The sequence below is a fragment of the Deltaproteobacteria bacterium genome, assembly GCA_030690165.1.
Lineage (GTDB): Bacteria > Desulfobacterota > GWC2-55-46 > UBA9637 > UBA9637 > JACRNJ01.
Window position 1 is genome coordinate 57,672 of record JAUYHF010000055.1, and the last position, 57,671, is coordinate 115,342.

60 protein-coding genes, 4 tRNA genes, 2 pseudogenes and 1 riboswitch (2 of these 67 cut by a window edge) are annotated in these 57,671 nt (G+C 45.1%); of the genes and pseudogenes, 14 read left to right on the forward strand and 52 right to left on the reverse strand.

Annotation, left to right across the window (positions count from 1 at the left end):
- From otsB to trxB, 7 genes are all read left to right on the forward strand, one after another.
- Positions 1–696, forward strand: the 3' portion of a protein-coding gene (gene otsB / locus Q8P28_09265) for a trehalose-phosphatase (GenBank protein ID MDP2682975.1). It extends 90 nt beyond the left edge of the window; 696 of the gene's 786 nt are visible here — the last part of the coding sequence; the start codon falls outside the window, past its left edge; its stop codon occupies positions 694–696.
- Between the two features lie 69 nt (positions 697–765).
- Entirely contained in the window at positions 766–1,314 is a 549-nt protein-coding gene (locus Q8P28_09270) for a hypothetical protein (protein MDP2682976.1), read from the forward strand.
- Positions 1,308–2,123 (forward strand): thermonuclease family protein, encoded by an 816-nt coding sequence (locus Q8P28_09275; GenBank protein MDP2682977.1) that lies wholly within the window; start codon positions 1,308–1,310, stop codon positions 2,121–2,123. The genes Q8P28_09270 and Q8P28_09275 overlap by 7 nt, the downstream gene beginning before the upstream one ends.
- Positions 2,124–2,134: 11 nt before the next feature.
- Positions 2,135–2,899 (forward strand): type III pantothenate kinase, encoded by a 765-nt coding sequence (locus tag Q8P28_09280; protein MDP2682978.1) that lies wholly within the window; start codon positions 2,135–2,137, stop codon positions 2,897–2,899.
- 38 nt (positions 2,900–2,937) lie between these two features.
- On the forward strand, positions 2,938–3,414 hold the full coding sequence (locus Q8P28_09285; GenBank protein MDP2682979.1) for a hypothetical protein: 477 nt from the start codon (positions 2,938–2,940) through the stop codon (positions 3,412–3,414).
- Positions 3,411–4,463 carry a hypothetical protein gene (locus Q8P28_09290; GenBank protein ID MDP2682980.1) on the forward strand — a complete coding sequence of 351 codons (1,053 nt, stop codon included), beginning with the start codon at positions 3,411–3,413 and terminating at the stop codon, positions 4,461–4,463. The genes Q8P28_09285 and Q8P28_09290 overlap by 4 nt, the downstream gene beginning before the upstream one ends.
- Before the next feature lie 7 nt (positions 4,464–4,470).
- Complete coding sequence (gene trxB / locus Q8P28_09295; GenBank protein MDP2682981.1) at positions 4,471–5,373, forward strand: thioredoxin-disulfide reductase; 903 nt, start codon at positions 4,471–4,473, stop codon at positions 5,371–5,373.
- Between the two features lie 35 nt (positions 5,374–5,408).
- Here the strand turns inward: trxB and Q8P28_09300 are convergent.
- Positions 5,409–5,485: transfer RNA gene (locus tag Q8P28_09300), tRNA-Met, on the reverse strand.
- A 115-nt stretch (positions 5,486–5,600) separates the two neighbouring features.
- On the opposite strand from Q8P28_09300, the gene Q8P28_09305 reads away from it, so the two are divergent.
- Positions 5,601–6,200, forward strand: coding sequence for a transglycosylase SLT domain-containing protein (locus Q8P28_09305; protein ID MDP2682982.1), 600 nt, complete (start codon positions 5,601–5,603; stop codon positions 6,198–6,200).
- Complete coding sequence (gene pgsA / locus Q8P28_09310) at positions 6,187–6,759, forward strand: CDP-diacylglycerol--glycerol-3-phosphate 3-phosphatidyltransferase (protein ID MDP2682983.1); 573 nt, start codon at positions 6,187–6,189, stop codon at positions 6,757–6,759. Before Q8P28_09305 ends, pgsA begins: the two co-directional genes overlap by 14 nt.
- A 57-nt stretch (positions 6,760–6,816) precedes the next feature.
- Here the strand turns inward: pgsA and Q8P28_09315 are convergent.
- A tRNA-Thr gene (locus Q8P28_09315) sits at positions 6,817–6,891 on the reverse strand.
- A gap of 110 nt (positions 6,892–7,001) precedes the next feature.
- Between Q8P28_09315 and Q8P28_09320 the strand changes: the two genes are divergently transcribed.
- On the forward strand, positions 7,002–8,477 hold the full coding sequence (locus Q8P28_09320; protein MDP2682984.1) for a diguanylate cyclase: 1,476 nt from the start codon (positions 7,002–7,004) through the stop codon (positions 8,475–8,477).
- 7 nt (positions 8,478–8,484) lie between these two features.
- Here Q8P28_09320 and thiC read toward each other — a convergent pair whose 3' ends face one another.
- The 50 genes and pseudogenes from thiC to mutL all read right to left on the reverse strand — a co-directional run bounded on the left by thiC (position 8,485) and on the right by mutL (position 54,875).
- Positions 8,485–9,762, reverse strand: a complete 1,278-nt coding sequence (thiC, locus tag Q8P28_09325; GenBank protein ID MDP2682985.1) for a phosphomethylpyrimidine synthase ThiC — start codon at positions 9,760–9,762, stop codon at positions 8,485–8,487.
- On the reverse strand, positions 9,759–10,373 hold the full coding sequence (gene thiE / locus Q8P28_09330; protein ID MDP2682986.1) for a thiamine phosphate synthase: 615 nt from the start codon (positions 10,371–10,373) through the stop codon (positions 9,759–9,761). The genes thiC and thiE overlap by 4 nt, the downstream gene beginning before the upstream one ends.
- Positions 10,374–10,377: 4 nt before the next feature.
- The gene (gene lgt, locus Q8P28_09335) at positions 10,378–11,145 is read right to left on the reverse strand and encodes a prolipoprotein diacylglyceryl transferase (GenBank protein MDP2682987.1); all 768 of its coding nucleotides are present in this window, start codon (positions 11,143–11,145) and stop codon (positions 10,378–10,380) included.
- Between the two features lie 112 nt (positions 11,146–11,257).
- Positions 11,258–12,025 carry a thiazole synthase gene (locus Q8P28_09340; protein MDP2682988.1) on the reverse strand — a complete coding sequence of 256 codons (768 nt, stop codon included), beginning with the start codon at positions 12,023–12,025 and terminating at the stop codon, positions 11,258–11,260.
- 50 nt (positions 12,026–12,075) lie between these two features.
- Positions 12,076–12,366, reverse strand: coding sequence for a sulfur carrier protein ThiS (thiS, locus tag Q8P28_09345; protein ID MDP2682989.1), 291 nt, complete (start codon positions 12,364–12,366; stop codon positions 12,076–12,078).
- Positions 12,353–13,834 carry a [FeFe] hydrogenase H-cluster radical SAM maturase HydG gene (gene hydG / locus Q8P28_09350; GenBank protein ID MDP2682990.1) on the reverse strand — a complete coding sequence of 494 codons (1,482 nt, stop codon included), beginning with the start codon at positions 13,832–13,834 and terminating at the stop codon, positions 12,353–12,355. The genes thiS and hydG overlap by 14 nt, the downstream gene beginning before the upstream one ends.
- Positions 13,835–13,867: 33 nt before the next feature.
- A riboswitch (TPP riboswitch) is annotated at positions 13,868–13,988 on the reverse strand.
- A gap of 157 nt (positions 13,989–14,145) precedes the next feature.
- Positions 14,146–14,222: transfer RNA gene (locus Q8P28_09355), tRNA-Pro, on the reverse strand.
- 12 nt (positions 14,223–14,234) lie between these two features.
- Positions 14,235–14,591: a MerR family transcriptional regulator gene (locus Q8P28_09360; GenBank protein ID MDP2682991.1), complete on the reverse strand. Its 357-nt coding sequence runs from the start codon at positions 14,589–14,591 to the stop codon at positions 14,235–14,237.
- Between the two features lie 57 nt (positions 14,592–14,648).
- Positions 14,649–14,918 (reverse strand): annotated as a pseudogene (locus Q8P28_09365) (integration host factor subunit alpha).
- Between the two features lie 67 nt (positions 14,919–14,985).
- Positions 14,986–17,406, reverse strand: a complete 2,421-nt coding sequence (gene pheT, locus Q8P28_09370) for a phenylalanine--tRNA ligase subunit beta (GenBank protein MDP2682992.1) — start codon at positions 17,404–17,406, stop codon at positions 14,986–14,988.
- 76 nt (positions 17,407–17,482) lie between these two features.
- Positions 17,483–19,390 carry an ATPase, T2SS/T4P/T4SS family gene (locus Q8P28_09375; GenBank protein ID MDP2682993.1) on the reverse strand — a complete coding sequence of 636 codons (1,908 nt, stop codon included), beginning with the start codon at positions 19,388–19,390 and terminating at the stop codon, positions 17,483–17,485.
- An 82-nt stretch (positions 19,391–19,472) separates the two neighbouring features.
- Positions 19,473–20,489, reverse strand: coding sequence for a phenylalanine--tRNA ligase subunit alpha (gene pheS, locus Q8P28_09380; protein ID MDP2682994.1), 1,017 nt, complete (start codon positions 20,487–20,489; stop codon positions 19,473–19,475).
- The gene (rplT, locus tag Q8P28_09385) at positions 20,486–20,845 is read right to left on the reverse strand and encodes a 50S ribosomal protein L20 (protein MDP2682995.1); all 360 of its coding nucleotides are present in this window, start codon (positions 20,843–20,845) and stop codon (positions 20,486–20,488) included. Before rplT ends, pheS begins: the two co-directional genes overlap by 4 nt.
- A 118-nt stretch (positions 20,846–20,963) precedes the next feature.
- A complete protein-coding gene (gene rpmI, locus Q8P28_09390; GenBank protein ID MDP2682996.1) occupies positions 20,964–21,161 on the reverse strand; it encodes a 50S ribosomal protein L35 in 198 nt (65 codons plus the stop codon).
- A 99-nt stretch (positions 21,162–21,260) separates the two neighbouring features.
- On the reverse strand, positions 21,261–21,773 hold the full coding sequence (gene infC, locus Q8P28_09395; protein MDP2682997.1) for a translation initiation factor IF-3: 513 nt from the start codon (positions 21,771–21,773) through the stop codon (positions 21,261–21,263).
- 23 nt (positions 21,774–21,796) lie between these two features.
- Positions 21,797–23,722 carry a threonine--tRNA ligase gene (gene thrS / locus Q8P28_09400; GenBank protein MDP2682998.1) on the reverse strand — a complete coding sequence of 642 codons (1,926 nt, stop codon included), beginning with the start codon at positions 23,720–23,722 and terminating at the stop codon, positions 21,797–21,799.
- Between the two features lie 164 nt (positions 23,723–23,886).
- Positions 23,887–23,962 (reverse strand) — tRNA-Val (locus Q8P28_09405).
- A gap of 84 nt (positions 23,963–24,046) precedes the next feature.
- Positions 24,047–24,868 (reverse strand): radical SAM protein, encoded by an 822-nt coding sequence (locus Q8P28_09410; GenBank protein ID MDP2682999.1) that lies wholly within the window; start codon positions 24,866–24,868, stop codon positions 24,047–24,049.
- A 34-nt stretch (positions 24,869–24,902) separates the two neighbouring features.
- On the reverse strand, positions 24,903–25,631 hold the full coding sequence (gene rnc / locus Q8P28_09415) for a ribonuclease III (protein ID MDP2683000.1): 729 nt from the start codon (positions 25,629–25,631) through the stop codon (positions 24,903–24,905).
- A gap of 56 nt (positions 25,632–25,687) precedes the next feature.
- Positions 25,688–26,770 (reverse strand): tRNA 2-thiouridine(34) synthase MnmA, encoded by a 1,083-nt coding sequence (gene mnmA / locus Q8P28_09420; GenBank protein ID MDP2683001.1) that lies wholly within the window; start codon positions 26,768–26,770, stop codon positions 25,688–25,690.
- 90 nt (positions 26,771–26,860) lie between these two features.
- Positions 26,861–27,235, reverse strand: coding sequence for a Fe-S cluster assembly scaffold protein NifU (nifU, locus tag Q8P28_09425; GenBank protein ID MDP2683002.1), 375 nt, complete (start codon positions 27,233–27,235; stop codon positions 26,861–26,863).
- 79 nt (positions 27,236–27,314) lie between these two features.
- Positions 27,315–28,529, reverse strand: coding sequence for a cysteine desulfurase NifS (gene nifS, locus Q8P28_09430; protein MDP2683003.1), 1,215 nt, complete (start codon positions 28,527–28,529; stop codon positions 27,315–27,317).
- Positions 28,530–28,601: 72 nt separating this feature from the next.
- A complete protein-coding gene (locus tag Q8P28_09435; GenBank protein ID MDP2683004.1) occupies positions 28,602–29,054 on the reverse strand; it encodes an Rrf2 family transcriptional regulator in 453 nt (150 codons plus the stop codon).
- Positions 29,055–29,102: 48 nt separating this feature from the next.
- Positions 29,103–29,600, reverse strand: coding sequence for a hypothetical protein (locus Q8P28_09440; GenBank protein ID MDP2683005.1), 498 nt, complete (start codon positions 29,598–29,600; stop codon positions 29,103–29,105).
- Positions 29,601–29,671: 71 nt separating this feature from the next.
- The gene (locus Q8P28_09445) at positions 29,672–30,025 is read right to left on the reverse strand and encodes a Com family DNA-binding transcriptional regulator (protein ID MDP2683006.1); all 354 of its coding nucleotides are present in this window, start codon (positions 30,023–30,025) and stop codon (positions 29,672–29,674) included.
- Between the two features lie 121 nt (positions 30,026–30,146).
- The gene (locus tag Q8P28_09450; GenBank protein ID MDP2683007.1) at positions 30,147–31,892 is read right to left on the reverse strand and encodes a type II secretory pathway, component PulD; all 1,746 of its coding nucleotides are present in this window, start codon (positions 31,890–31,892) and stop codon (positions 30,147–30,149) included.
- An 89-nt stretch (positions 31,893–31,981) separates the two neighbouring features.
- Entirely contained in the window at positions 31,982–32,431 is a 450-nt protein-coding gene (locus Q8P28_09455) for a hypothetical protein (GenBank protein ID MDP2683008.1), read from the reverse strand.
- Between the two features lie 35 nt (positions 32,432–32,466).
- Positions 32,467–33,711, reverse strand: coding sequence for a type II secretion system F family protein (locus tag Q8P28_09460; protein MDP2683009.1), 1,245 nt, complete (start codon positions 33,709–33,711; stop codon positions 32,467–32,469).
- Between the two features lie 2 nt (positions 33,712–33,713).
- Positions 33,714–35,348 (reverse strand): ATPase, T2SS/T4P/T4SS family, encoded by a 1,635-nt coding sequence (locus tag Q8P28_09465; protein MDP2683010.1) that lies wholly within the window; start codon positions 35,346–35,348, stop codon positions 33,714–33,716.
- A 2-nt stretch (positions 35,349–35,350) separates the two neighbouring features.
- A complete protein-coding gene (locus tag Q8P28_09470; GenBank protein MDP2683011.1) occupies positions 35,351–36,454 on the reverse strand; it encodes a PilT/PilU family type 4a pilus ATPase in 1,104 nt (367 codons plus the stop codon).
- Between the two features lie 19 nt (positions 36,455–36,473).
- Positions 36,474–37,082, reverse strand: a complete 609-nt coding sequence (locus Q8P28_09475) for a hypothetical protein (GenBank protein ID MDP2683012.1) — start codon at positions 37,080–37,082, stop codon at positions 36,474–36,476.
- Positions 37,083–37,093: 11 nt separating this feature from the next.
- Positions 37,094–38,899 (reverse strand): hypothetical protein, encoded by a 1,806-nt coding sequence (locus Q8P28_09480; GenBank protein MDP2683013.1) that lies wholly within the window; start codon positions 38,897–38,899, stop codon positions 37,094–37,096.
- Between the two features lie 44 nt (positions 38,900–38,943).
- Complete coding sequence (locus tag Q8P28_09485; protein ID MDP2683014.1) at positions 38,944–39,936, reverse strand: type II secretion system protein; 993 nt, start codon at positions 39,934–39,936, stop codon at positions 38,944–38,946.
- A 4-nt stretch (positions 39,937–39,940) separates the two neighbouring features.
- Positions 39,941–40,672, reverse strand: coding sequence for a prepilin-type N-terminal cleavage/methylation domain-containing protein (locus Q8P28_09490; protein ID MDP2683015.1), 732 nt, complete (start codon positions 40,670–40,672; stop codon positions 39,941–39,943).
- A gap of 36 nt (positions 40,673–40,708) precedes the next feature.
- Positions 40,709–41,641 (reverse strand): prepilin-type N-terminal cleavage/methylation domain-containing protein, encoded by a 933-nt coding sequence (locus Q8P28_09495; GenBank protein ID MDP2683016.1) that lies wholly within the window; start codon positions 41,639–41,641, stop codon positions 40,709–40,711.
- Between the two features lie 154 nt (positions 41,642–41,795).
- Positions 41,796–41,993: pseudogene (locus Q8P28_09500) on the reverse strand (hypothetical protein).
- A gap of 356 nt (positions 41,994–42,349) precedes the next feature.
- Entirely contained in the window at positions 42,350–43,426 is a 1,077-nt protein-coding gene (locus Q8P28_09505) for an AI-2E family transporter (GenBank protein MDP2683017.1), read from the reverse strand.
- Positions 43,426–43,947 carry a CDP-alcohol phosphatidyltransferase family protein gene (locus tag Q8P28_09510; protein MDP2683018.1) on the reverse strand — a complete coding sequence of 174 codons (522 nt, stop codon included), beginning with the start codon at positions 43,945–43,947 and terminating at the stop codon, positions 43,426–43,428. The genes Q8P28_09505 and Q8P28_09510 overlap by 1 nt, the downstream gene beginning before the upstream one ends.
- Positions 43,948–44,053: 106 nt before the next feature.
- Positions 44,054–44,641, reverse strand: coding sequence for a DUF799 family lipoprotein (locus Q8P28_09515; GenBank protein ID MDP2683019.1), 588 nt, complete (start codon positions 44,639–44,641; stop codon positions 44,054–44,056).
- A gap of 26 nt (positions 44,642–44,667) precedes the next feature.
- Positions 44,668–45,384, reverse strand: a complete 717-nt coding sequence (locus Q8P28_09520) for a hypothetical protein (protein ID MDP2683020.1) — start codon at positions 45,382–45,384, stop codon at positions 44,668–44,670.
- On the reverse strand, positions 45,381–46,301 hold the full coding sequence (gene miaA / locus Q8P28_09525) for a tRNA (adenosine(37)-N6)-dimethylallyltransferase MiaA (GenBank protein MDP2683021.1): 921 nt from the start codon (positions 46,299–46,301) through the stop codon (positions 45,381–45,383). The genes Q8P28_09520 and miaA overlap by 4 nt, the downstream gene beginning before the upstream one ends.
- Before the next feature lie 6 nt (positions 46,302–46,307).
- Entirely contained in the window at positions 46,308–47,162 is an 855-nt protein-coding gene (locus Q8P28_09530; GenBank protein ID MDP2683022.1) for a metallophosphoesterase, read from the reverse strand.
- On the reverse strand, positions 47,163–47,837 hold the full coding sequence (locus Q8P28_09535; protein MDP2683023.1) for a transposase: 675 nt from the start codon (positions 47,835–47,837) through the stop codon (positions 47,163–47,165).
- Positions 47,838–48,087: 250 nt separating this feature from the next.
- Complete coding sequence (locus Q8P28_09540) at positions 48,088–48,489, reverse strand: hemerythrin domain-containing protein (GenBank protein MDP2683024.1); 402 nt, start codon at positions 48,487–48,489, stop codon at positions 48,088–48,090.
- A 143-nt stretch (positions 48,490–48,632) separates the two neighbouring features.
- The gene (locus tag Q8P28_09545) at positions 48,633–49,010 is read right to left on the reverse strand and encodes a response regulator (GenBank protein ID MDP2683025.1); all 378 of its coding nucleotides are present in this window, start codon (positions 49,008–49,010) and stop codon (positions 48,633–48,635) included.
- 13 nt (positions 49,011–49,023) lie between these two features.
- On the reverse strand, positions 49,024–50,436 hold the full coding sequence (locus tag Q8P28_09550; protein ID MDP2683026.1) for an adenylate/guanylate cyclase domain-containing protein: 1,413 nt from the start codon (positions 50,434–50,436) through the stop codon (positions 49,024–49,026).
- Positions 50,429–51,037: a response regulator gene (locus tag Q8P28_09555; protein ID MDP2683027.1), complete on the reverse strand. Its 609-nt coding sequence runs from the start codon at positions 51,035–51,037 to the stop codon at positions 50,429–50,431. Before Q8P28_09555 ends, Q8P28_09550 begins: the two co-directional genes overlap by 8 nt.
- Entirely contained in the window at positions 51,030–51,971 is a 942-nt protein-coding gene (locus Q8P28_09560) for a HAMP domain-containing sensor histidine kinase (GenBank protein ID MDP2683028.1), read from the reverse strand. Before Q8P28_09560 ends, Q8P28_09555 begins: the two co-directional genes overlap by 8 nt.
- A 104-nt stretch (positions 51,972–52,075) precedes the next feature.
- Entirely contained in the window at positions 52,076–52,696 is a 621-nt protein-coding gene (locus Q8P28_09565) for a hemerythrin domain-containing protein (protein MDP2683029.1), read from the reverse strand.
- 376 nt (positions 52,697–53,072) lie between these two features.
- On the reverse strand, positions 53,073–54,875 hold the full coding sequence (gene mutL / locus Q8P28_09570) for a DNA mismatch repair endonuclease MutL (protein ID MDP2683030.1): 1,803 nt from the start codon (positions 54,873–54,875) through the stop codon (positions 53,073–53,075).
- Between the two features lie 301 nt (positions 54,876–55,176).
- On the opposite strand from mutL, the gene Q8P28_09575 reads away from it, so the two are divergent.
- The 4 genes from Q8P28_09575 to ahcY form a co-directional block, all read left to right on the forward strand.
- A complete protein-coding gene (locus Q8P28_09575; GenBank protein ID MDP2683031.1) occupies positions 55,177–55,380 on the forward strand; it encodes a hypothetical protein in 204 nt (67 codons plus the stop codon).
- Positions 55,377–55,877, forward strand: a complete 501-nt coding sequence (locus tag Q8P28_09580) for a DUF721 domain-containing protein (GenBank protein MDP2683032.1) — start codon at positions 55,377–55,379, stop codon at positions 55,875–55,877. The genes Q8P28_09575 and Q8P28_09580 overlap by 4 nt, the downstream gene beginning before the upstream one ends.
- 118 nt (positions 55,878–55,995) lie before the next feature.
- Positions 55,996–57,159: a methionine adenosyltransferase gene (gene metK / locus Q8P28_09585; GenBank protein MDP2683033.1), complete on the forward strand. Its 1,164-nt coding sequence runs from the start codon at positions 55,996–55,998 to the stop codon at positions 57,157–57,159.
- A gap of 86 nt (positions 57,160–57,245) precedes the next feature.
- Positions 57,246–57,671 carry the 5' end (the start) of an adenosylhomocysteinase gene (gene ahcY, locus Q8P28_09590; GenBank protein MDP2683034.1) on the forward strand. It continues 831 nt past the right edge of the window, so 426 of the gene's 1,257 nt are visible here — the first part of the coding sequence; its start codon is at positions 57,246–57,248; its stop codon lies beyond the right edge, outside the window.

Here is a 57,671-nt window from a genome sequence, read left to right on the forward strand (position 1 = left end):
TTGAGCGCGCTGGCAGACACAGATTGCTGCACTGTTTCCATCCTGAGCGGAAGAAGGCTTCATGACATCAAAAAAAGGATCGGTATCCGTAAGATTTACTATGGAGGAAATCACGGGATAGATATCTGCGGTCCCGGTCTGAGATACACACATCCTGAGGCCATGCGAATAAAACCGCTTATTGACGATGTAAAAAAGAGGCTTGAAAAAGAAATCAGGGGGATTGCAGGCGCATGGCTTGAGGGAAAACTGTTTACATTGAGCCTGCATTTCCGTGCCGTAAGACAGGATAATATCCGGCATGTCAAAAAAATCTTTTATAGGGTAATTGAGCGTTTTCCGGAAAAAGGACGTTTATCCGTAATCAGGGGGAAGAAGGTTCTGGAACTCGTTCCCAATATATCGTGGGGGAAAGGGGAGGCCAGCCTGTGGTTGCTGAAGCAATGGGGAGGCAGATACCTGCCTGTATATGTGGGAGATGACAAAACGGATGAGACCGCCTTTAAAGCACTTAGTAAAACAGGCATAACCATCCGCATCGGGAAATCCAGGAATACATCAGCCCGCTTCTATCTTAAGGGATACCGGGAGGTTCCACGATTATTAGAGCAACTCAGGGATATAATAAAAAAACCTGCCCTTTATTCGGAGTTTGAAGGTGAGGCAAAATACTCATGCGCCAACCCACTGCATTGAATTAGTGTGTTGTTCTATACTCCTTTCTTGACAAAAAGATTTTGAAAGGATATATCTTAGCAAACTTATATGGATAAGCCTATACCTGTGAAAACGGAAAAAAAGATCAGGCAGCATTATTTTGTGGCAAAAGAACTGCAGATTACTATAACCATTCTGGTAGTATTGGCGCTTTTAGGCGGAGCGTTTTTACAGTCAATATCCTCGGCGCTAAGTTCATTTTTTGGCTTTACAACACCTGCTTTAACCATCTTTCTTACCATTGGTTATGTTGCGATTGTTGCAATTTTGTCCATCTTTTTTGCCCACAAGTTTCTCGGACCGTTTAAAAGACTGGAATACGAGATGAAGATCATTAGCAGCGGAGAGTTGGATAAACGGCTCTCTATCAGAACAAAAGATGACCTGTATGTCAGAAACTTTGTCGCCTATGTCAATAAATTTATAGAAAACTTTGAAAACATGAGCAAGGATTACAGCAAACTCCACAGCGTCATATCTATCCAAATGGGTGATATAATAAAAAAAATAGAAAAGGGGCAGCACAACCCGGAGGATATAAAGGAGACCCTCAAAACCATTCAGAGACATATACACGAATTAAGAGAGAAATGGTAATCCCTTTCCTTAAAAATCTTTTCTTTATTGCCTTCACTATAATCCTTTTAATAGTTGATAACTTCATTGGCGAATGCGCATCGCAGCCAAAAATATCTAATGCCCTTAAAGGAACAAATGTTCAGCGTTCCATGGTAGTTGCCGTTATTGATGGAGACACCATTGAGATTGAAGGAGGGCAACGGGTAAGGTATCTTGGCATTGACACCCCTGAGACAGGGCAGCCATTTTATGAAGAAGCAAGGAACAAAAATAAAGACTTTGTTCTTGGAAAGAATGTCAGATTGGAGGTGTGCAAAAGTGAACCAACTGACAAATATGGAAGGCTTCTTGCCTATGTTTACATAAACCAAACAATGGTCAATAGAGAGCTTCTAATATCCGGCTATGCCAGGATACTTATAATCCCTCCATGCGGCGTTGAAAAGGCAGACGAGTTCAGGCAATATCAAAAAGGAGCGATGAAAAAGAAGGTCGGACTGTGGGGTAAGAGAAAACCGGTGATAATAAAAGATTTTATCCCTGCATCGGATGCTGCCAGATTTATTGATGAAAGGAAGGCAATATATGGAAAGGTCATGGGGGTGCGGGAAGGAAAAAATATAATTTTTATTGAGATAGGAAATACCTCCAAAATAGACTTAAGGGTCGTGATATTTCAGCAGGATAAAAAGAACTTTAAAGATGACAGGATTGATCCCTTAACCCATTATCAGGGTAAAAAAGTAGTTGTATATGGAAAAATAAAAATGTATAAAGGAAACACTGAGGTTATCGTAGGCAGCCCATCTCAAATAGAGGTGTGGTGAGCGAAGCGGCCATGCTGCTCGTTATTGACATAGGCAATACAAATATCGTCATTGGCATTTATGACAGGAACAGGCTTGCCCATCATTGGCGTCTTGGCACAAAAAAGGCGCGGACTGCTGATGAGTACGGGATTATGATGATGGGCTTTTTTAATTTCGGCGGGATACAAATAGACAGTATTGACGGCGCCATACTATCCTGTGTTGTCCCTCCGCTTACAGATACATTTCTTGAAATGTCGGAAGTATATTTTAAAATCAAACCAATCGTTGTCGGCCCCGGCATAAAGACAGGCGTGCCGATTATGACAGACAACCCAAAAGAGGTTGGCGCTGACAGGATTGTGAATGCGGTTGCCGCGTATGAAATTTATAAAAGCGCTGTTATCGTTGTTGATTTCGGCACAGCCGCAACATTTGACTATGTGTCTCAAAAAGGGGAATATCTGGGCGGCGCTATTGCCCCCGGTATAGGCATATCAATGGATGCGCTTTTTCAAAGGGCTGCAAAACTTCCGAGGGTTGAAATATCCAAACCAAAAAATATTGTCGGCAAGAATACAGTTGACAGCATTCAGTCAGGCATATTTTATGGATATATAGGGCTCGTGGATGGCATTGTTGAAAGGATGAAGAAAGAGGTTGGGGCAAAAACCAGGGTTGTGGCTACAGGCGGCTTTGCCGGACTTATTGCGCCGGAGAGCAGGACAATTGAAGATGTTAATGAGTTCCTGACCCTTGATGGCCTGAAGATTATTTATGAAAGGAATGTGTAATGATAGCAGAGTCTTCAGAGGAGAAGTTTAAACAAGGGATGCAATTTTTAAAAAACAACAATCTTGAGAAGGCAACGAGGTCGTTTGAAAAGGCATATCAAGAGGATAAGGAAAATGCAAGGTATATGTCTTATTACGGAATGTGCGTTGCAATGAAATGGGGAGAGATAGGGTTGGGAATTGAGCTCTGCACAAGGGCGGTAAAGAAGGAATTTTATAAGACTGAATATTACATAAATCTTTCCAGGGTATATATTAAGGCCGACAATAAGAAAGGAGCCATTAATGTTTTAAAAAAAGGGCTCAGGTTTGACCCTGAAAATGATATTATCCATGAAGAACTGGTAAAATTCGGGGCAAGAAAAAAACCTATAATACCATTTATGAATCGCTCTAATCCAATCAATAAGTTTCTCAGCATATTTTTCAGGAAGACAATGCCTGGCCTTATCAGCAGGCTCAAAAGAGAAGAAAGAGACGTGAAGAAAGATGTGGGTGGAGCAAGGCAACTATGAAGATATCACCCAATCTGGAAAAATTTATCTCCCCTCAAACACCAAAGGAAACAAGGCTTATGGCTGCAAAGGCTGTGCTTCCTATGGGGCCAAAGGATATTGTTGCCGTCCTTTCCATCCTTATCAGCGATACAGATATCGAGGTCAGTGAAACAGCAAGAAAAAGCCTTGAAGGGATCCCATCCCATTTATTGCTGACGGTTTTGGATGGCGATTTAGATCCTCTTGTTATAAAAACCGTCGTCAATATACATAAGGGTAATGATGCCGTACTTGTTATGGCGGCTTTAAATCGCAATACGGATGATGAGACCATGGCGCTTATGGCCTCGAATGCCCCGGAAGGTGTGGCGCGGGTTATAGCGGAAAATCAGACCAGGCTTATGCGTAACCCCTCCCTTCTGGATGCGCTTAAGACCAATCCTTCTGTCGGTAAATCCGTTGTTGACAGGGTTACAGTCTTTCTTATATCAGTTGGCAAGATATGCCCAAAAGAAGCGGCTGTCTCTATGCCTGCCGAGGTAGAGCCTCTGCAAATAAAGGAGCCAGAGAAGGAGGTTGTATTACCGGCGGAAGAGGTTGCTGCCGTTGACGCTGAATTGAAGATAGAAAAAGAGGCTGCAACTGAGGCGGAAAAGGAAAGTCTTTATAAGAGGGTGCAGCATTTGAATGTTTCAGAAAAGATTAAGCTTGCCCTGCTCGGCAATAAAGAGGCAAGGGACATACTAATGAAAGATTCCAATAAACTTGTTTCCTCTACAGTGTTAAAAAATCCAAGGATTACTGAAGACGAGATTACGAAGGTGGTTAACTCAAGGAGTATTTCGGATGATATACTCAGGCAGGTGGCAGGCAACAAAGAATGGCTAAAAAAATATCCCATCAAATTAGGCATGGTGAATAATCCTAAGACGCCCTTGACAGTCGCCATCCGGCTCTTAAATCAGTTAAATGGAAAAGATGTGCAGCATATTGCCAAAAGCAAAAATGTTTCAAGCGCCTTGTCATCGGCGGCAAAAAAGATAGTTCTGCAGAAGGAGAAAAAATAGACTCCATATGTATGATGTAATCATTATAGGCGGAGGCCCTGCCGGCCTTACAGCAGGCATATATGCCCAGAGGGCAAGGCTTAAAACGCTCCTTCTGGAAAAGGAGATGGTAGGCGGCCAGATTGCCGTAAGCGATGTTATAGAGAACTATCCTGGTTTTCCGTCAATAAGCGGCGCAGACCTTATGGAGAAGTTTGAGGGGCATGCGAAGGGACTGGGGCTTGAAATTAGAATGACGGATGTTATAGCAGTTGAAGATATGGGCAAAGAAGTGATTGTAAAGACCTCTGAGGGAGATTTGACAGCAAGGACAGTGATTGTGGCCACAGGCGCAAAACCAAGAAGGCTCGGCATTTCCGGAGAAAAGGAATTTACAGGCAAGGGAGTTTCATACTGCGCAACGTGCGACGGCCCGTTTTTTAAAGGGCAGAGGGTTCTGGTTATCGGCGGCGGCGATACGGCTGTAAAAGAGGCTGTTTATCTATCAAGGATTGCTGGTAAGGTTTATATTGTCCATAGAAGAGACCAACTCAGGGCTGAAAAGATAATTCAAGAAAAAGCCCTTTCCATCCCGAATATAGAGATGCTGTGGAGCCATGTTTTGAAAGAGATAAAAGGGGAAAAAGGGGTTGAAAAGGTTGTCTTGCAGAACCTCAAGGATAACAGCTTAAAGGAGATTGACGCCGAGGGGGTGTTTATCTTTACTGGCATAAATCCAACAACTGATTTTGTTGATGTGGAAAAGGATAAAAGCGGTTTTATAAAGACCGACCAGAATATGCAGACATCTGTAAAAGGCATATTTGCGGCAGGGGACTGTAGGACAACACCGCTTAAACAGGTATCAACAGCAGTTGGAGATGGCGCAATAGCCGCATTCATGGCAGAAAAGTATATAGAAGAGAGATAGGTTAGGCTAAAAACCACCTAACCCTCGGATTTATTTGGTAGCGGGGACAGGATTTGAACCTGCGACCTTCGGGTTATGAGCCCGACGAGCTACCGGACTGCTCCACCCCGCAATAGAAAAATATCTTAAACTACTACGATAACAAAAGTCAAGGTTTTTAAAAAAATACTAATGGGTTGCATAAATATCTTTATTTGCTATACTATAAACCTATTGTAGGGCAATTTATGAGAATCGTAATTATAGTATTTTTGATTGTCATTTTATCCGCAGAATGTATTTTCTTGCGTCACGCAATTGCCGATATTTACGTCTATACGGACGAAAAAGGCATTACACATTTTTCCAACACTCCCACCTCGCCTAAATACCGCTTAAAGATACGGGAGGTTCGTTTTGATTATAAAAGACTGTCTTCCGGCGTGTATGATAAACCTATAAACGATGCATGTATAAAGCACGGTATTGACCCTTTGCTTGTAAAGGCCATCATAAAGGCAGAGTCGGATTTCGATCCGCAGACTGTATCAGTAAAAGGGGCCAGGGGATTAATGCAGCTTATGCCGGAGACTGCTGATGATATGGGGGTTGCTGATATAGATGATCCGCAAAATAATATTGACGGCGGCGTAAAATATCTTAAACGTCTTATGGGAATATTCAAATCTGATTTAAAGCTGGTAGTTGCGGCATACAATGCAGGCGAGAATGCGGTTATTAAATATAAGAGCGTCCCGCCATTTAAAGAAACCAGGCAGTATGTTAAAAAGGTGTTAAAATATTTAAATGATTATGAGCAGACTGGAGTTAAACTTGCAAAAGAGTGATGTTTTTAAGTCTGTCCAGAGACACGAGGCATGGAATCTCCCGAACGCTGTTTCGATACTGCGAATACTTACTGTCCCTGTTCTTATACTACTTCTCCTGTCGCCTGACAAAGAGATTAGCATTATTGCAGCCGTTATATTTGCTGCCGCATCTATGACAGATTGGCTGGATGGCTATCTTGCAAGAAGGATGGCTGTAGAAACCATATTTGGCAAGTTTTTAGACCCGTTAGCTGATAAGCTGCTTATAGTTACGTGCCTTGTTATGCTTATATCATTAGGCAGGGCTCCGGCATGGATGGTTGCCCTTATAACAGGCAGAGAGATAGCGGTTACAGGATTAAGGGCTATGGCGTCTGTTGAAGGGGTTGTTATTGCGGCCGGCAGGCTTGGGAAATATAAGACAATATTCCAGATAGCTTCTGTTGCAGCGCTGATAGTTCATTATAAATTTTTAGGGATAGATTTTCATATTGCGGGAATGGTTCTCCTCTGGATTGCCCTTGTATTTACCATCTGGTCAGCCGTGGATTACTTTGTCAGATTTTTAAGAAAATAACCGTGATATAGCATTGGAGTCTGTTTTATTGTTATTGCAGCAGTCTGTGAGCTAAAATGGAGCCGGCGAAGGGAATTGAACCCTTGACCTGCTGATTACGAATCAGCTGCTCTGCCCCTGAGCTACGCCGGCAGGTAAAAAACGGTCTAAATATGATTCAAACTGTGAGGTTTTTATTTAACACTTAACTTTCAACTTGTCAATGGCAACATGGAAATTAGGGATTAGAAATTAAAAAATATATGACGCAGCCATCAAAATTCAAGGTTTCTGAAAACCTTAATTCCACAATTCCTCAAATGGATAGGGTTCTCATTGTAGATGACGACCTGATGATCAAGGTGATGCTTGAGGATATACTTCATGCGCATGGCTATCAGACCTACCATGCCTCAAACGGCCGTGAAGCTGTGAGACTTGTGAAGGAACACACGCCTGAAATAATTCTCATGGATATTGTAATGCCTGAAATGGACGGCATAGCGGCATGCAAGGCTATACGCAGTACGACCCTGCCCATCCGCCCCTCCATCATCATGGTCTCCAATAAAAGCGATAAAGATGCCATAATTGAGGCGCTTGAAAAAGGGGCCGATGACTTCATAACAAAGCCTGTTGATGATATGGAACTCATTGCCAGAATCCATGCACAGTCCAGGATAAGGGGATTTTACCGGGAAATCTATGAAGATAAAAAAAATCTGGAAACCATATTTGATGTCACAAAGACTATTTCTTCAATGCTTAAGACTGAGGAGGTGCTTTATACAATTGTCAAGAGGGTGGCTGATATTACCGGCGCTGTCAGGTGTTCAATAGTGCTTATTTCACAAGAGGATATAGGCTATGTGCTTGCATCGCATGAAAGCCCAACAATAAAAGAGATTAAACTTGATTTAAACAAATATCCTGAAATAAGAGAGGCTCTCAAAAGCAAAAGGCCTGTTGTTATTGAAGATATATCAAGACATCCGCTCATGGCAGAGGTAAAGGATCTTGTAAAAGATCTTGATAGGATGAATGTGCTTGTCCTGCCCATTATATGGGAAGAAGAGGTTATCGGCACCCTTTTCTTAAGAACCAGAAGGCTCGGCAAAGGCTTTACAGAAAAGGATATAAATCTCTGCCAGATAATAGCGCAATCAGCATATCATGCAATTAAAAATGCCAGATTATTTGAAGAGGTCTCAAAAGAAAAAGAGGAGATGAAGACACTGGCCATAACCGACAGTCTGACCGAGGTATACAACCATAATTTCTTTTATACAAGATTAGAGGAGGAATTCAACAGGACGGTCAGATACGAAACACCAATCTCGCTGATAATGATGGATATAGATGATTTCAAGAGGATAAATGACACCTACGGACATAGAACAGGAGACCATGTTTTGAAAGAAGTTGCCGATATGATTAAAAAGCTTGTAAGAAAAACCGATATAGTTGCAAGATATGGCGGAGAGGAGTTCTCCGTTATACTTCCGCATACAAATCTGGATGGGGCAGAAGAAGAGGCTGAGAGGATAAGAGAAGCCATCTCAAGCCATGCATACGCAAATCTGACTAAGGAAACAATAACAATAAGCCTTGGCGTAGTTTCCTATCCAAGCGGGAAAACAATAATGAATGCCGGAGACTTTGTTAATCTTGCCGATACCGCCCTTTATGAAGCAAAAAGGAGCGGTAAAAATAAGGTCGTGGTATTGGGACGTAAATAAAACAGGCTTAATTGCCTTTCCCTGAAACCTTTATAGCGCAAAGACTTCCGCACATAGTGCAGACCTCTTTATCAGACGGCGGGCTGGATTCCCTTAAAAGCCTTGCCCTCGCAGGGTCAAGAGAAAGCCTTATCTGCTCATCCCAATTTAATGCCTTCCTTGCCTTTGCCATCTGAATATCCCTGTCCATTGCGCCCTTTACCCCTTTTACAATATCCGCTGCATGGGCTGCGATCCTTGACGCAATAACCCCTTCCCTTACATCATCTATTGTTGGAAGCCTCAAATGCTCTGACGGAGTCACGTAGCAGAGAAAATCCGCGCCTGCAGCGCCTGCAATTGCGCCCCCTATCGCAGATGTGATGTGGTCATAGCCTGGCGCTATATCAGTGACAAGAGGGCCAAGCACATAAAAAGGCGCGCCATGGCAGAGTCTTTTCTGCAAGAGGATATTTGCCTCTATCTGATTTAGAGGCATATGACCAGGGCCCTCTATCATAACCTGCACCCCTTCAGATACAGCTTTTTGAGCCAGCTCCCCAAGGGTTACAAGCTCTTCAATCTGCCCCCTGTCAGTTGCATCGGCAAGACATCCTGGCCTGAGTCCGTCGCCGAGGCTTAAAACCATGTCATATTCCTTTGCAATTCTTAAAAGCCTGTCATAATTTTCAAACAAAGGGTTTTCTTTTTTATTGAAGTTTATCCACTCTGCTGTCAGCGCGCCGCCGCGGCTGACAATGCCCATTATCCTCCCCTCATTCTTAATCCTCTCAAGAGTCTGCATGGTCACACCGCAGTGAACGGTGATAAAATCAACGCCATCCTCTGCGTGCCTTTCAATAATCTCAAAAATATCATCTGCCTCCAATTCCACAAAAGATTTGCCTTTCTTTGCGGCCTCCAAAGCTGCCTGATATATCGGCACAGTGCCGATTGGCGCAGGAGACTCCCTTATAACAGCCCTTCTTATTTCATCTATCTCTCCGCCTGTTGAAAGATCCATAACAGCATCCGCCCCTGCCTCTACGGCTGCGTGGAGTTTTTTAAGCTCTTCTTCAAGGCTTGCCCTGTCCTGAGATGTTCCGATATTGGCGTTTATCTTTGTCCTGAGCCCCTTGCCTATCGCAAGCGGTTCAATGGATTTGTGCTTTTTGTTTTTAGTTATGATTACAGTCCCATCCATAATGGATGAGCGGATATATCCAGTTTCCACTCCTTCTTTGAGCGCTGCCTGTTTCATTTCGTTTGTTATTATACCCTTCCGGGCCTGTTCTAATTGTGTCATATTATCTCCCTCAATATTTCCTTCACTGCCTTCTCCGGTTCTTTTGTTCCTATCACCGCTGATATTACTGCCGCTCCGTCAGCGCCTGCCGCCATAACATCTTTTAGATTGTCTTTCTTTATCCCGCCTATTGCAAAAACAGGGATATTTATTTCCTTCCTCACCCTTTTTATTACTTCAACTCCCAATGGCTCTCCGTAATCTGCCTTTGACGACGTATAGAATATCGGGCCAAGGGTTATAAAATCAGCGCCTTCGTCCTCCGCCTTTTTTGCCTCATTAAGAGAATGGGTTGAAACGCCAATAGCCGCTTTCGGAAATATCCTTTTTGAATCTCTTGCTGAAAAACCATTCTGCCCGAGATGTACGCCATCTGCATTAACCGCCATAGCAATATCAACCCTATCGTTTATAAAAAGCCTTGCGCCATACTGCCATGTCAGACTTCTAATACCCTGCGCCAATTCAAATAATTCCTTTGCGCTTAATCCCTTTTCCCGCAACTGCACGGCCTTTATACCACCCTTTAATGCCTCTTCTACAACTGTTGTCAGCGGCTTCCCGCATGTCCGGTGTCTGTCGGTTATGAGATAAAGATTAAAATCAATCATACTATTATTTCTTCCAGAGTCTCCCTTTCAGTATAGCAATAAGCGCCGCAACGGCCAGCGTCAGGCTCACTGCCTGCGCTGCCCTGATCTGCCCGAGCATAAGGCTGTCTGCCCTGAAACTTTCCACGACAAAGCGTCCCAGCGAATAGAGCATGAGATATGCCACAAAGATAAAACTATTTTTATATTCCCTTTTTCTCAAACCAAACCAGAGGATTAAAAATATGGAAATGTTTATTGTCATCTCATACAGCATTGTCGGATGCAAAGGTATGTTTGGAAATTCTCTGCCTGCAATGCTTTCCGGCGGGAATACTATGCCCCAGGGCATAGTGGTCGGTCTTCCATGCGCGTCGCCGTTCATAAAGTTTCCGAATCTGCCGAATGCCTGGCCAAGTATCATGGCAGGCGCAACTGAGTCCGCCATCCTCCAGAATGATATGCCTCTTCGTTTCAGATATAGATATGCAATAAGGATTCCGCCTATAAGACCGCCGTGTATCGCAAGGCCTCCGTGCCACACAGCAGGGACCTCCCTTAAATTTGCAGAATAATAATCCCAGTTAAACGCAACATAATAAATCCTTGCGCCAATGATCCCGCCAAGCGCTGACCAGAGGACGAAGTTCATCACATCATCTTCTGTCAATTTAATGCCTTTACGTCTGACCTCTCTTTTTATAAGAAAGCTGCCGGCCAGAATTGCAATTACATACATGAGGCCATAAAATCGTATCTGGATTGGGCCAAATTCAAATAATATAGGATGCATAAGTCGCTTCGCTCCATTGAAGATTGAAAAATGTAAAGTGTAAAATTAAGGCGAACTTTAAAAATTTTAAAATTTGCAATTTACATTTTGCAATTTGTATTTTGCAATTTTATTAAATCATTCCTTCTATTGGACTACTCGCCGTTGCATAGAGTTTTTTTGGTATCCTTCCTGCCTCGTATGCAAGCCTCCCTGCCTCAACAGCAAGTTTCATGGCCCTTGCCATTTTTACAGGGTCTTTTGCGCCTGCAATACCGGTATTCATTAAAAGACCGTGACAGCCAAGCTCCATTGCAATTGCAGCATCCGATGCTGTGCCGACACCAGCATCCACAATAACTGGCACTTTAACTGTTTCAAGTATAATCCTGATATTATAGGGATTGCGAATACCGAGACCTGAGCCGATGGGCGCAGCAAGGGGCATTACAGCGACACAGCCAATATCTTCCAGCTTCCGTGCCATAATTGGGTCATCATTGGTATATGGCAAAACAACAAAGCCTTCTTTTACCAGAACCCTTGCGGCCTCAAGCAATGCCTCATTATCAGGGAAAAGCGTCCTTTCGTCTCCTATTACTTCAAGCTTTACAAAATCAGTCCCCAGCGCCTCTCTTCCAAGCCTTGCAGTCCTTATGGCATCCTGCGCTGTATAGCAGGCAGCAGTATTGGGAAGCAAAGTATATTTTTTAAAATCAATGTAATCCAACAGAGATTCTTTACTTCTGTCAAGGTTCACCCTTCTGACAGCAACAGTTACCACTTGAGCGCCCGATTCCTCCAGCGCCTTTACCATTATCTCATTAGACGGGTATTTCCCTGTCCCAACCATGAGCCTTGATTTAAACTCCCTATTTCCAATCTTTAGTATACCTGCCATTTTTTCTCCATTTAAAATTTTCACTTTTCAATTTTCACTTTGCAATTTACTTACCCTCCCCCCACCATCCTTACAATCTCAATCTTATCCCCGTTCTTTAAAACAGTTTCACCATATTTGCCTTTTGGCGCTATCTCCAAATTTAATTCCACTGCTATCCCTTGCGGCTTTACATTAAGCTCGTTTAAAAGTTTAAAGATGGTTACCCCTTCTTCAAAATTTTTCTCTTCTCCATTCACAATAATTTGTACCCGTCTTACAGTTTCTGGCTCCTGACTCCCCTGCTTACTACTTGCAGGGGCAGGCCTGACGCCTGACTGCTGACTTTTATAAATAGACATCTCTTCTCCCATTTTTAATCTCGTCCAATTTCCTCAAAACCTCTTTTTTCAGGGCAGGCTCTTTTATTTGCTCAAGCCCTCTTTCTATTGCAGCCGTGCCAATCTCCTTAGCGCCGTTTTGAGCGCAGTCCATAATATATTCCTGCAGCGTCAGGATTGCATTTGCCTGGCAGAATTTTTCCATATTCCCTGAGAGGGCCTTTTTTGTAAAATCCGCCCCTGTTCTCCCAACACGATAACAGGTTGTGCAAAGGCTGGGCAAAAGCCCATTTCTTGCAATGGACGCTATCATCTCTTCCATACTTCTATGGTCGCTTGTAGAAAATTGCTCGCCCGCTTTACTCCGAATTGTATTCAAAGCATACCCACCCGGTTCTGTCCTTGAACCTGCGCTTATCTGTGATGCGCCAATACTCATAACCTCGTCCCTCAACCCAGCGCCTTCTCTTGTAGAAACAACAATCCCTGCGCTTGGCAGAGTTAATCTATAAACTGCAACTATCTTTTTAAATTCTATGTCTGAAACAGGATATGACGCGGTTGTTATCGGTGAGCCATCTGCTGGCCGCAGCCTCGGCGCCGATATTGTATGGGCATAGCTGCCGAATCTTTCATAGAGATACTGTGAATGGGCTATCGTTGCAAGCGCATCGTATTTATAATCATAAAGCCCTAAAAGGCTTCCGATCCCGACATCTTCAAAACCAGCCTCCATTGCCCTGTCAATAGCATTTAATCTGTAATCATAATCTCTTTTTTTGCCGGATGGATGCATGACCTCATATGTAGGTCTGTGATAAGTCTCCTGAAATACCTGATAAACACCCACACCGGCAGCCTTAAGCCTCCTTAACTCACTAACCTCCATAGGCGGCGCATTTACATGGACAATCCGTATGCCAGTATTTTTATAGATCGCATCAACTGCCTCGATAATATATCCAATGCCTGAAATCTTAGTATCCTCGCCGCATACAAGAAGCGCCCTTTTAAAGCCCTTTGCCGCAAGGGCATTAGCCTCCTGTATTACTTCATCTATTGTCAGGGCCTTTCTTACAGCGTCTTTATTGTCTTTCCTGAAACCGCAGTATAGACAATTATTGACGCAGTAATTGGAAAGATAAAGCGGGGCAAAAATAACTATCCTCCTGCCAAAGATCTTTTCCTTTATCTCACCTGCTTTTTTAAATATCTTCTCCATGACATCCGGGCTTTCTACAGATAAAAGCGCTGCCGCATCTTCAAGGCTTAAGCCATTCAAAGAAGATGCCTTTGCAAGTATGCTGTCAATCGTAGAAATATTCGGCTCTCCAATATCCGACAAAATATCTTCTATTCTTTTGGCATCTATAATCATATTGTCCCTTGCAAACCCCGTTAGAAAGCTAATCCCCATCCTTTCTAACAGGGCAAATAAAAAAGCCGTCTTTAAGAAGAAGGAAGACGGCTTTGCTTGTCCAGCTATCACTTTTTGTTTTTACTGATAAACTGCCCGCTGATAGCTGTTTTTATGCCGCTTTCCTACGCTGGTATTATCCAGATCAGGTCGTCAGGGTCTCCCGATAACCATCAGGACTCTCAGCCCCCGATTGACTCTATCAGGGGCTCCCCTAGCATTAAGATAGAATTTATCAGGGCTTTTATCAGAAGTCAAGCTGATAAAATCGTCGTGTCAACCCCGTTAGAAGGTTTATTCCAAAGGGTTAAGGCTTGGGACTTAAGCGATAACAACACTGATATGGCCTTCTGACTGGGTCAAAATCTTGATTGATAATAGTATGGTCGGGGCGGCGGGATTCGAACCCACGACCACTTGCACCCCAAGCAAGTGCGCTTCCAGGCTGCGCTACGCCCCGATTGAGCTAAATTCAGGAAAGGCTCTTTTTTATAGAGTACAACTCTTCTTTTATAGATTTCAAGGCTTTTACATGCCTCTGGTCGGGGAATTTAATATCAAGCTGTAGATTATTCCTTGCCTTAAGCCATTCCCTTACTCTGGCCTTTGCCCCGTTAAGCGTATATTTTTCGTCATACAAAAGTCTTTTTATCTCTAATATAAGCTCAACATCCCTTTTCCTGTAAACCCTCTGATTTGACTTAGATTTCTGAGGGTTTATTATCTTGAACTCTGTTTCCCAATATCTCAGGACATAAGGCTTCACCCGTGTTATCTTGCTAACTTCACCTATCTTAAAGTAGAGCTTATCAGGGATATTAACCTTCATTTACTCTTAGTGGGCAACAAATAGTTTTGAGTTGCCGCATACCGCTTACTTATTAATATTGACCGAATCCTTTAGTATCTGACTTGGTTTAAATGTCAAAACCCTTCTGGCTGTTATGGTCATATCTTTACCTGTCTGGGGGTTTCTCCCCCTCCTTGCCCTTTTCTGTCTTACCATAAAATTTCCAAAACCTGATATTTTTACATTCTCCTCTTTTTCAAGAGACTCCTTTATTTTCTCAAATATCAGTTCCACCACCTCTGTTACATCTTTTTTTGAAAAACCTACCTTTTCAAAGATATTTTCTACAATATCTGCCTTGGTCATTTTATACCCCCTTGTCACCTTGCTCTATTGTAAAATGTAAATTGTAAATATGAAATTGCCGTAAGGCTCACTCTCCTCTAATCTCTACCCCGAATCTTGTCTTTAAACTTTCTAATACAGTTGAATGAACATTAGTAACTTCATCATCGGTCAACGTCCTATCAGGAGAACGATACATAAAGCGAAGGGCCATGCTGTATTTGCCATCTGGAATATTTTCACCGTAGTATACATCAAATACATTAACTTCCTCAAGAAGTTTGATGCCCAATCCATTAATAGCATTATAAATTCTCTGGAACGGGATTTCCTTCTCTATTATCATTGCCACATCCCTGACTATCATTGGATATTTGGGTATGGGGCTGTATCTTTTGGGACCGCTTACCGCTGCAGCAATAATCTGCATATCCAGTTCAAATATATGTGCAGACTGTCTTATGTCCAGCCTCTGTATAATATCCGGATGAATCTCGCCAACTATTCCAATCTGTTTATCATCAGCCTCTATAACAGCAGCCTTGCCGAGGTGTAAAAATGGGATATCTGCTTTGGAAGCAAAAATATATCTCTCAACACCAAGCCCTGTCAAAATCTGCTCCACCGCCCCTTTGATATCATAAAAGTCTGCGCTGTCTTTTCCTGTGTTCCATGCCTCTTTGCACCTAAGGCCGCTTATCAGGCCGCTTATCATATTCCTCTCTTCAGTTTCTTTTTCTTTGGGGATAAATATCCTGCCGATCTCAAAAACCCTTATGTCATGATTATTATGATTTAGATTATACTGCAGGGTTTGCAAAAGGCCAGGGATAAGACTCTGCCTCATTATTGACTGCTCTTCTGTCAATGGATTCAGAAGTTTCAAACCATTTTTTATATCAGATATGTTAATATCAAAAAACCTTGGTGATATAAAGCTGTAATTAACAGCCTCAAGAAAACCATTGTTGGTTAAAATATCCCTCGCCTTCTCTCTTACCAAATCATCCCCTTTTGTTTTTGTGGTTAACAATCTGGCCGTAGGAATGGTAGCGGGTATTTTTTCGTAACCGTACAGCCTTGCAATCTCTTCTATTATGTCTATCTCTTTAATCAGATCAACCCTGAATGAAGGCGGCGCAACATCCCACATCGCGTCTTCTTTGTTTTTTAATTTTACCAGCTTAAAACCAATGCCGAGGTTGTTGAAACAATCCTCGACCTCTTTTTTATGTATGCTGATCCCAAGAATTTTATTAATCCTTGAAAGCCCGGCCTTAATAGATAGAGGCTTATGCTGCCGCGGGTATTTATCAACAGATCCCATTGCCATATTACCGCCTGCAAGCTCAACTATCATTTGAGCAGCCCTGTCCAATGGCTTTGTTACACCCTCAATATCAACGCCGCGTTCAAATCTGTAAGATGACTCAGTGAAAATACCTAATGCTTTAGATGTCCTCCTGACACAAGAAGGGTCAAACCAAGCGCTTTCAAGGAGGATATTTTTTGTTGCATCATTTATCTCTGTTTCCTTACCCCCCATTATGCCTGCCAGGGCAATAGGCCTTTCCTTATCTGCAATAACGAGCATTTCCTGTGTAAGTGTCCTCTTAAAACCGTCAATGGTCTGTATTTTTTCATTTTTATCAGCCCTTCTTATGATAATTTGTTTATCAGAGACAAGGTCGTAATCAAATGCATGCAGCGGCTGGCCATATTCAATCATCACATAATTTGTTATATCCACCACATTATTTATTGACCTGAAACCGGCCGATTCCAATCTGCGCTTTAGCCAATCAGGTGAAGGCGCTGCCTTGATATTTTCAAGAACCATCGCGGCATACCGTCTGCACAGAGACGGCTCTTTAATGGAAACAGTTATATGTTTTGAGTTTTGAGTTTTAAGTTTTAAGTTCTGGATTTTGAGTTTTGAGTTTTGAGTTTTGAGTGTAGTTTTTGTTATGGCAGCTACTTCCCGCGCTATTCCCATGATGGATAAACAATCCGGCCTGTTGGGCGTAACATTCACATTCAATATGCTGTCGTTCAGACCCATTGCCTCTGTAAAATCTTTGCCAATTGGGAAATCCTGCGGTAGAATCATGATGCCTTCTGACACATCCTTTAAGCCGAGCTCAGCCTCGGAACACATCATCCCTTCAGATTCAACGCCGCGTATCTTTGTCTTTTCTATTTTTATGCCTTTTGGAAGACTTGCTCCAGGGAGCGCCAGCGCCACCTTATCGCCAGCTTTCATATTCTTGGCGCCGCAAACAATAGAATGAATCCCCTTATCGGTCTTCACTTTGCAAAAGGAAAGCCTGTCTGCATTGGGATGCTTTTCTACGGAGAGTATCTGCGCTGTCACAACACCGCTAATCCCTTTCTCCAATGCCTCAATACCCTCTACCTCCAGACCTGCCATGGTGAGCCGTTTTGCAAGCTCGTCAGGTGGGGGGAGTTTTTTTACATATTCTTTAAGCCAGTTATAACTAACCTTCATTGAGCGCTAAACCTCTTTTAAATCAATCCGAAATAATCGGGCAACCTTATTATTATAATAATTTAAGATCAAAATATTAAGCAGCTCCTGGCAATGTCAATTTGAGTTTTCCACCGCAAAACGAGCAAAACAACCATGTTGAATCTATATCCCTTTTACAGGACGGACAAATATCCTTAAGTTTATACTCGCACTTAGGACATGCACTCATATTTTCATGCAACTTTTCTGCACAGTGCGGACATTCTATAATATCATCACCTAATTCGACAAAGAGGACTCTCATTAACTCTTCTATCGTGGTTAACCCATCCAATGCCTTTTTGATACCATCGTCTCTGAGCGAAGTCATGCCTTTTGCAGCAGCCTCTTTTTTTATTACCCCTTCTGACGCATCTGTTCTAATAAGCTCCTTGATGGCTGATTCTACAGGGAGTATCTCGAAAATTCCGAGCCTTCCTTTATATCCAGTAGAGTTGCATTTATGACAGCCATTGCCATGGAAAAATGTATTTCCTTTTTTCCCGGCAAGACCTAATTTTTTCAATTCTGCCTGTGATGGATCATATGGTTCTTTGCAATCTGTACATATTTTTCTTGCGAGACGTTGAGCAATGATGCCATTTAAAGCTGATGCAATTAAATAGGAAGGCACGCCGATATCCTTCAATCTTACTATTGTGGACACGGTGTCATTTGTGTGAAGCGTGCTTAAGACAAGATGACCGGTAAGAGAGGCTTGAATGGCAATGGTCGCTGTTTCATTATCCCGTATTTCTCCAACCATTACAACATCCGGGTCCTGTCGCAATATTGATCTGAGGCCGTAAGCAAAGGTAAGTCCTGTTTTTTCATCAATAGCTACTTGTGTTATGCCTTTAATTTCATATTCTATAGGATCTTCAAGGGTGATGATGTTGATTGTAGGCGATTTTATAGAATTGACCATTGCATAAAGCGTTGAGGATTTTCCACTTCCCGTGGGTCCGGTAACAAGAACGATACCATGCGGTTTTTCTATCAGTCTCTCTATTGATTTTATATTTTCCTTGTTTAAACCCGTGCTGCCTAATTCCACTACACCTGATTTTGAATCCAATATGCGTATCACAATCTTTTCGCCATATTGGCTCGGGAGTGATGACACCCGCAGTTCTATTTCTCTATCCGAAACTCTAATCTTTATTTTTCCATCCTGCGGCAATCTTTTCTCGGTAATATCCAACTTTGACATAATCTTTATTCGCGAAGTAATAGCTCCCTGAAGCCATTTGGGAAGCTGCATGACATCTACCAATAAGCCGTCTATCCTGTTTCTGAGTTTGATTTCCGTCTGGTGAGGCTCTATATGTATATCGCTTGCCCGGCTGGAGACCGCGTTGAACATTATATCATTCACAAGTTTTATTATGGGCGGGAGTTCGCTCTTTTTCATATCCTCAGCAATGTTGGTGGTGGCTTCATGAACCACTTCCACGACACCCTGAGCAGACCCGAAACCCGTGCCTATCGGAAGATTAATGACTGCGTCAGCAATTGAGTAGTGATGTTTAATTGAAGTGTCTATTTCGCGCGCAGTAGAAATTGCCGGGACTATCCGGCATCTGGTTACAAGGGACAGTTCGTCTATGATGTGAAGGTTTAATGGATCAACCATAGCAACGGTCAACATGCTTCTATCAATACAAACCGGAATCAGCTTATACATAACGGCTAATTTTTGAGGGACAAGTTGGATAGCTTCAGGCTCTATTATCGTTGAACCGAGTTCAATATACTTTATGTTCAACTGCATTGAAACGGTTTGAGCAATGTCAACATCCCGGCAAACACCATTTTTAATCAAGATATCGCCGAGAGGAAGATGCTCTATTTTTTGTTCTTCGAGGGCAATTTTAAGCTGGTCTTCGGTAATGAGGGCGGAGTCAACGAGAAGTTCTCCAAGCCGGCGCGTCTTTTTTATCTCCATATTGGGTATATCCATGTGTTATTTAAAATAAGCATATTTAAAAAAATGAATCCGTGAAGTTTTTAAAAGCCTATTTGCGGTTATCTTTAGATAAGGGTTAAAACTGCATTAGGAACCTGACATCATTTTCAAAAAAGAGCCTTATATCATCTATTCCAAATTTAAGCATTGCGATGCGCTCTATGCCCATACCAAACGCAAAACCGGCAAACCTCTCAACATCATACCCCACAGCCTTGAACACCATCGGATGAATCATGCCGGCGCCAAGTATTTCCAGCCATCCGCTATTCTTGCACACGCGGCAACCCTTGCCATTGCATATAACACACTGAATATCCACTTCTGCACTCGGCTCTGTAAATGGGAAAAAACTCGGTCTGAAACGAATGGTTGTATCTTCTCCAAAGAGAGAATGGAGAAAGACACTGAGAACACCTTTGAGGTCGCCAAATGTAATGAATTCATCCACCATAAACCCTTCCACTTGGTGAAACATTGGCGTATGGGTTATATCCGAATCCCTTCTGTAGACTTTTCCGGGGGCAACTACCCTTAAAGGAGGTTTTTGCCCCTGCATTACCCTTATCTGCACAGGAGAGGTGTGTGTCCTAAGAAGCAAATCACCGCTTATATAAAATGTATCCTGCATGTCCCTTGCAGGATGGTCTTTTTGTATATTGAGGGCCTCAAAATTATAATAATCAGTTTCAATCTCAGGGCCTTCTGCTGCTTGAAAACCCATACCGAAAAATATCCTGACCACCTCATCCATCACTTGGGTTATCGGGTGCCTCTTTCCTAGCCGGCCATATCTTCCCGGCAGGGTTACATCAACCTTTTCGGCCCTTAGTTTTTCTTCCTTTTCTCTCTTTACAATATCTGCTAAAAGGCTATTTATCTTATTCTCTATTCTGGCTTTTATGGTGTTTATCAACTCTCCTGCAATTGGCCGTTCTTCAGAGGAAAGTTTCCCCAGTTCTCTTGTAAGAGAGGCAAGTTCTCCTTTCCTGCCAAGATACTTAACCTTAAGTTCCAGAATAGCTTCTTTGTTTTTAACAAAGTTTATCTCCTCAAAGGCAGCTTTTTCTAGTTGCTGAAGCTTGTCTCTCATGCGCTTAAACTTGCCTTTGCAATGGAAACAATCTGTGAGAACCCTCGGGGGTCGTTTATCGCAAGATAGGCAAGATTCTTTCTATCCACTTCTACATTAGCCTTTTTCATACCCTTCATGAACTGGCTGTAGGATATATCGTTCAATCTTGTTGCAGCGTTTATCCTGGCTATCCAAAGGCTTCTGAATTCCCTTTTCTTTGCCTTTCTATCCCTGTACGCATAAGCCATGGCTCTATCAACAGCCTCTGTTGCAATGCGATACAAATTGCCCCTGGCGCCCCTCATTCCTTTGGCAGCCTTTAATATCTTTCTTTTTTTCTTTTTGGCATTAACTGCTCTTTTTACTCTCGGCATATTTTTATGACTCCTTTCTCATTTAATATTTATAAGATTTCAAGTCACAAGTCACAAGTGAAAATTCGAAACTTGTTTCTTGTAACTTGTGTCTTACAACCGGTGCCTTGTGACTCTGTTATCCGTAGGGCAGCAACTTTTTTATCTGGTCATGATTAGCCTTTTCAACATACACGGCATTTCTCATACCCCGCGATGTTCTTGCGGAATTGGACAGCAATAGATGTCTGCGGCCCGCCCTTGCCCTTTTCAACTTTCCAGTGCCTGTAATGCTGAAACGTTTTGCTGCACCGCTTTTGGTCTTTAACTTTGGCATAAATCCTCCCTTTTTATAGTGTCAAAGTGTCGTAGGGTCAAAGAGTCATAGCTCTTGATACTTTGACTCTCTGACTCCTTGATACTTTAACTCTCTCTTTTACTTTCCCGCCGGGGCAATGATCATTATCAGGCTTTTGCCCTCCATCCGCGGCTGCTGTTCTATAACACCTTTATCTTTAATTACATCCACTACCTTCTTAAGCATTTCTCTTCCCAGATCTATATGCGCAAGCTCCCTTCCCCTGAATACGATAGTAATCTTGGCCTTATCTCCATCGGCGAGGAATCTTTCTACATGCCGCATCTTAAACTGAAAATCATGTTCATCTGTTTTTGATCTCAACTTAACTTCTTTAAGATGGATTACGGCCTGTTTCTTTTTTGCCTCGTGAGCCTTCTTGCTCAGTTGGTATTTATATTTCCCATAATCCATTATCCGGCACACCGGAGGAACCGCATTCGGCGATATTTCTACAAGGTCCAAACCTGCTTCTTCCGCAATTTTTATACCATCCCTCGTAGCCATGATACCAAGCTGTGCCCCCTCCTTGTCAAGCACCCTCACCTGCGGAGCCCGTATCCATCTGTTTATTCTTGTGTGATCTTTTATAACACCACCTCCTGATTTATCCCTTATGATAAGGGTTTATTATTTTTCTTAATAGTCTCTATAAAATTTTCAACAGACATAAAAGGCATTGGCTTTGCGCCGCTTCTTCCTCGGGGTGAAAATTCTTTTTTTTCTTCTTCTTGACTGCCTATTACGAGCATATACGGAATCTTTTTTAATTCAGCCTCTCTTATCTTCAGCCCGAGTTTTTCATTTCTTGTATCAAGCTCTGCCCGTATATCCTCTTTGCGCAGCGCATCAAATATCCCTTTTGCATATCCATTGTTTTTTTCAGTGATGGCAAGTACGATAACCTGCACAGGTGCAAGCCACAATGGGAATGCCCCTGCGTAATGCTCTATCAAAACCCCGAAAAATCTCTCAAGGGAACCCATGAGGGCCCTGTGCAGCATTATTGGCTGGTGATCTTTATCATCCTCTCCTCTGTAAGCCACATTAAATCTTTGCGGGAGGTTAAAGTCAACCTGGATGGTTGAACACTGCCACGCCCTTCCGAGTATGTCCCTTATCTTTATATCTATCTTCGGGCCATAAAAAACCCCTTCACCGGGGTCAATCTGAAATTTTAGCCCTGTCTTTTCCAGCGACTGCTTTAACGCATTCTCTGCCTTTGCCCAGTTATCAAGGGCGCCGACAAATTTTTCAGGCCTTGTGGAAAGATATATATCGTAGCTATTAAACCCAAAACTCCTTAATATGTAAAGAGTAAAATTCAACACACTACTAATCTCATCTTCAAGTTGTTCCGGCCTGCAAAAGATGTGGGCGTCATCCTGGGTAAACCCCCTCACACGCATCAAGCCGTGAAGCACCCCTGACCGTTCAAATCTGTAGACGGTTCCAAGTTCAGCATAGCGGATGGGCAAATCCCTGTAGCTCCTAAGTTGGCTCCGGTATATCTGTATATGAAACGGACAGTTCATCGGCTTCACAATAAAATCCTGGCCCTCAATATCCATGGGCGAATAAAGATTCTCTTTGTAAAAATCCCAATGCCCGCTCGTCTTCCACAAATCAACCTTGGCTATATGCGGCGTATAGATGATTTGATAGCCGTGCCTGTAATGCTCCTTTTTCCAAAAATCCTCTATGACACTTCTGATAACCGCGCCGTTCGGATGCCAGCAGACAAGCCCTGAACCGATGTCATCGTTTATACTGAAAAGGTCCAACTCTTTGCCCAGCTTTCTATGGTCTCTCTTTTTCGCCTCTTCTATCCTGTAAAGATAATTATCCAACTCCTTTTTTGTGGGAAATGCCGCGCCGTAAATCCTCTGGAGCATCTTATTCTTTTCACTACCCCTCCAGTAGGCGCCTGCAATACTTAAGAGTTTAAATGCCTTTATCCATCCTGTTGAAGGAAGGTGCGGGCCGCGGCACAGGTCAACAAAAGCATCCTGTTTATAAACGCTCACCTTGTCCTCAGGTATATCATTTATGAGTTCCTGTTTATAAGTCTCGCCCATTTCGCCAAACAGTTCCATCGCCTCTTTCCTGCCCATCTCTATCCGAAGAAAAGGCTTATTCTTTTTTATAATCTCAAGCATGCGATTTTCTATTTTTTCCAGATCTTCAGGGGTAAAAGAACGGGGCGAATCAAAGTCATAATAAAAACCATCTTCTATAGACGGACCTATTGTAACCTTTACATCACTGCCAAAAACCTCCTTTACTGCCTGGGCCATAACATGGGATGCGGAATGGCGGTAGATTTCAAGCCCCTCTTTTGAACCAATCGCAATTGGCTTTATACGGCTGTCAGCATTTAACTGAAATGAGAGATCAACATACCTTTCATCAATCTGCGCTGCCACAGTATTTTTTAAAAGCCCCTTATCAAAGTCTTTTAAAACATCTTCTGCTGCAACGCCGGCTGGATATTCTTTAAGCTTCCCGTCAGGAAATGTTATTTTGATTAAATGATTCATATGGTTAAAAAACAACAAAAGGCATCAACCCTACTATAAAACAGATTGAGGATTAGGTTAAGGTTAAATATTTCCTCAACCTTTACCTCAACCTTTACCTGTAGTTATAGGGGTGATACCTTTTTAATTTAAATACTACAAAATCCTTCTCCGTCCAATTTAATTGGTAGGCACGGGCGGTCTCGAACCGCCGACCTCTACCGTGTCAAGGTAGCGCTCTAACCCCTGAGCTACGCGCCTATAGCTTTACGCAGCAGAAACAACCGCACTGGATCGAAATTTTATCATAACAAACAAGACTGTCAAGGAATTTATTGAAGAATATCAAAGAGATGTAATAAGGCCTTTATCCACCAGTTCCCTAAACGACTGGTGATATGGACCGGCTAATATGTTCTTTTCTAATATTTCAGTTGGCTGGAGACCGAGTCTGATTATCGGAATTCTTCTATCATTGAATAAAGAAACAAGTTTTTTGCATATATCCGTCATTTCAGTTAAAGACCATGGATTATATGAGCCCAAGAGATACATCTTTTCCAAAGGGGTATCCCTTATAACAAGGGTTGGATAGATTCTGACAAAATCAGGCTGAAGCTCTACAGCTTTAGCGGCAGTAAAGAGTATAGTATCTCTGGTATCCCCCGGCAGACCCGGCATAATCTGAAGGCCGGCCTTAAAGCCATGTTTTTTTAATAGCATAACTGCCGCAGTGGTATCTTTTGCTTTATGCCCCCTGCCTGAAAGCCTCAATACTTCATCCGACATAGACTGAACGCCAAGCTCAACTGTTTCAACCGTGTATTTTTTTAAAAGTGACAACCCTTCATCTGTTATATAATCCGGCCTTGTGGATATCCTTATAGAATCTATTAAACCATCGCCTATAAACCCGCAGGCTGTGGATAAAAATCCTTCTTGCATATTTTTATCCAGGCCTGTAAAACTACCCCCGTAAAAGGCAATTTCTTTTCTGCCTGAGCCTTTCCATGTCTTTAAATATGTGCGGACTATGTTTGACACTTCATTTACATCAGGCAGTTTTTCTTTGCCTGTTATTTTTGATTGATTGCAAAAAACACACTGGTGGGGACAGCCTTGTTGGGGGATGAAAATAGGAATTATGAGTTGTTTTTTTCTAGCCATATTGAAATACGGGTTATAGGTCATGGGTTATAGGCTAAGGGCTTTCATTACCTTGTACCCGAGTCTTTATCTTTTCCAATCCCTCCATTGCAGCTCGCTGTTCAGCCTCTTTCTTGGCCTTTCCCTGACCTCTTCCAAATCTTTCGCCGTTAATCAACACCTCAACTTCAAAAACTTTATTATGCTCAGGCCCTGTTTCACTGATAAGTCTGTAGCCTGGCGCAGCCTTGAAAATCTCCTGAGTCTGTTCCTGGAGTTCTGTTTTATAATCCATGGAGATCTCTGTAACAGAAACATCTTGTATTAGAAAAGAAAATTGTCCTGCTACAAGAGAAAATGCCGACTCAAACCCTCCGTCCAGATATACTGCTGCTATGACTGCCTCATACGCATCAGAGAGTATGGAAGGCTTTCCCCTTCCGCCTGTAAGCTCTTCGCCCTTGCCGAGAAGAAGATGCCTGCCCAATTCAATATCCATTGCAAGTTTGGCCAGAGTATTTTCATTTACCAGTCTTGCCCTGAACTTAGACAGCACCCCCTCGTCAGCATCAGGGAATCTTTTAATAAGAAGATGGCTTACTACTATGGAAAGAACCGCATCACCCAAAAATTCCAGCCTCTCGTTGTTCTCCATATTCTGGTCTCCCCTCTCATTAAGAAAAGACCTGTGAACAAGGGCATGAAGAAGGATACTGATATCATTGAAGGTATAAGGAAGCCTTGATGCAAGTCCTTCCAATTCTTTTTTATCGGCCAACTGCATAACCTGTTATCCTCTCTCCGTTTATCTCATTGCATATAACGTCTTCAGGGCTTCCTTCATCCTTCAATCCAGCCTCCGCCGATAACCTCGTTGCCTCTGTAAAAAACCACCCCCTGGCCAGGGGTTATTGATTTCTCGCGCCTTTTAAAACAGACCTTTACCTTGCCGTCTGCCAAAGGGATTACCGTTGCATCTGCGCCTTTATGGCGGTACCTTATCATGGCAGTTACATCTATCGGGCCATCAGGCAAGGGTATGCCTACCCAGTTTGTCTCCTTTGCAATAAGGCTGTCTCTGAACAAATTCTCCTCAGGACCGACGACAAGCCTATTCCTGGCCGCATCTAATTTAAGCGCATATAATGGCTCATCCTTTGTTACGCCAAGTCCTTTTCTCTGTCCGATTGTATATTTATAAAGCCCGTTATGCATGCCGATAACATTGCCCGATGTATCCGCTATCTCGCCGTGTGCATCCATCCTACCGAGCCTCTGGCTTATAAATGACGGATAATCTTCTTCCACAAAACATATCTCCTGGCTGTCTTTCTTCTCCGCAACATTCAGGCTGAATTTCTTTGCAAGGCCTCTAACCTCTGCTTTTGTCAAATCACCAAGAGGGAATTTTATCCGCTGTAACTGATTCTGTGTCATTGTAAAAAGGAAATAAGACTGGTCCTTTGATACATCTCTGCCTTTCAGGAGCAGATACCGTCCTCTATCCTCATCGTAACTTACCCTTGCGTAGTGACCTGTTGCAAGAAAATCCGCCTCAAGTTCCAGCGCCCTTCTTAAAAGCGTCTCAAATTTTAAGACCTGGTTGCATTTAAGGCACGGGTTTGGCGTCTCACCCTTCAGATAGCTGTTGACAAAATAATCCACCACTTCCTTTAAAAATACCTCTTCAAAGTTAACAACATAAAATGGGATATCAAGTTTGTCAGCAACCCTCCTGGCATCATAGAGGTCATCCAGAGAACAGCAGCTTCCCGGCCTGTCTTTTTCCCCATCGGTGTAGTCCCACAACTGCATGGAGATGCCTATGACATCATAGCCCTGCTCTTTAAGAAGCGCGGCCGCAGTGGATGAGTCCACTCCGCCGCTCATGGCAATAACAACACGCTTTGGTTTATCCATAATCTCCTGTAACTTTCCGTGCGTCTTCATTGGTAAAAAAATGGCGGACTGTATGTCCGCCATAAAAGCCGTTTAATATTTGTCTCTTACAGCCTACTTCTGCAGATTTTTCTTTTTATAATCCTCTATAGCGGCATGGAGCGCATCTGCCGCAAGGTTTGAGCAGTGCTGCTTGACAGGCGGAAGGCCGCCAAGCGCCTCTGCCACAGTGGCGTTGGATATCTCCTCTGCCTCGCCCAGATGTTTCCCTTTAACAAGCTCTGTAACCATTGAACTTGTCGCAATTGCCGCGCCGCATCCGAATGTCTTAAACTTAACATCTTTAATAACATCGCCTTCAACCTTTATGCTGAGTTTCATAATATCGCCGCAGGCAGGATTTCCAACAGTGCCTACGCCGTCTGCATTTTCTATCTCCCCTACATTCCTCGGATTGCTAAAATGGTCCATTACCTTTTCGCTGTACATATCTCAATCTCCTTTTCATTTTTTCAAGGCTAAAGCCTTGAGTTACACTTTGTAACTCAAACCTTTAGGTTTGAAGTCTTCAATGACTGTGTGAACCGCTTTCAGTAAAGGTCATCTCTGTCCCCTTTCCGGTAATAGTGGAATAAAGCGGCGACATACTCCTCATCCTCTCTACCATTGCAGGCAGAGCCTCAATTACATAATCAATATCCTCCACAGTATTACCGCGGCCAAGGCTGAACCTGACGGAACTGTGTGATACCTCCAGCGGGACGCCCATAGCAACCAGCACATGCGACGGCTCCAATGTGCCGGATGTGCACGCAGAGCCGGATGATGCCGCTATCCCCTTCATATCAAGATTTAGAAGCAGCGACTCTCCCTCGGCATATTCAAAACTCAAATTCACGGTATTTGGCGTTCTCTTAGTCGGATGACCGTTCAAACGCACATGGGGAATCTTCTCCATCAGACCTTTCTCAAGCCTGTCCCTCAAGGCTGCAATATGCTTTATCTCCTCCGGCATATCTCTTTGAGCAATCTCACATGCCTTTCCCAGCGCAACAATGCCCGCAACATTTTCCGTGCCGCCTCTCCTGTTCCTCTCCTGATGGCCGCCGTGGATAAGAGGCGTCAATCTCACCCCCCTTTTTACATACAATGCGCCGACCCCCTTTGGCGCATAGAGTTTGTGTCCTGAAACGGTCAAGAGATCAATATTCATCTTCTTTACATCTATAGGAACCTTTCCCGCGCCCTGAACTGCATCAGTGTGGAAAGAAATATTATGCTCTTTAGCAAAAGAGCCTATCTCTTCAATAGGAAATATTACACCTGTTTCATTATTGGCAAACATAATCGTGATGAGTATAGTCTTTGGAGTTATTGCCTTTTTAAGCTGGTCTAAATCCAGCATACCCTTGCTGTCAACATCGAGATATGTGACATCAAACCCGGTTTTTTGAAGGTATTTGCATGTGCTTAAAACAGCAGGATGCTCTACCTTTGTGGTAATTATATGGTTCCCCTTGTCTCTCTTTGATTCTGCGACACCTTTTATTGCAAGGTTATTGCCCTCTGAGCCGCAGCTCGTAAAGATAATCTCGCTTGAATCGCAGTTCAGAAGTTTTGCTGTCTTTTCCCTTGCATCGTCAACTCCCCTTCTTGTATTCCTGCCTGCCCAGTGAATGCTTGAAGGGTTACCGAATTCATCCTTCAGATACGGAAGCATTGCATCCAGAACTTCGGGATGGATTGGCGTTGTCGCATTGTTATCCAGATAGATTTTCTTCAAAACAACCTCCTAATTAAATACAGGTTAAGGTTGAGGTTAAGAATTTCCTTAGCCTTAACCTTAACCTTAACCTTAACCTGTTTTTCCTTGCCTACTGCCTACTCCTTCTGAAAACTGTAAGGCCTCGCGGCTTAAGTCTTCTATTGTAATAGAATCTAAAAATTCTTTTATCTTGTCGGCCAGCCCTTTCCAAACCCGCTGCGTAACACATCTATTTGTCCTCGCGCAGACGGCAGGGTCCGCGTCAAGGCATGCAACAGGATTTAAAGATTCCTCAACTACAGTTATTACCTCTCCCACCTTTATCTCGCTTGCAGACCGCGCAAGAACATAACCGCCGCCGGGTCCCCTGACGCTTTTTACAATATTACCCCTCCTGAGCTTGACAAAGAGCTGTTCAAGATAGGCCAGCGATATGTCTTCGCTGTCAGATATATCCTTTAGTGTTATTGGTCCGCCATTTGCATGACAGACCAAGCTGACCATTGCCCTCACAGCATATTGTCCTTTAGTAGATAACCTCATAATTTTAGCAAATTCTAATATACCTTAATAATTTTGTCAAGTATTTTGTTAGTCGATGATTTCATCCCGAAAAAGACCGAAAAACAGATTCAATGCAAGCAAAAGCATACCCAGTAATAATCCGCCAACGCCCATATACGTTAGCGCCTCGGTTATAAAATGATGATGCGCTGCCTCCCTGCCGATGTAGGGCGCAAGGAAGAACATATTGAACCACGCAAGCGGATAAAGTCCACTTAGTCCAATCAGGAAAGACGAAACCGCTTTTAAGCGTTGCCTCATATCAGTGAACATCAGCAAGATAATTAGTCCGAGGGAAAATGCCGCTATACCCGTGGCGTGAAAATGAGCCCGTTGCGCATAGCGCCATATCTTATTTTTACCTTGTACATCGTGAACCTCAGGATGAGCCTTGACCTGCTCTGTGATAAAGGCCTTATAAGCATCTTCCTTTACACCGAACGAGACGCCCATACCCACTCCAAAGAGCATACCCAGAAGAACCATAGCCAAACCAATCTTTACTGTCCTTAACTTTTCTGCCATATCATGACCTCCGTATAATATTCTCTATGCATCTAATCATAGCTTATACAAACAACCCGTAAAAACTTTACTTACACATTCTCGCTTTCCTTTTTTTCTTTTGCTGCCTCGGGCGCAAGGTCGCTGGTATCTTTTTCAGACGCTTCTATCAAGGTCATTGGTCTTTCTGATTCATCGCCATTTCCAGCCTCATCGAAGCATTGCACATACCCGCACTTTGGGCACTTTATCTCAACAAAACATACCTCGCCCTTCATAAGAAGTCTCCTGCATTTTTTGCATCGTATATTCTTCTGCATTCGGGAATTCGACTTAAAGTGAGGATTATATATGGTCTTTGGCTCTTTAAACACTTTTTTGTTCAAATATATCCCTCCGTAGTTCCTTCCGTAACGGGTCTTTTTGATTATGATAATCGTTTTCATAATACCATTTTTTTATTTTCTGTCAAGATTTTTTTTGATTTATTTATTAAGGAACCTCTTCCGGTTAGTTATTTCTGCACACTGTGGCGAAACTTATAGGCGTCGAATTAAGCCGGCGACATTATTGTTTTTCATCCATCTTTTCCTTGAAATAAGGAACCAGTGTTTTATCACCCTCCTTACGGTACGGATGATTTGAAAGCTCTTCAATCCGTTCCCGGCTTATCTCCTGCCCCTCCGCAGGAGTCATGATTATATGCGGGGTAACGAGCAATATGAGCTCGCTCTTTATTTTTACATCCACGTCACGGCGAAAGAGCATGCCAAGCAGAGGAATGTCTCCCAAAAGCGGCACCTTTGTTGTTTCTTTGTTGATCGTGTTGCGGATCAAGCCGCCTATTGCCACGGTCAGATTATCTTTAACAACCACGGTCGCTGTCAGATTGGCAGTATTGACCGTATCAATGGGAAATTCTTGAACCGTCCCTCCTACGGACACGATAGGGATACTCGCACTGGCGCTCAATACAGACGACGAGTCCTGTTGAATTAATATGGTTACCGTTCTATCGGCATTTATCTTAGGTTTGATAATAAGCGTATTACCGATGCCCCGAACCTCGGTAATCGGCTCCACAAGGGAGGTTGTCGGACCGGTAGCAGATGTGACAATTTTAGTATTAACACCGGTAATCAATACCCTCTCCTCTCCAACAAAGACTCTTGAAGGCTGATCATTAGATGCCAGTATCAGAGGGGTAGACAACATGGTAATGCGATTGTCGCGTTGAAAAAGTTGAATCCTTGCCCGTATCTTGTCGTTCAGGAACTGATATACAAGGGTGCCCCCTTCGAGGGGGAAATTACCCAACCCAAGAACATTCTTGGCGCCTATGGAAGCTTGGAGACTCATGGGATTGGGCGGCTGGGTTGTTGCCGGTCCAGTGGATCGCTGCCCTTCCTGGAAATCAAGGTCAAAAATAGAACGGTACGTATCATCGAGTGTAAGCTCAAGTATCTTCATCTCCAGAAGAACCTGGGGAGTCGGCCTATCTATCTCCAGAATAATCTTTTCAATATCCTTCATAGCCGCAGTATCGCTGGTGCGCACAATCATGAGATTGTGCCGGCGATTCACGGTGATATAGATGGGCGGTTCCTGTTTATAAACCCCTTTGGTAGCATCCAAAGAAACGCCATGCTGATCCTTATCCTTCTTGCGGCGCTCAAGCTCAGCGATCTGATCCGAGGTCAATGACTCACCCAGCATCTTTTTTTCAATAGTCTGGCCGCCGCCCCCTGTTTGCAACATACCTCCGCCTTGCAACATATTTCCGCCTTGCAACATATCTCCGCCTTGCAACATATCTCCGCTTGATACCTGACGGGAGAATTGTCCGGCGCTGGCGCCAAACCCTAAAGTAAATGCCGACGTATCTTCAGTGGTACCCAGTGAAAGTATTACCCTCTCACCGTAGAGATCCCGCACTGCCGTGCTTGCGCCTATGACATTTGGGTGCAACAGTGTAAAGACCCGTGTAACATCCTCTTTGAAAACAACAAGGTCTTTCTGATACTCTTCGGTGGTCATGATGCGGAATGTATCGCTTTCTTTATCGCGGCGATACCATAAGCCGCTGATCTTGCAGATGGTATCTATTATGTCGCGAACCGTAACCTGCTGTATATAGAGGGTGACCTCTTTCTGCCCGGCAGCCTCTGTTGCAACTATGTTGACGTTGAACCCCTCAGAAATAAGACGGGCGGCATCCACAATCTTTGCCTTCTTGAGATCAAACTGTTTAACCTTCAATTCCGCTTCCGTTACTGCTACGGCTTCATCCTGCGCCGAACCACCTTTGGCCATCAAGACTAAGAAACACAAGATAAGAAAGAAAAGCAAAAACCGCCCCGCCCCCCTTTGACGGTTGCTCTCTTTGTTGTTGAAGAAACGCATCATCGCACCACCATGACTCGTCCTAATGTCCCGACATCCACTATTACACTATTGTTGACAATATCTTTTATTCTGAGAACTATATTTTGCCTCGGATATTGAAGACTGATGGTGTCCTCTCTATGGACGATATATATGCCGAATCCCTGTATATCCAGAAGGGCTACCGGCGATCTATCCACTCCTTCTATAAGACCTTTCAATTGCATAAGTGGTATCTCCCCTTTCTGCTGCACTGACTGCTTTATCTGTTCGGTAGTGACAAATGGATCCATAGGCTTAACTTGAAGAGGGCTTGCCGGAATAGACTGAGCTTGCTTTTCCTTTGATTCATAAGAAACCTTTTTTTTATCATCTGCAAACCCAACGGTATGCAAGAATAATAAAATTATCACGAATAGGGCGATCTCATGTTTATTGCCGTATTTCATCATGGCGTTACTTCTCATTTTGTTTCTCCTTTTCTATCACCGCTTTTAAAATGTTATTTATTGCCCGTTGCCAGGCGAAAGATGGCCTGGAAAAAGGCAAAGTAGACAAACCCTACGATCCCTCCTATAACGATTATCATAACGGGCTCTACCATGGCGCTCATCCGTTTTATCCTCTCTTCAAGCTCCTGGTCATAAAAATTACTCAACTCATCGAGAACGTGCACCAGGGCTCCGGTACGTTCACCTACAGCCACGACCTGCGACACAAGGGTCGGAATTGCAGGATGGCGCAATGCCCCGGACAGGTCCTTTCCCGAAAGTATATGGTCTGCGGCATCTTTCAGGCAGCTCGCAATTGCCCTGTTTCCCAGAATTCCCGGTATCGTCCTCAGAGATTCGAGCAGCGTCACCCCACTGTGGAGAAGCATGGAAAGGGTTCTGCACAGCATGGCCATTGCCCCCACAGTCAAGAGATTGCCCACTACAGGTAGCATTAAAAGTCCTCTATCCATCTTCTGTCGTCCTGTTTCGGATACGTAGAGAACAACAATGCCGGCCGTGAGGAGCGCCGCTCCCAACAGGATGAAAATGGCGTAGGTCGTGGCAAATCCCGAGATATTCATCAAGAGCTGGGTTGACCAGGGGAGCGACACATTTCTATGCGCAAAGAACTTGGCAAACTTCGGAATTACCATCCACACGAGGAATATCACCACTGCAAAGGATGTCACAACAACAATAGCGGGATAGAGCAGGGAGGTTAAAAGCTTGCTCTTCAGCTCCATGTTCCGCTGGATATGTAAGGCTATCCTGTCAAGAATCATATCAAGTTCGCCGCTCACCTCCGCATTTTCAACCAATTTGACGGCAATGGTCGGAAAGAGTCTTCCCTCTCCTGACAACGCCTGAGAGAAGCTCTTGCCTGACCGAACTGCGTCGCCCATCCGAACTATTGCCGCCGCGAATCTCGGTTTTGTTCCTTGCTGCCCCTGGCTCACTGCCAGCGCCTGCAAAAGGGTCAATCCCGAGCGAAGCATCAAGGCGGTCTGTTGTAAAAAAAAGATAATATCCCGCTTTTTGACGCGTCTTAATCCCTTCAGCGCCTGCGTGAGAGAAAGAGAACGCATTCCTTCCTCAGCGGGGACCGCGGTCTCAGATGACGCGGCGCATAATTGCGCCACAAAAAGCCCCTGCCGTCGCAGAATATCGGCCGCTGCTCTGGTATCCGCCGCCTCGATGGTCCCGCTGTTTTCTTCGCCGCGCTCATCAACTGCGCTATATTGAAATCTCGCCACAGTTACACCTCTTGAATTACCGCTGTCATCACTTCGTCCAAGGTTACAAGCCCTGCGCGCGCTTTATCGCACCCATCTGAAAGGAGAGTGGTAAACCCCTTACATGCCGACCTGATCTCCGCCTCGGTTGTTCCCGATGAGATAAGCCTTGCCAGCGGTTGATCTATCCACAGGGTTTCAAAAAGCGCGATTCTTCCCCGGTAGCCTGTTCCAAGGCAGTACGCGCAACCTACCGGCTCATAGAGATTAATTCCCTCATCCCCTCCTACCCCAAGAAGCGCCGCCTCTTCAGGGGTTATAGTTCTGGGTTTCTTGCACAAGGAACAGAGGCGGCGCACAAGCCGCTGGGCGATCGCCGCGGCAAGCGTAGAACCTATCAGAAACGGTTCGCATCCGATATCCGTCAGCCGCGTAACTGCCGCGCAGGCTGAATTTGTATGGAGCGTTGAGAAGACCAGATGACCGGTCATAGCAGCCTTCATGGCTATATCAGCGGTTTCCGCGTCGCGTATTTCTCCGACCATAAGCACGTCAGGATCATGACGCAGCAGGGCGCGAAGCGCCTTGGCAAAATTCATTTTTTCGCCGCCGCTTATTTGAACCTGGGAAATTCCAGTAATGCTATACTCAATCGGGTCCTCAACGGTCATGATATTTATATGCGGGCGATTGATCTCGCAAAGTGCGGCGTAGAGTGTGGTGCTTTTACCGCTGCCAGTGGGCCCGGTCAAGAGAATCATACCGTAAGGCCTTTGTATCACTTTGCGAAATTGCTCCAGATTCTGATGAGACATACCCAGGGACTCAAGCGTCAGATCCTGCGTCTCGGTCCCTAATAACCGAAGCGTTGCCCGCTCGCCCCAACGGGTAGAGATTGTTGCCACACGGATATCTATCTTCTTGGATGCGGTCAACGGCAGTTGATAGCTAAATCCGCCGTCCTGCGGAGCACGCTGTTCCGCAATATCGAGCCCTGCCAACACCTTGATTCGGGAGAGAAGACTTGCGCCCGATTCCGTTCCCAGATTCGCCAGGCAGCACTGCAGCCTTCCGTCAATCCTCAGCCTGACGACCAACCCCTGCTCCGCCGGCTCAAGGTGGATGTCTGATGCCCGGCAAAGAAACGCCTCTTTCATGATCCGGTCAAACAGCTCGACAGCGTCTATGGAGGCACGCGCAGGTTCAATATGAGCGGCCGTATGTTTATCCCTAAAGGCGCTGTCAATGGCTGTCTTCAGCGTGTCCGGATCGCTCACGGCAAGCTTTGCAGGGATACCTACTATGCGTTGAACCGCGTCCAGGGATTGCCGGTCATCGGGATCTGCGGTAACAATAAGAATCTCCCCATTCTCCTGAAGTAGGGGAAAGATAAGACGACGTCGCGCAAGACTTTCCGGTAATCTTCGCACAAGCTCCGTAGGGGGATCGATAATTGCAAAATCAATATAACGAAGCCCTCTTTGTGCGGCAAGGGCGCGATAGAACGCAGAAACAGGAAACCGTCCGTAGCTTGCGATCACTTCAAGCAGGTCGCTGCGTTCCCTTCTTGCCTTGACACGGAGTTCTGGTACGATTGCAGCCTCAATGAGTCCGCTCTCCGCAGCGGCATTAATAAGATGTTCAACAGCAACAGGCATAATCACCTCATCCTTTCCGGGGTCGTCTCCCCACCCTGAATCCCCAGCCACATGTTCAGCGCATTCACGTCGCGAGCCGCTGTTTTGGCATCCTCAAGCGTAATAAGCCCGTCTTTTACCAGCCTTCCCAGCGATTGTTCCAAGGTTTGCATACCATGTGCCTTCCCCGTCTCCATAACCGTATAAAGCTGCTGTGCTTTGCCGGTGCGGATGAGATGGGCAACTGCCTGGGTAACACGCAGAACCTCTATTGCGGGCACCCTTTCTGCTCTCCTGTTTCCGGTGAGAAGCATCTGCGCCACCACAGCGCGTAAAACCATGGCAAGCTGCTGCCGTATCATCTCCTGTTCATCGCTTGGAAATGCACCTACTATTCTATTTAAGGCCCCTACGGCATCTCCTGTATGCAGGGTGGAAAAGACCAAGTGACCCGTCTCGGCCGCGGTTATGGCAGCGCGCATTGTTTCAAGATCACGCATCTCTCCTACCAGAATCACATCAGGGTCTTCGCGCAAGGCTGAGCGAATTGCACGGGCAAAACTGGGGACATCTGAATAAAGTTCCCGCTGATGGATAAGGCTCTTCTGATTGGTGTGAATGTACTCAACCGGGTCCTCTATGGCAAGGATATGGCAGGTGCGAGTCATATTGATCTGATGAATCATGGCCGCAAGGGTCGTCGTCTTGCCGCTTCCTGTCGAACCTGTCACCAGCACCAGACCATCTTTCAGTTCAGCAAGCTCCTCAAGCTGCAAAGGAAGACCGAGTTCTCGAACGGTGCGAATAGTCGCTTCCATTTTTCGTATAGCCATGGCTGCTTTTCCGCGCTCCCTGAACACATTAACGCGAAATCGTTCCCCTCCATTCAGGGAAAAGGCCATGTCAAGGCTTTGTTCCTCTTCAAAGACCTTAAGCTGTCTCTCATTCATAATAGCCCGCGCCATCTCTTCCAGAGCATCTGATGAGAGAATGTTACCTTGAAGCATCGTGAGTCTTCCGTGTATTCTGAGGATTGGAAGACTTTCAGCAGAAAGGTGAAGATCCGATGCCTCCTTTTCTATGCACTGCTTGAGAAGCTTTTCCAGTACTCTTGGCAGGTTATTCATACCTATTGTCCATTCCTCCCTAAAGCGCGATAATTAAATTTGACGTGATGGTACTGCCGTCTCCATCATTCTCGGATACCATGATCTCAAACCGTACGATCGTTACGTAATAAGATAATCCTTTTAACCCTATAATGAATCTCCGTAAGTCAGGGTAGGAAGATTCTATTGTTATTTGCCTGAACAGCCTCTGTGGTAAACCCTTGCCCAAAAACCAGGCCAGAGAGGCGTCCTGGGATGTTCCATGATACGAGACATCTTTTACTATCAGCACCCCATGCGCCCTTGCAAGTCCGGATATTTCGACCTTGAGCGCCTGAAACAACTCTGATGAGTCATGGGGCACAAACCGCTGTTCATACGAATGAATACGCGTCTGCCACTGCTCAATTTCCTGCTCAATACCGGCCAGTTCATTCGTAATCTGCAGAATATCGTCTTCCGACGGTTCCTTTGGTAAGTTGGTTTCCTTGAGCTTCGCCCTCAAACCTTCAATCTCCGTGCCCATGCCTCTGAGCGCTTGCACAGCAGGCCAGTAGCGAATGCGCACATAGCCCACTCCAATTATGACAAGGAAAGCCATGAAAAAGAGGACCATTTCCCTGAGGCTTATTTTCCCCCCTCGCATCACCCGTCCCCTCACTTTGCACTTCGCAGACTATTTGTTTTCACCTGGGTATCTTTGTCAAGCTTTTCAGGCGCTACTATCTTTTGTGCGAGGGTAAAGCTTACTGCGTAGCCTTGTATCCCTAACCGCCCGGCCTTCATCCAGATATCAAGGTCGGTAACAATCCGTTGCCATGGTTGCATAGATGCGGCAAGGTTCCTGGCAAACTGCTGGGCAGCGGTCTCTGAAACGGTCCAGCCGTTGATCTCGATTGCCCGCTCCGTTGTCTCGCTTATCTTGTCAATAACGGCACCCGACGTCACCGCTGACCGCGCAACCCCGTCCAGAAGCGCGGTCACAAACTGGGTGCGGCGCCCCAGCACGTCTTCAAAAAAGGTTATTTGCTCATCCAGGGTCTTCAACTCAAGCCTCTTGGCCTCAAGAGACTTTGTCAGCTGGTCTTTCTTTTCTGCCGCGCCTTTTATCCTCTTAACCTCTTCTTCGACCCTCTCCTGCTGCATCCGTAATTCTGTCTGCGCGGCAGAGCTCCCCTTCATTCTCACTGACAGATATATCTCAAGACCGGCAATGACCGCGATGCTTGCGCATACTGCGGCAGCCCACCGCATATCGGAACGCTTATAGAGCGGCGGAGCGGGATCTGCTGCAGGGACAAAAACCGTCAGCTTTCCGCCCGGCATGCCGAAGGCATTCCGCGCAGCCCCGGTGATATTTGCAAGCGAGGCCTGTATCCCCGGCAACATATTCCGGCCAGCCATAGAAACAGGAATGGGATTGACCCCATATTTGAATCTTCCCTCTATCTCATGCTGAAGCTGCGAAAGAATATCTTCCCTTCCGCATAGATAGATACGGTCAACCTTTTCGTCCAGAAGATAGAGAGACGCATCAACAGAAGGCGGCTCACCTCCGATGGGATAAAGCCTTATGTCGTGAATAGCGCCGTCTGAAAGCAAGATTGCGCAGATAAGCCCTGTCCGGATATCAAGAACGCCTACAACCCCTTTGAGAGAGGTTTGCCCTAACGCAGCAGCGCAACATCCTATCAATGGATAAATCCCCTTGAGTTTAAATCCATTAACCTTAAATAACCTTGCATACCGATCTCGCACAGACCTGCTGATCCCACAGGCAAGAAAAGGAGTCCCTTGCTCTGCCGAATTATTCTCTCCGCGCTGGCACGACCAACCGCACACATAATCTTCATCACTGCCGGCCTGGAACCCCTCCTGAAGTTTCAAACACTCCTGAAGCTGCTCCTGTGTAACAAGGCCAAGCGCTATCGCTGTCTCGCCAAAACGGAGAGGCTGCCGTCTTTCCCCTCCACCCGCCATAACCTCGTTCCTGTACACTTCCTGTTTTTTCAGTATCTCCCGCGCCTGTTCTTGAGACAGGCAGCCCCTTCCAACCATGATCGCGCCCAGAGAACGCATCGCGACCTGCTGGGCAAGTCCCGGTTCAAGTTCCCAACGAATCATTTCATGGAGACGCGATAAAGATCTCGCCTTTGCCGGATCAACAGGGAGCTTGAGAAGCACGGGAATTGCTTCATGGGACAGTAATACGGCCTGATGGGGAAGATTATTGGTAAATCCCTTTAGCGCACTGATTGTTTCGGTAAACGCAGCTTCAAAACCGGTCTTTTTTGACTCGACTACGTGTTCCACAATAATTTGCCCTTTTGCAGCCCGCACAATTACTGTTCTTAGACTCAGTCCGTCTGTCTCAACAACAAGCAGGCGGCGCGGATATTTTAATAAGGTTCTAAAATCCATATCGTTAAACTTTAGTTTAAGAAATCTTAACTTTTCCTTCATATAGTATAGTACGTAGGGAGATTTATCGTTATCAGCCTCGCTCCTTATTGAATCACCATCTCTACCACAGGCCTTACTGCATGAGGATACCAATTGACCGTGCGAACCACGCGATTCCCGGCGCTCACATAGGGCGCATCATCGCTATTATGAGGCACGCCATCATTGTCCTGTATCAGAATCAACAGATGTTGCCCCATGGGAATCCGCGTCGGAATTGCAAGCAATGCGTCTGGAAAAGTAAAAACAGCGGATGCGTTGTTTGCAAGCGCAGCGATTGAATCCGATGTCAGCCGCTTCCAGCCGGGATTAAGACCCGAACGTTTGACATATGTAAGGAGCGATACGCGCAGTCGTCCGGTTATATCGCTCCCGGATCTATTTGTCACCGTAACCTGCCACCCGGCTGCGTCAGCGCTCCAGTTTGATTGTTGAATTGCATCGGATATGTCACTATCATAACCGGCTCCACCTGCTTGCCCGTCAGCGCCAAGAGTCGTTGCAGTAAAATCAGTTGGTGTTGCAGTGACTGACCATCCGAAGTTGACGTCGCCGCTTGCACCGTTACCCCACCCATCGCGATACTCGCTGCTTCCCGGCTGCATGCTAAGATAGCTGCCCCGATGCCCCTTAAAAAGCCTTTCAGAGCTGCCAGTGAGTGTGATTTCGCCGCCGTTATTGAAACCTTCCAAGGCATCGGGCGTGGGGTCAAAGAGCGGATCCTTTAGACCGTAAACATCAAAACCCCCAAGCCTTTGCGTTAATGCCTGGATTGTATCGGGCAAAGCGCCGTTTTCAACGACAAATCCGGATAAGAGCCTCTCGCCATGGTACGACGTATCAAAATCTCCTATGATTGCGCGTCTGATATTGAGCAGGTGTCTTTGTGTCTCCTCATAGCGAAACTGTTCATCCGCATTGTTCACAAACGAAGCAGTCATTGCCGCAATCGTAGAAAGGATAAATACCACAAGGAGGAGTTCAAGGAGCGTAAACCCTCCGGTTGTCTTCAATTGGAAAAAAACTGTTTTATTCATATGATTACTTCAAGAGATACAAAACAATGTCGTCTCCGCCAGCGCCAGTGCTGTTGCTCTCATAAATGAGATTTGGCCCCATGCAGACGATCCTGACATTGGTATTATCCAAATCAAAGAGGAGGTACGGCCTTCCCCATCTATCATGGGGAGGGCCGCCCGAACTTGTGCGCCAGACAAGATACGATCCAACCGGCCTTGCAATAAAACTATCCGCCACCCCCTGCACCTCGTTCAGCGGACCGCCTGATGTCGGACTTCCGGTCCCGTCTGCGTTGAGACCATCTCCAATATCCACATATCCCTCGCCTCCGCGGGTAAGATACGGGCCCCGCCACCCCCTTGAAGTATTTTGATTCCATGTTTCGAGTGCATGACCTGTTCCTGAAAGCGGATTATCGTAAAGCTGACTGAAATTTGCCGGCGAATTGAACCAGGCTGCGCCTTGCGAAGGAACCGGTACACTTCCATCCGGCACAAGTCTGAATGGCCATTGCTTGGGCATATACCCTGTGTCCTGTCTAAACCTGAGAATTGCATCTTTGATCCTGAGCATTTCACTGTTTGCAAGCCTTAAGGTAGCGTCCTCCTGCACATTGTTAAACGCAGAGATGGCCCCGGCTGCCACAGCAGCAAGAATAGCCACAATAAGCAATAATTCAAGAAGTGTAAATCCCTGTTTATTCCCCATAGTCATCGCGCCGAGAAATAAATGGCCGGGGGTGAATTCTTCCACCCCCGGCGCATCAATTATCCTATGCGAGCCACGCTGTTATTGCTTTTGTCCTGTAAACTCAGCATACTCTTCGTCGAGCCAATCACCCTTCGGATCAAGGATACCTACGAATCTTGCTGTACTAAACTGCTCGCCTGCTGCTATTACTCCATCATCGTTGGTATCTGATGCGAGATGGAAGAGCGCCATATAGCGGCCATACTGATTCTTCGCAACATCGGTGTAGAAAGGCGCCTCTGCAAAGCCGGCTGAATTGCCTCCGGTTGCATCCGACACTATGGAGGAATTGTTCCCCACTCCGAGCGCCAGAACAATATGCTGGATAGCAGGATTCAGGCCTGTGATGTCATTGAGGCGGTTGCAAGGGCTTGAAAAAGGCGATGTGCAAGCCGCTGCTGCGCCAAGTCCCTCAGACTCCACAACCGGAACTACCGAACCTACGATAAGGGTTGTAAGCACCCCTTTACCCCTTGGTGCATCATCAAAATCCCTGTTCGGTATGTTACCTACCGTATTTGTAGCATTGGCAATATAACGGACCTGGGTAATCCCTGCATTGTTGAGTGCAGTCACATCAGCGGCAGTAAGGGTGTAAAGACCCAGCTTGTTGTCTGCTGTTGTTAAGTCTCCATCAGTACCCTGCAAGTTGTTATGAAGACCTGCGTAGAATCCGCCCGTGGTAAGCGAGCAAGAAGTGCCTGCCGCGCAATTAGCTGCGGTAGCATTATCTGTCAGTAACGCGTCAAACTCATTCGGATAAGCGCCACCAACCACCTTAAAGGTGCGAACCCCTTTATCAACCGCTGCTATATCGAATGTTGCCTGACCTTTGGCGGCCTTTGCCTCCAGCCCGTCATAAGATACGAGCAGCCCCCCTGCTATGATTGCCAGAATGGCAATGACAACGATCAGCTCAAGCAAGGTAAAACCATCTTGACGCCTTTTCATATTCTTCAAGAATGTGTTCATTGTCTTCTCCTTTTATTTTTTATTTTTTTATGAGGAATAGTTCCCCCGAAGAACCTATCTCATAGCCAACAACGATTTTTCCGGCCGTAATTCCCTTCCGGCCCCCCCGGACAGATCTCTCTGTTCCATAGGCATCACCTCCTCGTTTTTTTTTCGGTTGATAATCAACAACAAAACGGTACTGTTTCCCGCAGTGGATGATTATCTCTTTTTGATCATGGTGCAATATGCGCATCTCTATCCTGACCTCGCCGTATCCGTTGTGGGCAAACAACTCGTCATAGAGCGCAAGAAACTTTGTCACCACATTTTTGTTGCTTGATGTATTTTTTGAAGAGTTTTTTTTGCATATTCTTTCCTCTTGCCTATACACAGCCCATTTTTTACGCTTCTACTATTCCAACCTTCCTGTCTCCCCGTGAATGTCAATAAAAAAAGCCCGAACATAAGGCGGAAGTTTTACTTCCACTTTCTGTGCGGGCTTCGAAAGCCTCTCAGGAATTTAACGACCCTTACAAGGGTTCTCTATGGCGAAACTCTTAGTTATTGACTATGAAAATCACTTTCAGCGGCAATATAACAAAAACGTTAAACCTTGTCAAGCTTTTTTTACTTACGCCATTTATTTTTTGTATTTTGATGAATTTACGACACTGTGTGCGTTTTTTTACAAATTTACTCGCACACCAAAGGTTTTGGTGTGTGGGTTCATACATCAAATAACGGGGAGTTTCTGAAATTGTCTGCAATGGATTTAAAGAATACCTTCAGAATAGCTGTAAGAGGGATAGCAATCAATATGCCAAACATCCCTAAAAGCTCTCCCCACACTAGTATGGAAACCACTGTAATTACAGGATGGAGCCCGACCTTTTGGCCGATAAGTTTGGGTGTTATCAAATAGGCCTCAAGTATCTGCATTATTACAAAGGCTATTATTACATAGAGGGGATGTAGAAAATCCTGAAACTGAAGCAAGGCCATTGCCCCGCCAAGCAAGATTCCAAATACCAACCCCATAAAAGGGATAAGAAAGGCTACGCCCGCTATTACACCGATGAAGAATGACAACTCCACCCCGATTATGTAAAGGCTTATGCTGTAAAGGACTATCATTATAACGGACAGTATAAGCTGGCCCCTCAGAAATGCGCTTAAGACATAATCTATCTCATCCCACTTTACATCAAACCAGTGTCTCTGCTTAGGAGGTATGTAGCGCCATGCTATGGTCTTTATCTTTTCAAAATCTCTCAGTATGTAAAAAACATAAAATGGTATTATAAGAAATCCCAGAAGACCTATGACATAGCTTAAAGTGTTCCTGAACACAGAGGATAACCACCCGGTTAACATAGATATTACATCCGGCGACAGCCCTCTTGCGTAGTTTGCAAGTTGGATAAAAAGTTCTTCTATGGTTGTTGGCATATTTTTTAACATGAATATATTTTTTAATCTGGGCAGAATGGTATTCCCAAGGCTTGCGATATATGAAGGAAGCTTTTCACTGGCAATACTTATCTCCCGCTGGATAATTGATAAGAGAGTTGAGAACAGGAAAAAGGAGACAACAAGGAGTATCGCCAATATAGAGATGGTAGCAGTGATTCTACTAATCTTTTTCCTTTCCAGCAGTTCCACAAAAGGGTTCAATAGGTATGCCATAAAAAATGACAATATTATGGGGATAAAAACTATCCTCAAAGTATAAAGGATAAAAAGCAGGATTAATATAACAGAAAACCCTAAAATAAATTTTGCTAATTTCCCTTTTTCCAGCATCACTTAATGTCTCCCATTATTTTTATTCCGCGATACATATACTGAAGACCAGACAGGATTGTAAGGGCGGCAGTTGCTGTTATAAAAAGTTGAATGTAAAGGATTGATAAAGGATAGAGGGTTATGATTATGGTGAGTATTTGAAATACCGTGGTAAACTTGCTTGCAATGGAAGGGCGAATGTCAGTCCCCTTGCCCATTAAAGATATTATAGCAATCCCTGAAAGGATTATTATCTCCCTGCTCACAACTATCACAGAAAGCCAGCCCGGCAGCATGTCCTTGAAGGCCAGACTCAGATATGCGGATATAAGCAGCATCTTATCGGCAATGGGGTCAAGGTATGCGCCTACTACCGTCCTCTGATTCAATACCCTTGCTATCAAACCATCAAGGCCATCTGTTATGCCTGCCAGAATAAATATAATCAAGGCCATCCATAGGTCATTGTGAATAACAAAGATGATAAATACAGGAACCAGTAATATCCTGAATATTGTCAGAAGATTTGGTATGTTCATAAGAAAAAACAGGTTGAGGCTGAGGTTAAGGTTAAGTAAAGAACAAATAAAAACTTAATGTATTGTTTTTCAACCTCAACCTTTACCTTTACCTTAACCTTTGTTTTTATGGAAGCCAGTCATAATAATTCTTTTGCGATCTGCCCCTTGCAGTCATCTTACCAGCAGGCATGGTTGAAAAAATAGCGTCTATTACGCGCTGAATCACCGGCTCATAAGTCTTTATAACCCCAAATTCAACAACATTTCTTTCAAGGCTCATATCAGAATCCTTAGTTTTAAACTCTGATTCCAATAATTTTCCCCCGCTGGCCCCGTCATATAATTCAAGCTTAGCCCCTATCTTCATAGAGGCGTAACTAAGGAAAACAGTAGAATCCCACTCTGTTACAGTAGTATACAGGATGGAATCAGCGCCCAATATTGACGCAAGTTCTTTTGGGGTTTTGTTATAGAATTCACCCCTTCTCATTCCGCTGCGAAGAAGCCTGTCATCTACGGTTTCCAGAGAGATTGGAGAATATCCCACCTGGATAAGTTTTTCATACGTCATAGTCCTGAAGAGGTAATGCGCATCTTTATCCCCAATATCGCCGCCCACCGGCATCACAGCAATTATGCTCGGCATCCGCTCGTTATAATCAGCCGTCAGTGTATATTGAACAGCGCTGCCACAGCCGGAAACCAACAACATAAAAATACAAATAAATATAATTTTCATCATTGATTTATTGGCCCTTTCATTGGAAAAAATCTTACATCTATCCTATCCGCAGAAAACCAACCTGATGCAACAGTGGATTCTATTTTCCAATCTTTTATATCCATAGCCATAATTTCTTGTTTTAGCGCCTGGGCCCCTCCGCTTGTTTCTACGGTCATTTCTATTCTATCTCTGATAAATGAATTATAATGAATCGCTTTTACACCCTTGGTTCTTAGTATATTATTTCTGAAAAGTTCAAACCCTTTGTAGTCTCTAAGGTTCAGTATAGTAACGACGAGTTTTTTGATTTCTCCTTCATGAATAATCCCTGCAAAAGTCAAATCTTTTATTAACAGGTCAACTGCAATATCCGCTTCTATGGAGACATTATATATTGTCACCCCGCCTTCTGTTGCAGAGATCTCATCTTCCATGATTTCCTTTGAAAGGATGCGATAATTTAAAATGTAGCGGCTTGCATTGCTGTAAATCTTATCATCCAGTATCAAGGTAAAAGTGTCTAATCCTCCTTGATGTACGATTGTCTCTACTGCCTTTGCAACAGCCTTCCTGAACGCATCCTCAATAGCCATATCATCAGGTTTTTTTGTATCAATGGACGCAGGAATGCTGCCCATAACTTCAATGCGAATGGTATTATTATGGGAAAAAGCGATAGGTGAAATAAAAAACACAGCAACCAGCAATAAAATTATAGATTTAAGACTCATCTCAGAAATCCCTCTATCAAGGTTACTATCTTATCCTTTTCCTCAGAAGAAAACCATCTTATATCCGCTTCTTTCCTAAACCATGTCATCTGCCGCTTGGCATATCTTCTGGTGTTTTTCTTTATCTCTCTCACAGCGCCTTCCAAACCGTATTTATTTTGAATATAACCAAGAATCTCTTTATATCCCAGACCGCGCATTGCCTTGAGGTCTGGTGAATAACCCATATCCAAAAGTCTTCTTGCCTCCTCTGCCAAACCAACCTTCATCATATTATCTACCCTATCCTCTATGCTTTTGTAAAGAGACTTTCTATCAGCCGATAATCCGACCTTAATTGCCTCATACGGCTCTTCGGAAAAATTATGCTCCTTTTGAAAGACAGATATGGGCTTATTGGTCAGATAATAAACCTCAAGGGCACGAATAATCCTTGCTGCATTATTGGGATGTATTCTGGACGCTGCCTCCGGATCCACCTCCTTCAATTTTCCATAAAGATACATTGCTCCCTCGCTTCCCAACCCAAGCATGGCAAATTCATTCCTAAGCCGCACATCAGAACCAGGGCCTTTGAAAAGCCCTTTTGTAAGCGCCTTTATATATAAACCCGTTCCGCCGGCAACAAATACATTCTTCCCCCTCTCGTGTATCTCTCTGATTGCCTTTGAAGCCTCATCGCTATATCTTGCCGCAGTGAATTCTTCATCCGGATCTGCTATATCTATCAGGTGGTGTGAAATTTTTTCTCTCTGCTCCTTAACAGGCTTTGCCGTGCCAATATCCATATAACGGTATACTTGCATTGAGTCAGCGCTGACAATCTCTCCATCAAACCTCTCGGATAGCTCCATGGCAAGCGCAGACTTTCCCGATGCCGTCGGACCAACTATTACAATAATCTTTATCTTATCCATTTTACATCAAACCTTCCGAGCATCTCTTGTTAATGTTATGAGAGTAATCTCAGGCGGGCAGTTAAATCTTATTGGAAGCCCTACAACACCAATACCCCTTGAGACATACACCTGTGTATTGGGCAATTTTACCAAGCCGCCAGTGTATTTTTGACCATAATTAGACATAGTCACAGGCGCTATGGAAAATGGCAGGCGAACCTGGCCGCCGTGGGTATGACCCGCAAGCACTAAATCCACCCTTGCGGTTTTTGACATAACCTCTGCATAATCTGGATTGTGAGAAAGCAAAATCCGCGGGATATCGTTAGAAACCCCGTGAAAGGCTGCCTTTAAATCCTGAGAGCCCTCCATAAAATCTCCAACACCAGCAACACAAATAGCCGTATCTTTTATCTCTATCAATTTATTACTATTTGTTATTACAGGGATGCTATATTTATTAAAAACATCTTTTGTCAGTTCTGCCCCTGCCCAGTGGTCATGATTGCCAAGAACAGACAGAATGCCATTGGGTGATTTAAGTTTGCACAAGGCACTGACAGCAGGCTCAATATATTTATGAGAATCATCCACGTAATCCCCTGTGAGAACCATCAAGTCAGGCTTTAAGGCATTAGCTTCGTCAACAACCTTCCCAATAAACTTAATCCCGACAAACGGGCTATGATGTATATCCGTTAACTGGCATATCCTGAATCCCTCAAATACTTGAGGAAGATTGTTTATAGTTATGGTCTTTTTTTCTACGACAATACGTCTTGGTTCAAAAAAGACGCCGTCAGCAATAAGACCTGCTGCCCCGGCAGTTAGAGCGCCTTTTAAAAATTGTCTTCTATTAAAATTAGGGACACATCCCATTTATTGACCTTTCCCCTTCTTTGGCCTTCCTCGCGGCCTTAATTTGAATATTCTATCAAGTTTTTGCTCCATTTTCTCTACGAAACTCTCACTGCCAAAGGGACGGCCATTTCTCGTATAATCTCTTATGTTGTTTATATCTTCTTCTTTAATATTCGCTTTCATCAATTCTATGTAATCTGTCCTTTGCCTGCCTTCAAATAGCATTTCGCCAAGCGCCTCGTCTTTTGTGCCGTATATATGAGTCTTTGCGCTTGAATATGGGTAATCTTCGGCTTTCTTCGCAATTTTTGCCCGCACAGGGTTTTGTTCTATGTATCTCGCCACAGCCCATAAATATTTCTCTTTATCTATTATACATGAATGATACCTGCTCTCCCACAACCTGCCTGTCCTCTTATAAGTCCTGTTGATGTATTGGGTATAGCAAAGGGTTATGCCCTGCATCATTTTGTATAAAGACTCATTTTTTGACGGCCTCGCCAATAAATGCACATGGTTGCTCATAAGACAGTAGGCAAGGATGGGCGATTTCCATTTATCTGAATATTTCTTGAGGAGGGATAGATACTTGTCTTTGTCTTTTTCATTGAAAAAGACTTTTTCTCTGTTGTTGCCTCTCTGAACAACATGATGGGGAAATCCTGATGCGACTGCCCTGGCTATCCTTGGCATGATGGAATTCTACAGAATAATAGCCAGATTGTCAAATAAATTGGGATGTGTCCCTAATTACTCTCTAATTACTCTAATTACTCTAATTACTCCTTGGGATGTGTCCCTAATTACTCACCTAATTACTCACGAAGGTCGCGGCGGACATCAAAAAAATATTGAAGGCGCTGGGGCTGTAGGGGGGGAGCGTAAACTCCGGCATCATGTCAAACCAAACGCGGCAAATGGCGCCCGACCAGGACCGCCGACATTATGGGTTGAGTCTTTCGTAGGCCTTATACAAGGTATTCTCTTCCTTTCTGATGCGCGACTGCAATGTGGCGTAAAGCCAGCCGAAGTCCCTGGCGAACTCCGTGCCCTGCCCTCCTGAGGCGTATTTATCGAAAAACCTCATTGCCGCCTTGGAAACCTCGTCCATGTCCCTGGTGAAAATATCGAGCGTCTGCTTCAAGACGGCGTCGGTCTCAGATGCCTTTCTTAAGACCGGATAGAGCTTCGTGTCTTCTTTCGTAAGGTGCGCAAGCAGCGTATCCTTGACGGAATTAAGGCCCTCCTTGCCCTCCCTCGACATAATGCCCTGACGCCTTACCGCGTTCAGGATATCTACTATGAGTATATGGTCTTTCTGAAGCTCTTGAATAAGATTGGACATTTTCGTTCCTCCGTTTGACGAGATTGCCTGAGACAATATTCCAAGTTCCATATCGAAGCCTCAGGTTTATATGAAATTCATACTGCCTCGAAGATTACCGGCCTCCTTCCATGAGATGGACCATCAGGTTTCGGGGCAAGGCGCTAAAGGCCGAGCACGGTCGACGCCTTCAAGACTATGTCATCCGGATTGAACGGCTTGGTAATATACATGTCGGCCCCGACCTCTATCCCGCGTTGCTTATCATACTCCTGCCCCTTCGCGGTAAGAAGCACTATGTGGACGTCCTGCATCCCGAGGTCCTTCTTGACCGTGCGGCACACGTCAAAACCGTTCATCTTCGGCATCATGACATCCATAAATACAAGCCCCGGCCTTTCGGTCTTTATAATCTCGAGCGCGGCCTCGCCGTTGTCGGCCATAAGCAGCACCGCGCCCTTTTCCTCGATGTCTTCAAGCGTCTGCTCCAGTAAAAGCCTTATGTGCGATTCGTCGTCCACGATCAATATCTTCTTCGGCATAATCCCCTCCGGTTCAATATAAGACCTCGAAGACCTCTACGGATCTTTTCTTACCCTTCACCTCGACGCTCCCGCGCGCCTTAAAATCATATACCCCCTTCATGGTCTCTTGGATGTGCCTTCCGACAAGTATCTCCCCTCCCCGCGCCATGGCCTGAAGCCGCTGCGCGATGTTAACCTCGTCACCGATGGCCGTATAGTCCATATGGTGTACCGATCCGATATTCCCCACCACGACGTCTCCAGAATTTATCCCGATCCCGACCGAGAAGTCTCTTGACGGGCACGGCCAGTTACCCGCCCTTATGGCGCGCTGCATGTCAACGGCGGTGTCAATGGCCCTCTTCTCGTTGTTGCCCATGTCTTCCGGCGCCCCGTAAAGGGCGAGTATCATGTCGCCGACGAACTTGTTGAGCGTCCCGTTGTGTTTGAAGATTATGTCCACCATGTCGCCGAAGTATTTATTAAGGAGACCAACGAGGGACACAGCCTCCATATCCTCGCTAAGCGAGGTAAAATTCCTTATATCCGAAAAGAGTATTACGAGCCGTCGTTTTGCCGATTTGAGCGTAATGTCTCCGCTTGTGTTCATGACCTCGCTTACAAGGTGCTGCGGCAGATAGCGTCCGAGGTTGGTTTTGATCCTCTCATGCTTGAGCGCGGCCGTATGCAGCCTGCTGTTCTCGATGGCGAGCGCCGACTGGAAGGCGAGGTTCGAAAGCCGCCTTAAATCGGCCGCGGTGTAATTATAGGGTCTGTGGGTAGACACGTTGAAGACCCCCATGACCTTATCGCCGGTCTTCAGCGGGGCGCAGATGAGTGAATGTATCTTTATGTCGCTCTTTACGAACCTGTGGTCCAACTCGACGTTATTGATTATCTCGGCCATTCCGGTCTTGAGCACATGACCGGCTATGCCGACCCCTGGACCTAATTCGGCCTTGGGGAAATGTTCCTTCCCGTACGGGACGAGTATCTCGAATTTATTCTCCTCGTCGCTCCATGTCATTATCGAGGCGCTCGTGACCTCCGTCTGCTTCCTTATTTCGTCCACCGCGAGCCTCGAGACCTCTCTTACGTCGAAGCACGCCACCACCTTCTCGGAGAAATCGTATATGAAGTTTATATCCCTGTACTTATCGAGGGCCTCCGCCGCAAGGGCCTTCTTCTCGGCCTCCTTCTCCACGAAAACCCCCATGAGAGTTGCCACGGCCTCCGCCTTGCCGTCCCCGACGACCCATGCCACGGGGGAGTCCTTAAAGAGTATGGGATGACGGTGGGTCGCGTTCGTATCGTTAGAACCGATGATGCCTCTGCCGTCCGAGTCTACTACGGCTACGGAGGAGCCGACGGCGGCCTGGAGGTTGGAGAAGAACGTCGAAAAATCCTTTTTCTTGGACAACTTGCGCAGGATTACCTCATCCATCGGCTCTCCCCCCCACCGCCATGAAGATAAAAAAGACGTTTTCAAGCCCCTTCTCGTATCTGATGGTCTTCACCACGTCGTGTTTTTCGGAAAAGATCTTGTCCATTATTATCAGGTCCGGCTTGTACCTCACCGCCTCTTCCACGCATGTGCTGCCCTCGCATACCCCTACCGCCTGAAATCCCCTGCTCTCGAGCGCTTCGGTCAGCGCCTTTACGGACGATTCGGTTTCATCCATGACCATGACCTTCTTCTTAGACCCGCCCTGCGACACAAGGACGCCCACCTCTTTTAAGAGCGCGTCGATGTCCACGGGTTTTGTGAGATACCTGTCAATGCCGAGCTTAAAACCCCTTTCCTTGTCCTCGCATATGGAGAGTATGATGATCGGGATGTTCATGGTAAGCGGGTCGTTCTTGATTACAGCCGCGACGTCGAAGCCGCTGATGCCCGGCATCATGACGTCGAGCACTATCAGGTCCGGCCTCACGCCCTTGATAATGTTCAACGCCTCCATCCCGTCAACGGCCTCCATAACGGAATATCCGGTGGTCTCGAGTTCCTGCCTCAGGAGTTCCCTGATGTTCTTGTCGTCATCCACTATGAGAACGCTCTTGCCGGAGCCGGACGACGACACGGAGGAGCTTGTCACGTGCTGCCTGAGCCTTCTGATGAGCGCGTCTATATTGTTGATTTCGGCGCGGGCCGCATCGTCCTTGACGGGCAGGGTGAATGAAAAGGCGCTCCCATGCCCAGGCTCGCTCTCCACCCATATCTTGCCTCCGTGATGCTCCACTATCTGTTTGCATATCGGGATGCCAAGCCCTGTCCCTTTCCGTCAGGGTGTCTCCCACCTGCTTGAACTTCTCGAAGACCTTGGGCTGGTCTTCCTTCGATATGCCTATCCCCGTATCCACGACGCTTATCACGACCTCGTTCTTTGAAAACCGCGCCCTGCACGTGACGTTCCCCTTTTCGGTAAACTTCACGGCATTTGAAAGGAGGTTTATCACCACCTGCATGAGCTTGTCCGCGTCAACTACCACCGTCGGCAGGCCCTCCTCGATATCCTTCACCACCCGTAAATCCTTATGGTCGAAGAGAGATGTGGTGGCGTTAACCGATCTGTCTATAATCTCCGATACGGTCGTCTTCTCCAGCTTCCAATCCACCCTTCCGGCCTCAAGCTTGGCGAGGTCGAGAACGTCGTTGATGATTGACGTCAGACGCCCGGCCTCGGAGAGGATGATGCCAACGTTGCTAAGCACCTGTCTTACCGCCTTTTGAACCTTCGCATTGCTGCTCTTGACCTCCGGTATTACGACCCCTTCAAGCCTGTTTTTTATGATCTTCGCGAATCCGAGGATCGAAGTGAGGGGCGTTCTCAATTCGTGGGAGACCGTGGAGAGGAAATCCGACTTGACCTTGTCGAGTTCCTGCAGCCTTACGTTGGCCTCGTTCAGGGACATGGTCTGCCCCTCAAGCTCCTTGAAGAGCCGTTCGGACTCCGCTTCCAAGGTCTTCTCAAACGTCATGTCCCGGATTACGGACGTGACCCCCGTCGCGCACCCGGCCTCTGATATGTTGGCGACGCAGATTACGGTGAGGCTGGCGCCGTTTTCAGCGGCAATCTCATTGATTAAGGCGGGCCTTCTTTTAGAAAAAAACGAGACGGGGTATAGGACCCCCCCTCCACCGCAGCTTCGTAGACGCCCGGGGCGTCGGCGGCCGCGCCGCTTGACAGCCCGAGAAGCGACTTTGCAAAGGCGTTCATGAAGCTTACCTTCTTATCGAGGCCCGTAACGATCAACCCCATGCCGCTGTTGTCGAAGCGGTCCAAACTGAACAGGTCGCCGAGATTGAGGCTCTCATCCGACCCTATCGCGTAGAGTATCTCCTCTTCCTTCTCGATCCGGGCTTTTAAGGCCGCGAAGAACATGCTGAAGTCCTTACCGAACTCAAGGCTCGAACCGTCGGCGCAGTATTTATCGAAGAATTGGAGCGCCGAGCCAGCCACTACACCCATGTCCTTTACGAAATAATCTATCGTTTCGAGGAGGTCTTTATCCTCCGCCGCGATCCGCTTGAGCGACGGATACAGATTGACCTCTTCATTATTCAGGTGGGCGATCAGTATGTCCCTGAACGACACAAGCGTCTTTTGAACCTCCCGCGACAGCGCGCCGGCGTCCTTCACCTTGACAAGCATATCGAGCGCTATGGCGTGTTCGGCCTTGAGCTGCTTGATGAGTTCTTGCATACGACTCCTTTTTTTCGGAAGGTATTATTCGGGTCCGCGCTATTGCTTAAATTTGCGCCCGGCGCCGCTTTCCATCTGCCGCGCTCATCAGCCTGACGAAGACCGGCGAAGCGGCGCTGGGGGCAAATCAAAGGCAAAAAGAAAGGGACAGACCGTAAAACGGTCTGTCCCTTTCTTGAATAAAAAAACAGTTGTCGCTGAAGCTATACTGCCTGCCTGCGCAAGAATTATGCCTTATTATTCTTTCTATGCTTCCCACGTTGCCTATTTTATAATTGTAAATGGGGACACATCCCATTTATCGCCTTCCTCTTTTTCCCGCTATCTCTCAATCATGCAATTTACAAACTTTGCCTGAAGATGTGCGGCGCAACCATCATCTCCTTTTAAACATCTTCTCTATCTCAATCCTGGAGATGGCCTTTATAACAGGCCTTCCATGCGGACAATTGCCGGAAAAGTCAACATGAGTCAGCCTTTCCAGTAATGCCTTTGCCTCCTCATTAGAAAGCTGCCTCTGCCCCCTTATAACGCTGTGGCAGGCTATCCGCATAAGAATATCATCCAGTCCATCTTCTATCCTGAAACTTATCTCAGAAGAGACCAGTTCCTCTAACATCCCTTTTATCAAACCACTGCAATCCCTGCCGGAAAGTATATCCGGCACAGCTCGTATTATGAATGCATTACCGCCAAATGGTTCAATATCAAAGCCAATAGCCTTTATAGCCTCATGAGAATTTTCTAAAACATCTCTTTCCTGCAAGGAAAGCTCAATACCCTGGGGGATAAGAAGCATCTGGCTGGCTACACAACGGTTCAGATAGTAGTCTTTTTTTAATTTCTCAAATGCAATTCTTTCCGCTGCCGCATGCTGGTCTATTATATAAAATTCCCCTTCTCTTTCGCACAACAGATATTCCAGCCATAACTGGCCTAATATTTTTAATTCGCTAAAAAACAAGGTCTTGGCATCCCCGGCAGACCCGGTAAATTCTGTTTGGCTAACTTGTAAATCAGAACACGTTGCCTCAGGATTATATCTTTGTCTAAATTGTGATAAATCATCATAACCTGAGGTTCTCTCCCTGACCCATCCTGCCGGCATCCTATTTTCATATGGTTTGACAAAGGAGGCATGAGAAGGCTCCCCCCATATCCCCAGGGCAGCTTCTATTGCCCCTCTTGTAAGCTCATACACGTTTTTGGGATTTTTAAATCTCACCTCGCATTTTGTCGGATGCACATTGACGTCAACCTCTTGCGGCAGAGTGGTTATAAATAAAACAACAAAAGGATATTTGTCCCTGTATGTAGTAAGTATGGATTTGCCGTGCGCAAAGCAGTTTCTATAGCCGTTTGCAACTGCATGATTGATTCCCCTGTCTCTTACCCATCGGTTATTTACATAGATAAAAAGTCCCTTGGTTGTTGTGGAATATGCAGATTCAGGCTTCGCAACAAAGCCATGAATCTTCAGCGCCTCATCCCCTGCCTCTACAGGAATAATATCCTTTAAAAACCCCTTTCCAAAGACATCCGCAACCCTCGTCCTCAAATCAGCCTTCGTTGAAGTCTCTAATATAGAGACATTGTTATTATAAAGCCTGAACCTTATAGAGGGATACGCCAAGGCAAGCCTTGTAACAGTATCGGATATATGCCCAGTTTCTGTAGAGATTGACCGCATAAATTTCAGCCTTGCCGGTGTATTGAAAAATATATCCCTTACCTCAACCATGGTCCCGTTTGCGCAGCCGGCATCGCTAAAATCTTCTATCTTCCCTCCTTTCACTGTCACTATTGTTCCTGCAATCTCTCCGGAGACCTTAGTAGTCAAAACAGTTTCAGATACGCTGGCGATGCTGGGGATAGCCTCACCGCGAAATCCCATAGTGCTAATGGAATAAAGGTCTTCTTCATTCAACACCTTGCTTGTTGCATGCCTCTCAAACGCAATAACTGCGTCATCCCTTGTCATGCCTTCTCCATCGTCAATAACCTTTATCAGCTTCCTGCCGCCATCGCGGATATAGACAGATATATCTGTTGCCTTTGCGTCAATAGAGTTTTCAACAAGTTCCTTCACAACAGAGGCAGGCCTCTCTATAACCTCGCCGGCAGCAATCTTTATGGCAAGAGACTTGGGCATTATCTTTATTTTATTGCATTGCGGCATAAAATGATGTTAAGACATTATGGTCTTTAATGTCAACTACAGCCTAACAGGCTGTTGAAAAAGACCTCAACAGCCATGATTACACAGATTTATAAAAACGATTACACAGATAATTCAATAGTTTAAATCTATGTAATCTATATTTTTTATCCGTGTAATCAGAGATTGTTGAGTTTTTCAACAAGCTCCTAAAGAATAGTTTGACATCATTTAAAGCACTGTGGAAAAAATGTTGTTTACCCTCTTACTTCTCACACTAATCACACTAATCCTTAACCTGCCATTCGGCTATTTGAGGTCAATGGCAAAGAGGTTTTCTCCCAAATGGTTTCTATATATACACATACCGATACCATTTGTAGTTTTGATGAGGATATGGTTAGGCTTCAGCTATAATGCAATCCCTGTTCTGCTCATAGGGGCAATGACCGGCCAGCTTTTGGGCGGATACCTGCCCCTGCTTAATATCTGCAGGGACAGGAATAAAGCAAAACAGTTGTTATGACATCTACAAAAGAACCTGCAAAAATAGGAAATATCTTATCTGCTTTTTGGCACAATAATACTCCTAAGGCAGTGGCAAATTGGTTTAGAGTCCTCAGTGTATGGCCAAAGATAGCGGGGATAAATATAGCAAAAAGGGCCGGGCCGTTAAAGATCGCAGGAAAAACCTTATATTTAACAGTAGAAACATCTGCATGGATGGAAGAGTTGAAATATATAAAGGAAGACATTATAAAAAAGATAAATAAAGAGCTTCAAGATACGACAGTTGAAGACATTGTTTTCCGCCTCGGCAAGATTACTCATGCCCAAAAAACACCCGCCCCGACCCGCCGATCCAATTCCAATCCGTTGGCGGGCAATGCCCACCCTACGCAACTCTCTCAGAAAGAAATGGATAACATTGACAGATTGGTGTCCCCTGTAAAGGATGAGGGGTTAAAAGAAACCATCCGAAGGGCAATAATAGCAAATAAATGTCAGATAATCCGTAACTAAAAATGAGCAAGCAAGCAGGGCGGCTTAATTTTTGACTTAATTGTATTGACATATTAGGGGAAAAATGTTTACCTTCACATTTTAAAATTTTTGATAAAAACTAAGGAGGCTATTATTTATGGGAATCAAAAATTATCTTTTTACATCGGAGTCCGTGACAGAAGGACATCCTGATAAGGTTGCAGACCAGATATCTGATTCGGTTCTTGATGCAATCCTTACTCAGGATCCCAAAAGCAGGGTTGCATGCGAGACGCTGGTTACTACAGGCCTTGCGCTTATAGCAGGGGAGATAACTACAAAGGCGCAGATAAATTATCCTGAGGTTGTAAGGAATACTATCAGGGATATCGGTTACACCGAGACCAGCATGGGCTTTGACGCCCATACCTGCGCTGTTATGGTAACGATTGACAAGCAGTCGCCTGATATTGCAATGGGTGTTGATACTACGGAGGGTAAGGAACAGGGCGCAGGAGACCAGGGGCTCATGTTCGGCTATGCCTGCGATCACACGCAAGAGTTAATGCCGATGCCGATACATTTTGCGCACAAGATAACAGAGAGGCTGGCAGAGGCAAGAAAGAAGGGAATATTAAAGTTTCTAAGGCCAGACGGAAAATCTCAGGTTACTATTCAATACGTTAATAACAGACCGGTAATGGTTGATACTGTGGTTGTTTCAAGCCAACATTCGCCGGATGTGGACAACAAAATATTAAGGGAAGCTATCATTGAAGAGGTGGTAAAGAAGGTTATTCCTGCCCAGTTTTTGGATAAAAATACAAAGTATTATATAAACCCAACAGGAAGGTTTGTTGTCGGCGGACCACAGGGCGACTGCGGGCTCACCGGAAGAAAGATAATAGTTGATACATACGGCGGACACGGCAGCCATGGAGGCGGGGCATTCTCAGGTAAAGATCCGTCAAAGGTGGACAGATCTGCCTCATATATGGCTAGATATGTGGCAAAAAATGTTGTTGCAGCAGGTCTGGCAGACGAGTGCGAGATACAGATTGCTTATGCTATAGGCGTTGCAGAGCCGGTATCGATCATGGTTGACACATTCGGCACAGAGAAGATTGCGCCGGAAAAGATAGTTGAGCTTATAAGAGAAAACTTCAAAATGAAACCTGCTGATATAATCAAAACGCTTAATCTTTTAAGACCTATCTACAGAAAGACCGCTGCAAACGGCCATTTCGGAAGAAATGAACCGGAGTTTACATGGGAGAAAACAGATAAGGCAGAGGCGCTGAAGAAGGCGGCAAAAATATAAAAACAGGCGATAGGCAAGGGGCAATAGGTAAAAAATTACAAAACCTATTGCCTATAGCCCATAGTCTGTATCAAATTGGAGGTTAAATGAAATATCATGTAAAAGACATTAGTTTGGCTAAAAAGGGGAAGCTAAAGATTGAGTGGGCTGAAAAGGACATGCCTGTTTTGAGACTCATCCGTGACAGGTTTGCCAAAGAAAAACCGCTCAAGGGTTATAAACTCGCTGCATGTCTGCATGTTACCACCGAGACTGCCAATCTTATGAGGACGCTCAGGGAAGGAGGGGCTGATACCTATCTCTGCGCCTCAAATCCATTAAGCACACAGGATGACACGGCTGCATCCCTTGTAAAGGATTTCGGAATACCTGTATTTGCAATAAAAGGCGAAGACAACAAGACATACTATCAGCACATAAACGCCGTATTGGATACAAAACCGAATATTACAATGGATGACGGCGCAGACCTTGTGGCTGCAATCCACGGCGAAAGAAAAGACCTGATTAAA

What these genes read in the sequence shown, in the direction of transcription:
- Q8P28_09270 (MDP2682976.1), top strand. Translation starts at nt 766, where the DNA reads ATGGATAAGCCTATACCTGTGAAAACGGAAAAAAAGATCAGGCAGCAT.
- Q8P28_09275 (MDP2682977.1), top strand. Translation starts at nt 1,308, where the DNA reads ATGGTAATCCCTTTCCTTAAAAATCTTTTCTTTATTGCCTTCACTATA.
- Q8P28_09280 (MDP2682978.1), top strand. Translation starts at nt 2,135, where the DNA reads ATGCTGCTCGTTATTGACATAGGCAATACAAATATCGTCATTGGCATT.
- Q8P28_09285 (MDP2682979.1), top strand. Translation starts at nt 2,938, where the DNA reads ATGCAATTTTTAAAAAACAACAATCTTGAGAAGGCAACGAGGTCGTTT.
- Q8P28_09290 (MDP2682980.1), top strand. Translation starts at nt 3,411, where the DNA reads ATGAAGATATCACCCAATCTGGAAAAATTTATCTCCCCTCAAACACCA.
- trxB (MDP2682981.1), top strand. Translation starts at nt 4,471, where the DNA reads ATGTATGATGTAATCATTATAGGCGGAGGCCCTGCCGGCCTTACAGCA.
- Q8P28_09305 (MDP2682982.1), top strand. Translation starts at nt 5,601, where the DNA reads ATGAGAATCGTAATTATAGTATTTTTGATTGTCATTTTATCCGCAGAA.
- Q8P28_09320 (MDP2682984.1), top strand. Translation starts at nt 7,002, where the DNA reads ATGACGCAGCCATCAAAATTCAAGGTTTCTGAAAACCTTAATTCCACA.
- thiC (MDP2682985.1), bottom strand. Translation starts at nt 9,762, where the DNA reads ATGACACAATTAGAACAGGCCCGGAAGGGTATAATAACAAACGAAATG.
- thiE (MDP2682986.1), bottom strand. Translation starts at nt 10,373, where the DNA reads ATGATTGATTTTAATCTTTATCTCATAACCGACAGACACCGGACATGC.
- lgt (MDP2682987.1), bottom strand. Translation starts at nt 11,145, where the DNA reads ATGCATCCTATATTATTTGAATTTGGCCCAATCCAGATACGATTTTAT.
- Q8P28_09340 (MDP2682988.1), bottom strand. Translation starts at nt 12,025, where the DNA reads ATGGCAGGTATACTAAAGATTGGAAATAGGGAGTTTAAATCAAGGCTC.
- thiS (MDP2682989.1), bottom strand. Translation starts at nt 12,366, where the DNA reads ATGTCTATTTATAAAAGTCAGCAGTCAGGCGTCAGGCCTGCCCCTGCA.
- Q8P28_09360 (MDP2682991.1), bottom strand. Translation starts at nt 14,591, where the DNA reads ATGAAGGTTAATATCCCTGATAAGCTCTACTTTAAGATAGGTGAAGTT.
- pheT (MDP2682992.1), bottom strand. Translation starts at nt 17,406, where the DNA reads ATGAAGGTTAGTTATAACTGGCTTAAAGAATATGTAAAAAAACTCCCC.
- Q8P28_09375 (MDP2682993.1), bottom strand. Translation starts at nt 19,390, where the DNA reads ATGGATATACCCAATATGGAGATAAAAAAGACGCGCCGGCTTGGAGAA.
- pheS (MDP2682994.1), bottom strand. Translation starts at nt 20,489, where the DNA reads ATGAGAGACAAGCTTCAGCAACTAGAAAAAGCTGCCTTTGAGGAGATA.
- rplT (MDP2682995.1), bottom strand. Translation starts at nt 20,845, where the DNA reads ATGCCGAGAGTAAAAAGAGCAGTTAATGCCAAAAAGAAAAAAAGAAAG.
- rpmI (MDP2682996.1), bottom strand. Translation starts at nt 21,161, where the DNA reads ATGCCAAAGTTAAAGACCAAAAGCGGTGCAGCAAAACGTTTCAGCATT.
- thrS (MDP2682998.1), bottom strand. Translation starts at nt 23,722, where the DNA reads ATGAATCATTTAATCAAAATAACATTTCCTGACGGGAAGCTTAAAGAA.
- Q8P28_09410 (MDP2682999.1), bottom strand. Translation starts at nt 24,868, where the DNA reads ATGGCTAGAAAAAAACAACTCATAATTCCTATTTTCATCCCCCAACAA.
- rnc (MDP2683000.1), bottom strand. Translation starts at nt 25,631, where the DNA reads ATGCAGTTGGCCGATAAAAAAGAATTGGAAGGACTTGCATCAAGGCTT.
- nifU (MDP2683002.1), bottom strand. Translation starts at nt 27,235, where the DNA reads ATGTACAGCGAAAAGGTAATGGACCATTTTAGCAATCCGAGGAATGTA.
- Q8P28_09435 (MDP2683004.1), bottom strand. Translation starts at nt 29,054, where the DNA reads ATGAGGTTATCTACTAAAGGACAATATGCTGTGAGGGCAATGGTCAGC.
- Q8P28_09440 (MDP2683005.1), bottom strand. Translation starts at nt 29,600, where the DNA reads ATGGCAGAAAAGTTAAGGACAGTAAAGATTGGTTTGGCTATGGTTCTT.
- Q8P28_09445 (MDP2683006.1), bottom strand. Translation starts at nt 30,025, where the DNA reads ATGAAAACGATTATCATAATCAAAAAGACCCGTTACGGAAGGAACTAC.
- Q8P28_09450 (MDP2683007.1), bottom strand. Translation starts at nt 31,892, where the DNA reads ATGGCCAAAGGTGGTTCGGCGCAGGATGAAGCCGTAGCAGTAACGGAA.
- Q8P28_09455 (MDP2683008.1), bottom strand. Translation starts at nt 32,431, where the DNA reads ATGAGAAGTAACGCCATGATGAAATACGGCAATAAACATGAGATCGCC.
- Q8P28_09465 (MDP2683010.1), bottom strand. Translation starts at nt 35,348, where the DNA reads ATGCCTGTTGCTGTTGAACATCTTATTAATGCCGCTGCGGAGAGCGGA.
- Q8P28_09470 (MDP2683011.1), bottom strand. Translation starts at nt 36,454, where the DNA reads ATGAATAACCTGCCAAGAGTACTGGAAAAGCTTCTCAAGCAGTGCATA.
- Q8P28_09475 (MDP2683012.1), bottom strand. Translation starts at nt 37,082, where the DNA reads ATGCGAGGGGGGAAAATAAGCCTCAGGGAAATGGTCCTCTTTTTCATG.
- Q8P28_09480 (MDP2683013.1), bottom strand. Translation starts at nt 38,899, where the DNA reads ATGAAGGAAAAGTTAAGATTTCTTAAACTAAAGTTTAACGATATGGAT.
- Q8P28_09485 (MDP2683014.1), bottom strand. Translation starts at nt 39,936, where the DNA reads ATGAATAAAACAGTTTTTTTCCAATTGAAGACAACCGGAGGGTTTACG.
- Q8P28_09495 (MDP2683016.1), bottom strand. Translation starts at nt 41,641, where the DNA reads ATGAACACATTCTTGAAGAATATGAAAAGGCGTCAAGATGGTTTTACC.
- Q8P28_09505 (MDP2683017.1), bottom strand. Translation starts at nt 43,426, where the DNA reads ATGCTGGAAAAAGGGAAATTAGCAAAATTTATTTTAGGGTTTTCTGTT.
- Q8P28_09510 (MDP2683018.1), bottom strand. Translation starts at nt 43,947, where the DNA reads ATGAACATACCAAATCTTCTGACAATATTCAGGATATTACTGGTTCCT.
- Q8P28_09515 (MDP2683019.1), bottom strand. Translation starts at nt 44,641, where the DNA reads ATGTTGTTGGTTTCCGGCTGTGGCAGCGCTGTTCAATATACACTGACG.
- Q8P28_09520 (MDP2683020.1), bottom strand. Translation starts at nt 45,384, where the DNA reads ATGAGTCTTAAATCTATAATTTTATTGCTGGTTGCTGTGTTTTTTATT.
- miaA (MDP2683021.1), bottom strand. Translation starts at nt 46,301, where the DNA reads ATGGATAAGATAAAGATTATTGTAATAGTTGGTCCGACGGCATCGGGA.
- Q8P28_09530 (MDP2683022.1), bottom strand. Translation starts at nt 47,162, where the DNA reads ATGGGATGTGTCCCTAATTTTAATAGAAGACAATTTTTAAAAGGCGCT.
- Q8P28_09535 (MDP2683023.1), bottom strand. Translation starts at nt 47,837, where the DNA reads ATGCCAAGGATAGCCAGGGCAGTCGCATCAGGATTTCCCCATCATGTT.
- Q8P28_09540 (MDP2683024.1), bottom strand. Translation starts at nt 48,489, where the DNA reads ATGTCCAATCTTATTCAAGAGCTTCAGAAAGACCATATACTCATAGTA.
- Q8P28_09545 (MDP2683025.1), bottom strand. Translation starts at nt 49,010, where the DNA reads ATGCCGAAGAAGATATTGATCGTGGACGACGAATCGCACATAAGGCTT.
- Q8P28_09550 (MDP2683026.1), bottom strand. Translation starts at nt 50,436, where the DNA reads ATGGATGAGGTAATCCTGCGCAAGTTGTCCAAGAAAAAGGATTTTTCG.
- Q8P28_09560 (MDP2683028.1), bottom strand. Translation starts at nt 51,971, where the DNA reads ATGACGTTTGAGAAGACCTTGGAAGCGGAGTCCGAACGGCTCTTCAAG.
- Q8P28_09565 (MDP2683029.1), bottom strand. Translation starts at nt 52,696, where the DNA reads ATGCAAGAACTCATCAAGCAGCTCAAGGCCGAACACGCCATAGCGCTC.
- mutL (MDP2683030.1), bottom strand. Translation starts at nt 54,875, where the DNA reads ATGCCGCAATGCAATAAAATAAAGATAATGCCCAAGTCTCTTGCCATA.
- Q8P28_09575 (MDP2683031.1), top strand. Translation starts at nt 55,177, where the DNA reads ATGGCAAAGAGGTTTTCTCCCAAATGGTTTCTATATATACACATACCG.
- Q8P28_09580 (MDP2683032.1), top strand. Translation starts at nt 55,377, where the DNA reads ATGACATCTACAAAAGAACCTGCAAAAATAGGAAATATCTTATCTGCT.
- metK (MDP2683033.1), top strand. Translation starts at nt 55,996, where the DNA reads ATGGGAATCAAAAATTATCTTTTTACATCGGAGTCCGTGACAGAAGGA.